Genomic DNA, 56,325 nt, shown 5'->3' with positions numbered 1-56,325 from the left:
CGCGGTGGGATTGAGGTTATCCGCGACGTGGGGCACGTGGAGCTCGTCGACCTCGAGGACCAAATGGCTCGCGTCCTTGCCTGCCAGAAGCGCGGAGATGATTCCGGCGTCCATGTTGTCGCCGCCATCATTGGTGGCCACGGAGTGCTCGGTGCGCACAGCAGCGGCAAGCATGCGCGTGGTGGTGGATTTACCGTTGGTTCCGGTCACCAGGATGGCTGGGCGCTGCTTGGCTAGGTTCTGCATGATGGTGGGGTCGATGGCGTTGGCGATGAGCCCGCCAATCATGCCGCCGGCGCCGCGGCCCGTGGCGCGCGAGGCAGTGGTAGCCAGCGTCGCAGCGGTGGTGGCAACCGCAGTGCGCGCGGAGGAGAACGCGCTTCGGAAGTTAAAATTCATGTTCCCCAGGGTAGTCGGGGGACGCTAGCTATCGGTGTTGCGGGAGCGGTTGTGTCCTGAGTTTTGTTGGCCCTGTTGGTTGCCATTACCGCGGCGGCCGCGTCCACCGCGTCGGCGACGCCGACGCCCGTGGTTTCCGCCCTTGTTTCGGTTGTTGTTGCCAGAGCCCTGCGAACCTTGGTTGGTAGCCGATCCCGAGTGAGCAGGCTTGTCGCCTGCGGAACCCTCGGTTGAAGGGTTCTGGTTCTTCTTATCGTTGTGCCCTTGTTTAGCGGGCTGATGATTACCGGAAGATTTACGGCGGGAGCGGCGGCGATTCTTGTTCGTGGAGCGGTTGCGGTTGGACTGCCCACCGGAGCGTCCCTCGCCCTGGCGCCTCCCTGAGTTGCCCGCCCCACCAGATGTGGACTGCTCTTCGGGTTCCGTGGGTTCCTCGATGCGCTCGAGGGCCGCGAGGAAAGCGGTGTCGGACATCAGGGGAATGTTCTTGCGGTGGGCATGCATGGGCTTGCCCACGAGGTCCGTGGTGATATTGCAGACCACCAGGGAAGTCTCCCGGGTGAGTTTTTCTGAGTAGTTGAGCTCTTCCCGGGCGAGTGCGGCAATGATGGTGTCGGGATCCTCGGTGATCTCCGGGGCGACAACGATCTCCATGCCGCGGATGAGCTCCTTGCCGGGCACATACGGACCGGGGTTGTGATGCTGGCGGGGTGCTTCAGCAGCGTCGACGCGGACGTGGGAGCGCTGGAGCCCAAAACGATCCGCTCGCAGGTCATCCGGTGCTGCACTGCTGAGTGGGCCAGCGCTTTGCGCGCGGTAGAGATCCACGAGCAGGCGGGTTGCTTTGCGGGAGGTATCTTTTTCTGCTCTCTGTGCACGCTCGACGCTGGCCGTGGGGTCGGGTGCAGAAAGGCCGGTGTCACGCGCGACGGCCGCCAAGCGGATGTCGGTGCCCCACACGCTTTGGCGGCGGGCGGTGGCGAGGGTATCCACGATGGCGACTGGGGTGGGGACGTGTCCTACCTTGAAGCGGCGGCGTCGGCCCTTTCCCCGGTTGCGATTGCGCGCGCGGTTCTGGCGGGCAGCGGCGGTCATCGCACGGCGCGCTTCGGAGACGATGAATCCCCAGGTATAAGGGGTGTCGTGGACGATGAGCGTGCGGCCATCAATGAGCCGGTCCAGGGGCTTGAGCAGCATGGAGAAAGACTGCCCAGCCTGGATTTCTTCGACGCTTAACCCGTGGAGGTGCCGCGGTCCGGGGTCTGCGCCTGGGTTGATGACGGCGTGGAATTCCTGGCCGATCTCCCCAGCGGCGTTGAGAGTCAACGCATCCACGGTGAGCAGGCGGCCGGTCGAAGGGTGGATTCCGGTGGTTTGGATGGTCAGCGCCACGTAGGGAAAGGCGGCGAGAGCTTCCTCGCGGGCAGAGGCCTTGTGCTCCCTATCGGTCTGCTTCTTATCTGCCTGGTGGGGGCGCGGGCCCGGCTTAGGGGCGCCGGTGTGTGGTGACGCCGCGGCCGGCGTCTCTGCAGCGCTGAGCTGCGCTGCAGGCTCGGTGGGGCCGGGTGTCGTAGTCATTGTTCACAGTTTAGTACCCAACTGCGAGGAAGCTGGAAAGGGCACACGAGAGGGGGGTTGTATCCACTGAGTCGCGGTGAAGGTAAGCACGCTGCGGACTAGCCAAAGTCGATGATGATGACCCAGCCGCCGCGGTCGGATTGCTCGGGAGTGGGGTCAGGCTCGCGGCTGGGCTCGGGCTCTTTAGTCGGCTCGGGCTTTCTGGTGGGCTGAGGCTGAGTGGTGGGCTTGGGCTTGCTAGTTGGCTTCGGCTTGGTGGTGGCCGGCGGCGTGCTCGGGCCAGTTGGTTCGTCGTGAGGCGCGGTTCGCTCCGCGCCCACCGGAGTGGTGGTGGGAGCAGCCTTTGACGTGGAGGGCGTGGGTTCAGCCGGTGTCTTCGGCGTAGTCGTCACCACAGTCGGCGACGGGGTCGCCTGAGTTTGTGGGGTGGGGCGGGGCACGTGGATCGGCGGCGTCGTGCGCGGCCGCGGAGTAGTGCTCAGCGGGTGCGTGGTGGTTGGCGGCTCTGCGGAGCGACTGGCCTCATGTGAAGTGGTTGATTCTGTGCTGTTTTCGGTGCTCCTAGGGCTGGAACTGGGAGCGGGGGACGCCTCGGTGTGGCGATCCTCCGGAGCGTCGAGCTCCTCCGCTGTGGGAGCGGTGGTCCGAGGTATTGATGTCGGTGCTGTATGCGGCAGGTGATCCGCGTGCGGTGGCGTAGAAGTCTCCTTGGCAGCGGGCAGTGGTGTACGTTCCGTGGGTTCAGCGGGCTCCGTGGGTTCTGCTGGTTCTGTAGGCTCTGTGGACTCGGAAAAATCAGTCGAGCTAAGCGCTTGCGCAACGTCTGTATCAGTCCGCTCCTCGGGGAGGTGGGCGTCTGCAGCCACAATGTCCGCAGTGTCCGCGACGTCGGAGGCCTTGTCCTCAGTGGCGTCAGCATCGGCAGAGTGTGAAGTGGACACAACGAGGGGGTTTTCCTCAAAAGCCGATTCAGCGCGGTGATCGTGGGAAGAACCTGAAGAATTCCCGGAAGGTACGAAGTTCGCAGCCCCGCCGACTACGACGGCAACGCCGGCAGCACAAGCTAGCTTGAGCCCAGTGCTAGCCGCAGCGATCTTTGTTCCGGTCACGGCAACCGCCCCGGCAGAGTTGAGGGACAGGGCTTGTGCACTCTGCGTGGCAGCAGTACCGGCGGTCTTCGCTGCGCCGGTCGCCTCAAATCCGCCGGCTGGAAGGCTGGCTGCGTGGGCCTTGCCAGTGTTGGCGACCTTCACGGCCGCTGCGCTCGCGGCGGCAGCGATGATACCGGCGGTCCCCACGGCGAAGTGGCTTTCCGGTGTGCCTTCCTCGGAATAGATGGTGAGGGCTGGTTGTCCATCCGATATGAAATATGCACGGGCGACTGCGATGAGTCCCTCGTGATTGAATCCCGCGATGGTGTCGCTCAACCATGGAGCCCGCTTCCGCGGAATAGTGGCGACGAGTTCGTCATCAAGGTGGACCTCGATGGAGCGACGGAAAAAGTGTCGGTTGTTGGTCAAGCGCACAAGGAGGTGCGCAGGGTGCGTCGGCAGGGAACTGGATGGGACTGCAAACTCGGTGATGTGCAAGGCGCGCTGGCCACTGAGCATGCCCCACCGCTGAGCCGGGGGAATATTGAGCGGCACGCACAGGCCAGGCTCTGGGAGTAGGACCTCGAAAGCAGGAATGGTTTCTTCCGCCGCATCCTCGCGGAGTGTGATCTCTGCGGTGGCTTGTGGGTTCAGCCCCGCACCGATGATCCAGTCCAGCTCCGTGTAATCAGCGGCTTGGGAGGCGGGGATCACGCCCACGATGTCTTCGTCGTGTTGGACGCGGAATCCAGTACTTGAGTGTCCACTCAAAGTGACGGGGAGATGACTGCTTTCAGCTAGCGATAACAGCTGCAGGAACATCTCCGGGTTTACGGTGTCAACCGTCAGGCGACGTGGTGTGCCAAACCCGTGGTGAGGAACCACATAGTTAGTGACCATCATATTGCTCGCCTTCGCTGAGTGGACCACGTCGGATGCATGCGGCTGGGCGGGTCTGCCGTGAGCATTGGGAACGCCGAAGCCCAGACTGAAGCGTTGACTAGCCGTACGAAATGCTTGAAAAATCTTTATTGCAGTGCAGTTATGCTGCTTTACTATATCGTTCTGAGTTCTGGCCTACAAGAAAGCGCATTCAGCAGGATATTGTGACCAGGAGTTTTCGCACATAGCTTGAAGCTCGGGTGCTGGGAGGGAGGAACTTGCTCCTCCCTCCCTAGCTGCACTGTTGTTTAGCCTGGCTTTGCCTGGGCTTAGTCTGCGCGGTTGACTGCGGACGTAATCGCGTTGATGGACGCGCGCGTGGTGGAGCCAGCGATGCCCGCGCCCCATACCTGGGCACCGTTAACCTCGGCGGCGATGTAGCAGGCGGCCTCAGCGTCGTCGCCAGCAGTGCGGGATTGCTGGGAGTAATCGATGACCTCGAAGTCGATTCCGACGTCCTCCAGGGCATTAGCGTATGCGGCGATGGGGCCATTGCCGATGCCGGAGATGACGCGCTTCTCACCGTTGAAGACGATGGTCGCGGTTACCTTGGCGTCCTCGCCCTCTGTGGTGGAGTTGTCCACCTGGAAGGAGACCAGCTCCAGCGGGGAGGTGCGCTCCAGGAATTCGTTGGCGAAGATGTCCCACATGTTCTTGGAGTTGACCTCGCCACCTTCGGCGTCGGTCACGGCCTGCACGACGGAGGAGAACTCCGCCTGCATGGCGCGCGGCATGTTGATGCCATGGTCGGTCTTCATGATGTAGGCTACGCCGCCCTTGCCGGACTGCGAGTTGACGCGGATGACTGCTTGGTAATCGCGGCCGACATCCTTCGGGTCGATGGGCAGGTAGGGAACCTCCCAGGTGGTTTCCTGCAGTTCCTCCCACGACACCTCGGTGTTGTTGGCGCCGGGGCGTACCTCCTGGGCCAGGGCATCCAGGCCCTTGTTGATGGCATCCTGGTGGGAGCCGGAGAAGGCCGTGAACACCAGCTCGCCGCCGTAGGGGTGGCGCTCCGGTACACGCAGCTGGTTGCAGTACTCCACCGTCTCGCGGATCTTGGGCAGATCGGAGAAATCGATCTGCGGGTCCACGCCCTGGGTGAGCATATTCAGACCCAGCGTGACGATGTCTACGTTGCCGGTTCGCTCACCGTTGCCGAACAGGCAGCCTTCGATGCGATCTGCGCCGGCCATGTAGCCCAGCTCGGCGGCGGCAATGCCCTCGCCGCGATCGTTATGGGGGTGCAGTGACAGAATGATGGAGTCGCGCTTGGCAAAGTTGCGGTGCATCCACTCGATCTGGTCGGCGTACACGTTCGGGCTAATCATCTCCACCGTGGACGGCAGGTTGATGATCATGGGGTTGTCCGGGGTGGCCTCCATGATGTCGACGACGGCATCGCAGACCTCGACGGCGAAGTCCAGCTCGGTTCCCGTGAAGGATTCCGGCGAGTACTCCCAGCGCCAATTGGTATCCGGGTAATCCTTGGCAATGCTCTTGATGAGCTCCGCGGCGTCCGTCGCCAGTTTCTTAATGGCTGGGCGGTCCTTGCGGAATACCACGCGGCGCTGCAGTTTCGAGGTGGAGTTGTAGAAGTGCACGATGACGTTCTTCGCGCCCTGGCACGCCTCGAAGGTACGCCGAATCAGGTGCTCGCGGGCCTGGACCAAGACCTGGATGGTGACGTCTTCGGGGATCTTATTGCCCTCAATGATCTCGCGGACAAAGTCGAAGTCCGTTTGGGAAGCGGAGGGGAAGCCCACTTCGATCTCCTTGTAACCCATGGCTACCAGCAGGTCGAACATGCGGTGCTTGCGCTGCGGGGACATCGGATCAATCAGGGCCTGGTTCCCATCGCGCAGATCCACCGCACACCACTGCGGGGCCACAGTAATCTTCTTATCCGGCCACGTGCGGTCCGGCAGCGTGACGGGCTCGACCTCCTGGGCGAAGCTCTGGTAGCGGTGGACCGGCATCGAGGAGCCGCGCTGCTTATTCCAGGCGGGCTGGTTCTCGTTGCGCGGGCCGGCCGGGGTGGTGATTTCGCGGGGAGCGGAGATGAAAGAATCATTGGGGGACATGGTGTTTGTTCTCTTCCTTGTGTGTGGCCTGAGGCGTTTGTTTCGCCGCGTTGCTGTGATGAGCAACGATGTAGTGAATTGTGGGGACGGCCAGCTGTGGTGTGTGTTGGCATCACCACGCTCCGCGACGGGGCGCTGGCCGTAGAGTTACAAACCTAAATCCCGCCGCGGCTACTAAGGAGAAGAGTGTGCCGCAAAGTCATGTGAGCCACAATACAACGCTTCCCACTCTGCGGCAACTGGTTTCACATACTGGGATGGGGTCGCGGGTGGCTAGGATGTGTTGCGTGCCTGAAGAAAACACCATGACGACTGCTCCGGAACCTGGGAAGAAGACCGCGCCGGGCAAGGAACCGGATGCCGCCCCGACCCCTGAAGGCGCGCCAGGGGTACTTTCGCTGCTGCCCATGGCCGTGCTGGTCGCGGTAGTGGGCACTGCAGTGCGCATCGCTGTGCTGAGCGGCATCGCAGCCGTCAACGAGCAGGAGCTGTGGGATCAGCTCACGGCCTGGGACTCTAAGTACTACCTGGAGATTGCGCGCGTCGGTTATTTCGATGCGGACATCCATACGGATGGGCCGGTCCATGAAATCACTATGGCTTTCTTTCCGGGTTTCCCCATACTGTTGCGGGTTCTGGGGTGGACCGGGATCAGCCTTGAGGTAGCTGCCCTCCTTGTGAATACTCTTTTTACCGCGGTGATGGCTGCTGGAGTCATGGTCCTAGCGCAGCGCCTGGGGGCAGGGCGCCGTGGGCAATGCGCCGCGGCCATCGTGGTCAGCAGCGCTCCGATGTCCATTGTGTTTTCCATGCCCTATACGGAAGCCCTCTTCGGGGCCCTTGTGGTGTGGGGGCTCGTGGCGCTGGATGAACGCGATTGGTGGAGCGCTGCAGCTTTCGGCATCGCCTTGTCCTTTGTCCGGCTGACCTCTGTGGACTTCCTGGCAGTTTTTGGCCTGTGGGTGCTCCTTTACGGGCGGCGTTCCTGGCAGGCGTGGCTCAGTCTGATCGTGGCGTCGCTCCCGCTGCCGGGGTACTTGCTGTGGACACAGCGTTACTTGGCGGAGGCCGGCGGTTACTTCGGCATCCAAACCGAACACTGGAACTCCACCTTCGACGGGGGCGTTGCCACCGTGCGGTTCGTGTGGGAAACCTTGACGGAGAACAACGATGTGGGCTACCTGCTCACCGTGCTGGTGATCCTCGGTGCCCCCGTGTTGCTCATCGCGGCCTGGGGGAAGGTTAACCCGGTCGCCTGGTGGTTTAGCGCTGCGTTATGTGCGAATGTGCTGCTTTCCGACGGCATTATGCACTCGCGCCCGCGACTTCTCCTGCCCGCGATCATTCTGGTGCTGCCGTGGGTTGTGCGCGCCGCCACAGCGTGGCGTCCACGCATGCTGTGGGCTGCCTGTGGCGCATGGGTCCTGTGGTCGGCGTGGTTCTCCGCCTACATGCTGGTGGTCTTTGAGTGGGCGATCTAGTGCGGGCTTTGTTCCGCGAGCCGCGTGCTTCCCGGGTTGACCGGAATGCGTGACAGGACGATCGTGGCGGCGATCATGATGATGAGCGAAGCCCCCATCACGCACCAGCCCGCGATGCTCTCGACCTGGAATTTCTCGCCCAGGACCCAGTAACCCAGGCCGAAAGCCACGATGGGTTCCATGATGGTCATCGCGGGAAGGGAATGCGCAAGAGCGCCGGCGTGGAAGGAATACTGCTGGATCACCGTGCCGGCAGCCGCCAGCCCTATGAGCACGTACAGCTCCCAGCTCGCTAGCAATGCTGCGATGCCTTGGTGGGAGAGGACGTCAACCACCGCTTTCGCTACGAGCGCCACGTAGCCGTAGAGGATGCCGCAGGCGCTGCCGAGCGCGAGTGCAGATTCCTCCGGCCGGTTATAGGCCGCCACAAAGAGTGCGGCGAGTGTCAGCGCGCCGAGGGCGAAGGCGGGCCACCACTGGGACCAGCTGGGCGTCGTCAAGCCTGCGGTGGGGCGCCCATAGACCACCATGATGCCCACTGCGACGGTCAGTGCCAGGCACCAGAAGACCTCCCGCGCCGGCATCGGCCGCCGGGAATACCACGCGGCGAGCGGCAGCGTGAACATGAGGGACAGGACGAGGATGGGCTGAACGATGAGCAGCGTGCCGAAGTGGAGTGCGATGAGCTGCAAGGCATAGGCAGCGACGGCGGCTCCGGTGCCAATCCACCACAGGGGAGTGCGAATTGCGGTGCGCATGACGGTCCTGGAGCTGGCGTCCAACACGATGCGGTGGCGTATGACAGTGCCCCAGGCCACGACTAGTGCCGAGGCCAGTGCGAAAGCAACGGCAACCAGGTTTGAAAGCATCGTTTCCACCTTACCTGGAATTAATATCCAGCACGTGTTTCGATGGTAGCCAAAGGGCGGTAGTCTAAAGGAGTTGACTGCCGGTCTATAGGTATTGGGCGGTGAACAGGTAATGGCCCTCACAAACAGGAAAGGTGGGACCGTCAGTGGCCCTAGTCGTACAGAAATACGGGGGATCCTCCCTCGAAAGCGCAGAGCGCATTCGCGCGGTGGCGGAGCGCATTGTGGCGACGAAGAAACAGGGCAACGACGTGGTTGTCGTGTGCTCCGCCATGGGAGATACCACCGATGAGCTCCTAGACCTCGCCGCCCAGGTCAACCCCGTCCCGCCCCAGCGTGAGATGGACATGCTGCTGACCGCCGGCGAGCGCATCTCTAATGCACTCGTCGCCATGGCAGTGGAGTCCCTCGGTGCGCAGGCTCAGTCTTTTACCGGCTCCCAGGCCGGCGTGCTCACCACTGAGCGTCACGGTAACGCCCGCATCGTCGACGTCACCCCGGGCCGCCTTACCGAGGCGCTGGATGCAGGCAAAATCTGCATCGTCGCGGGTTTCCAGGGCGTCAACAAGGAATCGCGCGATGTCACCACCCTCGGCCGTGGCGGATCGGACACGACCGCGGTGGCGTTGGCGGCAGCGCTCAAGGCCGATGTGTGTGAGATTTACTCCGATGTCGACGGCGTCTACACCGCTGATCCCCGCATCGTTCACAACGCCCAGAAGCTCGAGCAGCTCTCCTTCGAGGAGATGCTCGAGTTGGCCGCCGTGGGCTCTAAGATTCTGGTCCTGCGCAGCGTCGAATACGCCCGCGCGTTCAACGTTCCCCTTCGAGTTCGCTCGTCTTATTCAAACGACCCCGGCACGCTCATCGCCGGTTCAATGGAGGATATCCCCGTGGAAGAAGCAGTACTAACCGGCATCGCAACCGACCGCTCCGAGGCCAAGGTCACCGTCCTGGGAATCCCGGACCGCCCGGGTGAGGCCGCCAAGGTGTTCCGCGCTATTGCAGATGCCGAGATCAACATCGACATGGTCCTTCAGAACGTCTCCTCCCTGGAGTCCGGCACGACCGACATCACCTTCACCTGCCCGCGCTCGGATGGGCCGAAGGCAATGGAGATTCTGGCCAAGCTCAAGGAAGACGGCCACTGGGCCAACGTGCTGTACGACGACCAAGTGGGCAAGGTTTCCCTGGTCGGTGCCGGTATGAAGTCCCACCCCGGTGTCACCGCGGACTTCACGGAGGCATTGCGTGACGCAGGGGTCAACATGGAGCTCATCTCCACCTCTGAGATCCGCATTTCCGTGCTGACGCGCGAGGCGGACCTCGATAAGGCAGCCATTGCTTTGCACGAGAAGTTCCAGCTGGGTGGCGAGGAAGAGGCCACCGTTTATGCTGGTACCGGACGCTAAAACTTAAGGAGTAAAGGTCATGACCACTGTTGCAGTAGTAGGCGCCACCGGCCAGGTCGGCCGCGTGATGCGCACCCTCTTGGAGGAGCGCAACTTCCCGGCCGAGACGGTCCGCTTCTTCGCCTCTGCGCGCTCGGCGGGCCAGGAGCTCACCTTCCGCGAGGAGAAGATCGTCGTGGAAGACCTGGCAGAGCAGACCGTAGAAAGCCTCGCTGGGATCGACGTCGCCGTGTTCTCCGCCGGCGGTTCCACCTCCAAGCAGTATGCGCCGCTCTTCGCCGAGGCCGGCGCCATCGTGGTGGATAACTCCTCTGCATGGCGCAAGGACCCGGACGTGCCGCTCATCGTCTCGGAGGTAAACCCGGAGGAGAAGAGCAACACCCCGAAGGGCATCATCGCGAACCCGAACTGCACGACCATGGCGATAATGCCGGTCACGAAGGCGCTTCACGACGCCGCCGGTCTCACCACCATGCGCGTCGCCTCCTACCAGGCCGTTTCCGGCTCAGGCCTGGCAGGCGTGGAAACCCTGGTTAAGCAAGTAGCGTCCATCGGCGACCGCAACGTTGAGCTCGTTCACGATGGCTCGGCGCTCGAGGTCTCCGAGGAGGATCTGGGCCCCTACGTCGCCCCGATTGCGTACAACGCGCTGCCGCTGGCCGGCAACCTCGTCGATGATGGCACGGAAGAAACCGACGAGGAGCAAAAGCTGCGCAACGAGTCCCGCAAGATCCTGGGCATCCCGGAGCTCAAGGTCTCCGGTACGTGCGTGCGCATCCCGGTGTTCACCGGCCACACCATGGTGGTGCACGCGGAGTTTGAGAAGCCGATTACCCCGGAACAGGCCCGCGAGGTGCTGTCGTCCGCACCGGGCGTCAAGGTCGTCGATGTGCCGACCCCGCTGGCGGCAGCCGGCATCGACCTCTCCTTGGTCGGTCGCATCCGCCAAGACCAGACGGTCGAGGACAACAAGGGCCTTGTCTTCGTAGTCTCCGGCGATAACCTGCGCAAGGGCGCCGCGCTCAACACCATTCAGATTGCGGAGCTGCTGGTCTAAAGCAAAGCTGCAGCGAGTTTTAGAACCCGCATAAATAAGAAAAGTCCGCCCCCAGAGTGATATCTGGGGGCGGACTTTTTGTGAGTAATGGGAAAGGGGGTGTGCGGAAGGGCTAGTCCTTCGGCACCTCGGGCTTCGTGTGCTCCACGAAGGTCACAGAGGGTTCCGGGTCCTCGCGGTCGTATTCAATCTCATCGTCGGCCTCGAGCTCCTCGTGGATCTCATCGGCAACGGTCGAGACGAACTCTTCAGTTTCCATGTTGGAGGCCGCTGCCAGCTTGCGCAGCTCGCGCTCGTTCTTCTTGGTGAAGTGCTCGCGCGGGTCAAGGCGGCGCTTAACCAAGGTGCGGGCGCGCACGCGGCGGTCAGACTCGGAGGTGATCTTGTCGCGCTGGGTAATCCAGGTGATGACCATGACGGCAATCATGAGCAGGCCAATCCAACCCAGAATCGGGTAGACGCTGGAGACCAGCTGCTTGAAGCCGATGAAGGAGAGGATGAAGCCGACAACACAGGCGCCCGCGTAGACGGGGTAGAAGAGCTTCGGCTTCTTGCGGGTCAGGCGCTTGCCCATGGCGTAGAACATGCCGATAGCGGTGTTGAAGACCATGCCGTAGATGATGAAGGTCATGAAGTAACCCAGAGCCGGGTTCACGTGGTTGATCAGCGTCAGCACCGGCAGGTCCTGCTTGTAGACTTCCGGCGCCACCATGTAGAGGGAAACCACGAGGAGGGCAAGCAGAAGCAGGTAGAAGAAGCCACCGATGAGGCCGCCAACACCGACGGCACGGTTATCCAGGATGTTGCCGCCGATGACGATGGACATCGAGACCGCGCACATGACGTTGAGGCCGGTGTAGTTCAGCGCAGCCAGCCACCAGTTGCTGAGCGGACTCTCGACGTTGTTGACAGCAAACTCATTGGCTTGGGACCAATCCACGTCGGTCACGATGATGGTGTAGCCGGTGGCCAGGACCACGAAGATAATGATGAAGGGCGTAATCGCGCCGATGACGTTACTGACCTTATCCACGTCGAGGAGGCCTACCAGCAGGACGAGCACGAGCATAATAGCGCCGCCCACCCAGATGGGCACACCCTCGAACTGCTGGCTGATGGTGGAGCCACCACCGGCGAACATGACGAAGCCGATGGAGAACAACGTGGCCAGTGTGCCCCAGTCCAGGATCCGGGAGACGATGGGCCCACTAATGTTGTCGTACACTGCCGTGTGCTCATCGGCCTGGAAGTAGGAGCCAAGCTGCAGAATTGCTACACCAGTAATAATCATGAGGGCGGAGGCGAGGAGTACGCCCCACAGGCCCATGTTTCCGAAAGCCACGAAGTACTGGAGTGCTTCCTGGCCAGAGGCAAAGCCGGCGCCGACGACGACGCCGATGAAGGCCATGGAAATGGTCACTGCGCGTTTCCACATAAGGTAAAGAGGTCTCTCAATCTCACACGCGCCGGGGGAATGCCATCACTACCCAAGGTGTGGTGCGGGCAATTGGGAAAGCCTCGCGGGCCCGGTTCGACTATCGATTTATCACGTGTGCCTCGGAAAAGATTAGGCGCCGTCTATCGGTGTTTTCCAGCTGGGGCTGCGGTTTCCTTAAGGATAGGCAGTGGCGGGGGTGTCAGAATTTGCCGTTTGGCGCATGTAGATGCAGGTTCTATGGCCGGCCAAGCCGATTTGTAACGGCTCGATAACGATTATCCGCGTTGGTTGATTAAGTCCTTGCGGGCCCGGGCCACGCGGGAGCGGATAGTGCCAACACGAACCCCGGCGATCTTCGCGGCCTCCTCGTAGGTATAGCCCAGCACTTGAGTCAGGATGAGGGCTTCGCGGCGGTCTTCTGGGAGGGCGTCGATAAGCGCGCGGGCGTCGATCCACTCGCTCCACGTGCCGGCGTTTTCGGGAGTTGCTGCGAGGGCGGCGGCATCCTCGTACTCGGTGGCGGACTTGCGCGGGCGGGCCATGTCGTGGCGGATGTTATCTACCCACACGCGGCGCGCAAGCGAAAGTAGCCACGTGCGCGCTGAGGAGCGGGCGGCGAAGCGGGGGAGTGCGCCGATGACGCGCAGGTAGGTCTCCTGGGTGAGATCGTCCGCGATATCGGGGCCACCGAGGTGGGCGAGTAGGCGCCAGACATCATCTTGGGTGGACTTAATGAACTCCGTGAGGGCTGCGCGATCGCCACGGCCTGCCTTGAGGGCGAGGTCGGTGACGCGCGCATCGTCGCGCTCGGAGTGTCGTTTCACCTCCCATAACTTACCAGTCGGGGGAGGCAGGACTTGGGTGTCTCGGGCTTAAGGCCGTGAACTCTGGCAACGTCAAAAACTGTTGCGCAGGTCATTTTTTATGGGTAGGCTATGAAAGGTCCGTGATTGATAATGTAAAGCAAATTATCAACCGATCTAGGAGGCATTAACCCCATGACTAACGCTTCGAATGAGTCCGCGGCAGACAAGGTTCTCGACAAGGGCCAGCGCGCCCCGGGCGGCCCGAACACAACCCGCCCCTCCGGTCAGCCAATTGCTACTGAAAACACCAGCATCACCGTTGGCCAGAACGGCCCGGTAGTGCTCAATGACATCCACCTGATTGAGAAGCTGGCGCACTTCAACCGCGAGCGCGTGCCGGAGCGCACCCCGCACGCTAAGGGCCACGGCGCCTTTGGTGAGCTGCACGTTACCGAGGACGTCTCTGCTTACACCAAGGCCAAGCTCTTCCAGAAGGGCACCGTGACCCCGATGATGGGCCGTTTCTCCACTGTTGCCGGCGAGCAGGGCTCCCCGGATACCTGGCGTGACGTCCACGGCTTCGCGCTGCGCTTCTACACCGAGGACGGTAACTACGACATCGTGGGTAATAACACCCCGGTCTTCTTCATTCGTGACGGCATTAAGTTCCCGGACTTTATCCACTCCCAGAAGCGTCTGGGTGCCAACGGCCTGCGTGATGCTGACATGCAGTGGGATTTCTGGACCCGCAACCCGGAGACCACCCACCAGGTGACCTACCTTATGGGTGACCGCGGTACCCCGAAGACCACCCGCCACCAGAACGGCTACGGCTCCCACACCTTCCAGTGGGTCAACGAGTCCGGCGATGCCTTCTGGGTGAAGTACCACTTCAAGACCCGCCAGGGCGTGGAGAACTTCACCGACGCCGAAGCCACGGAGATGGCTGGCAAGAACGCGGACTACCACCGCGAGGACCTCTACAACGCCATCGAGGAAGGCAACTTCCCGGTCTGGGACGTCAAGGTTCAGATCATGCCGGTGGCGGAGGCTGAAGAGTACCGCTTCAACCCCTTCGACCTCACCAAGACCTGGTCCAAGAAGGATTACCCGCTGGTCGATGTCGGATACTTCGTGCTCAACCGCAACCCGCGCAACTTCTTCGCACAGATTGAGCAGGTTGCCCTGGATCCGTCCAACATTGTCCCGGGCATTGGGCTGTCTCCGGACAAGATGCTGCAGGCACGCGTCTTCGCGTACTCCGACCAGCAGCGCTACCGTATCGGACCGAACTACAAGCAGCTGCCGGTGAACCAGCCGCTCAACCAGGTCAACACCTATGAGCACGAGGGCCCGATGCAGTACCTGTTCAACGCCCCGGAGGATCCGGTCTACTCCCCGAACCGCCACGCCAAGGGCGGCGGCTACCTGGATGGCGATGAGAACCTGCGCTTCAAGGAGCAGGAGACCACCACCGCTCCGGATCTCTACGTGAACCCGGACCCGGCAGGCATCGACCTGGTGCGTGCGCCTTATATCCACCACGCTGAGGACAATGACACCGTCCAGGCCACCGACCTGTACGAGAACGTCTACGATGACGACGCCAAGGAGCGCTTGGCGGACAACATCACCAACGCTATGGCCGGTGTGTCCTCGGAGACCGAGGAGCGCGTCTACGCCTACTGGGATGCAGTCTCCCCGCAACTGGGCAAGCGCGTGCGCGAGCTCTTCGCTGAGAAGAAGTAGGGATTAACGCAGGGGCGTTAATCCGTCACCCACATGAGTTAATCCGTCACCTTAGAAGCCCCGCCGGGTTCATTCCGGACGGGGCTTTTCCGCGCGCCTGACCGCTTTTGCCCAGCGTGGGCGATAGTTTCTTTTACATGACCTCACGCCTAGCTACTCCTGCTGACGCTAACCGGAAGGTTGGCACCCGCGCACTCCTTCTCGCCCTCGTGCTCATCGTGCCGCTCGTTATCGGCGCGGTCGTTGCCACCGTGTCCGAGTGGCAGCCAGCCGAAGCCTGGTCCCAGGAGCAGGCGGGTGCGCCCAGCGATGGCACCATCGATCCCGCTGAGCTTTACGACGTCGCCCGCGCCCTCAGCGAAGCCAATGCCCAGGCGGGATTCCTGGCGAACGGCGCGCAGCAGCTTGCCGACGGCACCGGTGAACTGAAGGATGGCGCTGGTGAACTGGGCGGCGGAGTGGACAAACTGGCCGGCGGCTCGCAGGAGCTATACGACGGCCTCATCCAGCTGCAATCCGGCACCGCCCAGCTGGGCAACGGTGCTACCGAGCTGGCCGACGGCGTCGGCGGCGCCGTCGACCAAGTCATCGGCCTAGGCGTGGTCCGCGGACAGATCCTGCAGGCCATCGACGGCACCCTCAAGGACTTGGAAGGAAACAACTCGGCGGAGGCGAAGAACATCCGCTCGCAGCTCGGTGATCTGCGCAGCCAAGTGGAGAACTTCCAATTTGACCAGTCCGTTCAGGATCAACTGACGCAGCTGAAGGATGGCTCGCGCGAGCTCTCCAACCAGCTGGCCGTGAGCGGCTACGCCTACCACGATGGCGTCTACCAAGCCACGGAGGGCGCAAAGCAGCTCAATGCCGGTATTGGCGAGCTCAACTCCAAGGTCGATGAGGCCCTGCAAGGTGTGGACAAGCTCGTTGCCGGCGCAGAGAAGGTCGACGGCATGGCGCAGCAGAACCGGTCCAAGGTGCAGGGCGCGCAGCGTGCGCTGCCCACCGTAGCCGGACCCGCTGAGGACGATAGCGCGCCTGCCCAGCTGCTCAGCCCCATCGTGGCCATGCTCCTCGCGGCTATCGCCGTCTTGGGCGGCGGGGTTATCGGAGCGCTGCTGACGCGCGTGGAGCGTCGTATCCTCGCGCTGCTGGGCGGCGCGGTGCTGATCGGAGTTGTGGTGGGCCTGCTCGTGGCACTTCTTGCTACCGGTGGAACCGCCGCGGCCGTGGCGTGGGCGGGGCTCGCGGCGGCGGGGGCCGGGGTGGCGTCGGCAAGCATTTTGTACGCACTCGTGCGCGGACTGGGGCTCGCTGGTTGGGGCCTGGGCAGCGTGCTCGGCGTAGCCCAGGTGGGCGTCGTGGGATGGGCGTGGAAAGCGGCCTCGACGGGAACCGATCTCAACGCCGCGATGAGTGCGCTCGTGCACCTCTTTCCCATGCAGTGGGCAACCTCCGCCATCACCGTGGCAGGCAATGGGGGGCAGTCCCCACAGCTGTGGACCGCGCTGGCTATTTTGGGGGTAATTTCGATCGCGGCTTTCGTTCTCGTGGGGGCACCCGCTAGGCACGAAGAAAATGGAAAAGCCTAGCTCAAAGGCCTGCGTGTGAAGCATCGACTGAGCCGGTAGAAGCGTTACAGAGTTTTTGAAGATTTATCTACCGTTGCGAGGGGAAATAGTGCTAGAGTGAGAATCGCTCACAAAGCCTACTTAGGGGGTAGGCAAACGGTTTCTCCAATCCGTTGTGAGTGATAGGGAATAGGGGCGACGCGGCTGCTGTAGGGGCACCGCGTCGTTTCCAATTTTCGGGGGTAAAATTGGCGGCACTGAACGCTGAAGAATTGGAGAATCACCGTGACCGACTCTCGCGATATCAAACCTTTTGCCGCCAGCCGTGGTCCCAAAATAACGTCGGTCGGCGCCATCGTCGGTGCAGCAGTGGCGGGAGGTCTGCTGCTCGGAGGTATTGGTGCGGGCGCGAGCTTGGCGGTCTTCGATGCGCCGGAGCGTGCCGATTTTCTCATGCAGCCAGCGCAGCGCGAGGTCCAGGCCGACATCATGGACCCCGACGATGTGCTCACTCCGGAGGAGGAAGAGCGCATGCTTGGCGACGTCTCCCGGATCGCCGCCCCCGACGTGGTCCAAGGGCTGCACTACATGGTCTTTGCCAAGAACAAAGAAAACGTCAACGACTCCGTGGAGGAGTATTTGCGTGACAATCACCCGGAGCTTATCGGCAAGGATAAGTTTGCCGATGGCCAAGTCTTCGTCGGCGTCGGCCTCGATCCGCGCCAGGCCTTCGTCTTCGCGGGTGAGGACGTGGCCGAACAGATGAAGCTGCGCAAGAAAGATAGCCATCTCGAGCAGTCCATCGAAGCCATTAAGCCGGGCGTGCGGGATGACAACATTCCTGCTGGTCTCTTTGCGGGTGCGGCGGCAGCGATCGACGTGGACCGTGCTGCGGATACCCAGTTTGAGAGTGCTCAAAATAACCGCGTTGGGGCGGCCATTGGTCTGGGGGTAGCGGGCCTGAGCGTTGGTGGCGCGGGCGCAGGCATCGTTGGCGGTACTCGCCGCAGCCGTCAGAAGAACGCGCAGCAGGCGCGCGAGGATTGGGATTATGTGTCGCAGACCTATACCGATGTGGCGCAGCGCCTGCGGGAGATCGATATCCGGGCGCACTCGCTGCAATCGGGTCTAGTGGATGAGCGCCTGCGCGAGGACTGGGAGGGCCTGCGCGATGACTTCCTGGCCATCGATGACAAGGTGGGTTCCCTCATGTCGATTCCGGCCGACGCACCGGACGAGCAGTTCCGCTCACGCTCCGTGCTCATTGCTCGTGCACGTTTGCTCTGCGAACGTGTAGAGACCGCCGAGTCCAACATCGAAAAGCTACACCGCATCGAGAACGCTGATACCGACACGCGCCGCTATGAGCTCTACGAGCTGGGCAAGGACCTCGCCCAGGCGGGTTACCTGGCTGCGGACATCGACTCGGCGCTTGAGCGCCACGCCAAGGAGCTGGAAGACGCCGCCGTGGCCCTGTCCAAGGAGCCGAACCACCCGCAGTTCATGGAGCGCTACTTGGAGCTCTTGGACCGGACTGCGCTGCTCTCGGAGCACCTGCAAGCACAGCTGCAGAAGGAGAACGAGGCCGAGGAACGCCCCGTACGCACGCATATCTATGACTCCCACTTCTTCGCCGGCTCTGGCTACCACGGTTACGTGCCCTTCTATGTTGTGAGCACCTGGGACAGCGACGCGACGGCCGCCCGCGATAGCTCTTCCGGTAGCAGCGGCGGCGTCAACAGCGGGTTTAGCTCGGGCTTTTCCGGTTCGGGTGGCTCCTCCAGCTTCTAGGAGGACGGGCGCCCTTTCCGCCGCCCGGTGAAAACGAAAAGAACCCGCAGTTTCCTGCGGGTTTAATGGTCGGGATAACAGGATTTGAACCTGCGACCTCTTCGTCCCGAACGAAGCGCGCTACCAAGCTGCGCCATATCCCGGTGTCTCGCTCTAAGCGGTACCGGAATACTGTAACGCACCCCAGCCTGAAAGGACAAAACGGCAGCGTGGAGGGGGTATTCCTAGGCGGCCTTCTCTGTGATACGCAGCAGCGTGGCGGACGGGCGGCAGAAGAGGCGGAAAGGAACGAACTTGGAGGTGCCCAGCCCGTTGGAGACATGCATGTACATTTCTCCGAATCGGTGCAGGCCCTCCGCGCGAACGCGGTCGATGCCGCAATTGGTCACGATGGAGCGCGAGCCCGCCACCTTGAAAGGCAGGCAGAGCTGGCCGCCGTGCGTATGTCCGGACAGGGACAGCTGGTAGCCGTCGGCGGCGAACTTCTCCAGGACGCGAGGTTCCGGGGAATGCAGTAGTGCTAAGGAGAGGTCGGCGTCCTCGTTGGGGGCGCCGGCGATTTCGGAGTAGTCATCCAAATCGTGGTGTGGGTCGTCCACGCCGGCGGCAGCGAGGCGGACATCGCCTACCTTGAACTCCACGCGGGCCTGGTTGGCGTCGTGCCAGCCGTGTTCCAGGAAGGCCGCGCGCATGCCCTTCCAGGGCAGGTTCACGTAGGAAGGTTCGTTCTTCTTCCCAATCAGGTAGTTGAAGGGGTTCGGGATGCGCGGCGCCCAGTAGTCGTTGGTGCCGAAGCAGAACATCCCCGGGCGGCTCAGCAGCGGGCCAAGGGCGCGGAGGACCTCGGGTACGGCGCGCTCGTCGGAGAGGTTGTCACCGGTATTGATCACCAAGTGCGGGTCAAGGACATCGAGGCCTGAGACCCACTCGATTTTGGCGCGCTGGCCCGGGATCATGTGGAGGTCGGACACGTGCAGGATACGGAACTCGGACTCCTCGCGCAGCGTACCGGGCTCCAGCAGCGGCAGGGTGTACTCCTTGAGCTCAAACTTGGTGAGTTCTGAGTGCGCCCACGCGGCAACGCCTAGGCCGGCGGCGGCGAGTCCGCCAAGAACAGGGAAAATCTTCACCTTCACCACACTACCTGGCCGGCAGGCGTAGATTGAAGGGCATGAGTGAGTTGAAAGAAACTATCCGTGCTGACCTCAAGACCTCGATGAAGGCCAAGGACAAGGCCCGTACGAGCGCCATCCGTTCTCTGCTGTCTGCCATCCAGGCGGAGGAAACTTCTGGTTCCCGCCACGAGATCACCGATGAGGACATCCTCAAGGTCATCGCCCGTGAGATTAAAAAGCGCCGCGAGTCCGCAGAGGTCTACGCGGAAAACGGCCGCCCGGAGTTGGCGGAGGCAGAGCTTGTCGACGTCCCCTTCTTCGAGGCCTACCAGCCGGAGCAGCTTGACGACGACGCCCTGAACTCCCTCGTCGCTGAATCCATCGCCGAGGTTGAGAAGGACTCCGGCGAGCCGGTGACCATCAAGCAGATGGGCAACGTGATGAAGGTGGCCACCGCCAAGGCTGCTGGGCGCGCCGACGGCAAGCGCCTGTCCACCGCGGTCAAGGCCGCCCTCAACTAGCGTGTTAGCGCAGGAGCGCTAGCACCCACGCTGTAGCCCGTTTTACGCTCTAGCTCCTTGTCACGCTCTAGCTCCTTGTCACGCTGTAGCCCGTTTTTACGCTTTAGCGCTCTGCGCTAAAGCCCGAAGAAATCCCGCACGTCGTTCGTCAGGCGGTCGACATCCTCTTGGGAGAACAGCGGGTCGGACTGAGTAGCCGGCTGGCCATTGTCCGTGCCACCGCCGTTGCCGCTCGGCGCCGACGGGGTGTAGTAGCTGGAGTTGGAGGTGCCGGAGCTTGCGGAGTCGCCAGCGGAGCCGTCGGAAAGCTGCAGCGTTACCTCCGCACCCTTCTTAGTGCCGGATGCACCGGTGATGACACGAACCACCTTGCCGTAGCCCACGCCGGGCGCGGGCACCTCGGTGGTTTTGACCACGTAGCCAGCCTTCTCTAGAGCGGAGCGGGCTTGGCTTTCGGACTTGCCCTTCAACCCGTCGATAAGCGGCGATACCGTGCCCGAATCATAAGCGCGGTCGTAGTCCGGCACCGTTCCCTTCAGCGCATCGGGAACGCGCGCGGCCATGGTGTAGAACGTTGATGCGGGCTCCTTGCCACCGAAGAGGTTGCCGTTGGCGCACTGGCGCACGGGCCCGGTGCACAGCGGGCTCGTGGTGGTGCCGTCATTGTAGATATACGGCGCGGCAGCAACCTCAGAGTTGAAGCCGAGGAATGCCGAGGACTGGTTGGACTCCGTGGTACCAGTCTTGGCGGCGGCCTTGCCGCTGAAGCCCGCAGCACGCGCAGAATCGGCCGCCGTGCCCTTTTCAGTATCGGCGGTCATGTTGTTTTCCAGCGCCTTGGCCACCTCTTTGCCCACCGCGCGTTCGCACGGGGTGTGCTTGAGGTACACCTCGTTACCGTGGGAGTCCGTGACCTCCTCGATGGGGTTCGGCTCGCACCACATGCCTTCCGACGCCACCGTCGCCCCCACGTTGGAAAGCTCGAGCGCGTTCACCGCCGTCGGGCCGAGCGTGAAGGAGCCCAGGTTGGCGTCCTTGATGTGGTCGGCGATGGAGGATTCGCCGTCGTAGCTGCCGGGCTCCTCGTAGGAGCGCAGGCCGAGCTTCACGGCGATGTCGACGATGCGCTCGACGCCAAGCTGCTCAGTGAGCTGGATGAAGGGGGTGTTGGGGGAGTAGGCGAGAGTGTCCTGCATAGTCATCGTGGAGGCGTAGCTGCCGGCGTTCTCCACGCAGTACTTGTTGGGTGGGCAGTTCTCAGCGCCGCCGAAGCCTAGCCCTTCCGCCTCGTAGCGCTTGGGCACTGCCAGTTTGTCTTTGATGCCATAGCCCGATTCCAAGGCGGCCGCGGCGGTAAAGAGTTTGAACACGGAGCCGGCGCCATTGCCCACCAGCGAATTGGGCTGGGGCAGGAGGGTTTCGTTGTTGGCCAGGTCGAGCCCGTAGGTGCGCGAGGACACCATGGCGAGGACCTTGCGGGAATCAGTGCCCGGCTTGATCACGTTCATGACTTCCGCCACGCCCTCGGTATCCGGGGCGGTGTGGCTGCGTACTGCGTTGAGAGCTTGGTCCTGGACGTCGGGGTCAAGGGTGGTTTTCACGGTCAGGCCACCGCGCGCTAGATGCTCGCGGTCTATGCCCTTATCGGCGAGGTAGTCCATCACGTAGTCGCAGAAGAAACCGCGATCTCCCGCGCCGATGCAGCCATTGGGCAGCGTGGCGGGGCTATCCAACACGCCGAGGGGTTCTTGGGCATAGGCATCGGCGTCCTCCTGGGACAGGGAGCCGGTGTCGACCATAGCTTGGAGCACCACATTGCGGCGTTCGAGCACGCCTTCCTCGTTGGTGTAGGGATTGAGATACTCCGAGGATTGCACCATGCCGGCGAGCATCGCTGCCTGCGGCACGGTGAGGTGCGCGGCATCGGAGCCGAAATAGGTGCGGGCGGCGGCCTCGATACCGTAGGAGTGGTTGCCAAAGGGCACGAGGTTGAGATAGTTGGTGAGGATCTCATCCTTGGAAAGCTTGGCGTCGATATCCGTCGCCATGCGCATCTCACGCAGCTTGCGGGCTATGGATTGCTCGGTTGCGGCTTGCCGTTCTTCATCCGTGGTGGCATTGACGAGGAGGAGGTAGTTCTTCACGTACTGCTGATCCAGCGTGGACGCGCCCTGGGAGACGCCGCCCGCTGCCAGGTTGGTCCACAAAGCGCGGACGTTGCCCTGCAGATCGACACCTTCGTGCTCATAGAAGCGGCGGTCCTCGATGGCCACAACTGCCTGCTTCATAGCGTCGGAGATCTCATCCGGCTGTACGGGATGGCGACGCTGTTCGTAGATGTAGGCAAGGGGGTTGCCCTTGGCATCCAAGATGGTGCTCACGCCGGGGGTATCCCCGCTGGTGAGATCCTGGATGTCCGATTGCATCGTTTCGTTCGTCCTAGCAACGGCAACGCCACTGACGCCGGCGACGGGGGCGATGGCTAGCGCGATGAGGATGCCGACCAGTGCTGTGGACAGGACGAGCTTTCCCAGGGATTTGATGACAGTCACCCTCCACACACTAGTGCTTTAGGGCGACAACCGGGAGACCCCCCTAAAGTGTGACCTGTTAGACAGGTATACCGGTCTGTGAATAGACTTACCAATGGTACATAATATTCCGTCGGGTTGAGGGTTATTCACGATCTTCCACTACGACGGGGGGAACTTGGAAGGAGTTACCTAGCCATGGCAGTCAGTGTCAAAGGTGCAGGACGGTCCGCAATGGTAAAGAATGCCTCGTTAACCTCCGAGCGTGGTGAGTGGGTTACCCAAGCCAAGTGCCGCAACGGTGACCCCGATGCGCTTTTCGTGCGAGGGGCAGAGCAGCGTAAGGCCGCGGTGATTTGCCGCCACTGCCCGGTGCTGAACGAGTGTCGCGCGGATGCCCTTGATAACCGCGTGGAGTTTGGTGTGTGGGGCGGCCTCACGGAGCGCCAGCGCCGCGCCCTTCTGCGTAAAAATCCGCACATCACCAGCTGGGCGCATTACCTTGCTGAGGGTGGCGAACTCATCGGTATTTAGTAGCATTGGGCCCATGACTAAATGGGAATATGCAACCGCGCCGGTTCTTACACACGCGACGAAACAAATCCTCGATTCCTGGGGTGAGGACGGCTGGGAGCTCGTCACTATCACCCCGGGCATGAACCCGGAGAATGTCGTCGCCTATTTCAAGCGCCCTCTGGAGGAGTCCTAATGGGCGCCCTCGCACGCCTGGAAGAACTCGGCGTGGAGCTTCCTTCTGTCGCGGCCCCTCTCGCGTCCTATATCCCGGCCATCCAGGTAGGAAACCAGGTATGGACCTCCGGTCAGCTGCCCGTCGTGGGCGGCGAATTGCCTGCTACCGGCAAGGTTGGCGCAGAAGTGGACCTCGAGAAGGCGCAGGAGCTGGCGCGCACGGCCGCGCTAAACGCGTTGGCTGCCATCGATGGCCTCGTGGGCCTCGACCGTGTCACCCGCGTGGTGAAGGTGGTCGGCTTCGTCGCCTCGGCTCCATCCTTTACGGATCAGGCCGCGGTTATCAACGGTGCCTCGAACTTCCTCGGGGAGGTCTTTGGTGATGCCGGTGTTCACGCGCGTTCTGCAGTGGGGGTAGCGGTCCTTCCGAAGGATTCCCCCGTTGAGATCGAAGTTATCGTAGAAATCGCTGAGTAATCGGATAGGGTTAGAACCATGGAGCATCCTGCATATAGCCAATTGCGTCCCGTGAGCCAGTCCGTCGGTGTCGTGCTGTGCGATAATCCCAGCTACACCGCCTTGGAGGGTACCAATACGTGGATTATCCGCGCCGGAGAAGATTCTCGCGCCATTGTGGTCGATCCAGGCCCAGAGGATGAGGGGCATCTCAACGTTGTGACCGCGAAGGCGGGCGAGGTAGCACTGATCCTTCTCACTCACCGCCACGATGATCACGCCTCGGGCGCTCAGCGTCTGCGCCAGCTCACCGGCGCTCCGATTCGCGCGTTCGATCCGAACTACTGCAACGGCGCGGAGGCGCTTGTCGACGGCGAAGTGATCACCGTCGACGGCATCACCCCGCAGCTTGAGGTGGTTCATACCCCGGGCCACACTGCGGATTCCACCTGCTTCTTCGTATGGTCCGAAGAGGCTAAGAACTCCACCCTGGAGGGAATTCTGACCGGTGATACCATCGCTGGCCGTCACACCGTGCTCCTGTCTGAGACCGATGGTGACTTGGGCGCCTACCTGAAGACGCTGGACCTTCTCGAAGAGCGCGGCAAGGATGTAGCACTCTTCCCGGGGCACGGCCCGGACTTGGAGGACACCTCCGCGGTTGCCCGCAAGTACATTGACCGCCGCCACCACCGCTTGGATCAGATTAAAGAGGTCCGCGGGCGCCTTGGTGAGGATGTTGACGTTAAGACCCTCGTCGATGAGATGTACGACGACGTCGACCCGGTCCTTCGCCACGCCGCCGAGCAGTCCACGCGCACTGCGCTGAAGTACCTCGCGGCTCAGAACTGAATCACCGCATAGGAAAATCCCCCGAGAAATTCTCGGGGGATTTTGCATTGGGCCACAGCCGCCCGGAGGCGGCATATGCAGGCTCGGCCTTTAAGACTTAGCGCGCGCGGCGAGCCAAGTGCTCGGTATCGACGATGAGCACCGACTTGCCTTCCAAGCGAATCCATCCGCGGTGGGCGAAGGTGGCCAGCGCCTTGTTGACGGTCTCGCGGGACGCGCCGACGAGCTGGGCGATCTCTTCCTGAGTGAGGTCGTGGTTCACGCGCAGTGCACCGCCCTCTTGCGAGCCGAAGCGGTTAGCCAGCTGCAGCAGGGTCTTGGCCACGCGGCCCGGAACATCGGTAAAGATGAGGTCCGCCAGGTTGGCGTTGGTGCGACGCAGACGGCGGGCCAGCACGCGCAGCAGCTGCTGCGCAATCGCCGGATGATCGGCCACCCACTGCTTGAGCATTTCGGAGTTCATCGTGGCGGCGGTGACCTCGGTGACGCACACAGCAGACGAGGTGCGCGGGCCCGGATCGAAGATAGAAAGCTCACCGAACATATCGGACGGGCCCATCACGGTCAGCAGGTTCTCACGGCCATCCGGGGCGTGGCGAGCAAGCTTAATCTTTCCCGAGGTGATGATGTAGAGGCGGTCGCCCGGCTCTCCTTCCTCGAAAATGGTGGTGCCGCGCGGGAAACGGACGGTTTCCATTTGCTCGATGAGGTTTTGTACTGCTACCGGATCGACGCCCTGGAAAATGCCAGCGCGGGAGAGGATGTCCTGTACGCCTTCCACTGTTACTCCTTAAAGCCTGCGCAGCGAGGAAAACACTTGGACGCAAGCTGGTTTGGTCTATTTTGACGCACCTAGTCTCCAGTGCGCCACGAGGCACTGCACAACATCATACAGTGCAATTAGTCACTATTTCCACCAACGGGAAAAATAGTCACATGCCTTTACTAATCTGTTTAATTCTCGAAGGCCGTTGCCTCTAGCTTTTCCATGAGAATGGCAAACAGGGCGAGGCACAGCGGGACGAGGACAACGAGCGAAATCATGCTTTCCATTCTAACTTCCGTCACTAGAGTTACTTCTATGTCCCCTGACCTTTTTGCACAGCATGACGATGATACCGAGGAAGCGCGTGTTGCCCATATTCGTACCGCCCTCGCGGACGAATATCCCGATGCCGACTGTGAACTAGACTTCACCAACCCCCTTGAGCTACTCGTAGCGACAGTGCTTTCAGCACAGTGCACGGATGCCCGCGTCAACCAGGTCACCCCGGAGCTGTTCGCAGCCTACCCCTCCGCGCCGGATTATGCCGCCGCGGACCGCGCCGACCTTGAGCGCATTCTCCGCCCACTCGGCTTTCAGCGCATGAAGGCCGGCCACCTGTTGGGCATCGGTGAAAAGCTCGTCGCGGACTTCGACGGGCAGGTACCACGCGGCATCGACGAGCTCACCTCGCTGCCCGGCGTCGGCCGCAAGACCGCGTTGGTGGTGCGGGGAAATGCCTTTGGGCTGCCGGGAATCACCGTGGATACCCACGTCACGCGACTGAGTCAGCGGCTCGGTCTGACCGAGGCGAAGACGCCGCGGGCGATTGAGAGGGACGTCGCCAAGCGCGTGCCCGAAGAGGAACAAACCGTATTCTCTCACCGCCTCATCCTCCATGGGCGGCGCGTGTGCACCGCCCGGAAGCCGAAGTGCACGGCCTGCGTCCTCGCCCCATGGTGCCCGTCGCGGGGTTAAGGTGGAGCAATGAGCCAATATTCTCGGTGGCCCGGATACGTGAAGGTGAGCATCGCAGCCATTGTTGCGCTGGCGGCACTCGCGTTCGTCGGCGTGGTGAATCTCCTTGAGGATGATGAGCCGGAGGTCCCCGTCCCCGAGGCGCAGGAGCAAGAAGTAGCCAAGCGTCCCAAGTGCCCCGAGGGGCCCATTGCTGGGGTGGACCTTCCCTGCTTAGGAGCGGCCGGTACCGCGGCGGCCAAGAACGTTCAGATCGTCACGTTGTGGGCATGGTGGTGCGAGCCGTGCCGCACGGAGCTGCCCTTCTTCGAAGACCTTGCACGCTCGCACTCGACGTGGAATGTCGTCGGCGTGCATGCGGATGCGAACGCCGCCAACGGTGCTGCGCTTTTGAGTGACCTGCAGGTCGACATCCCCAGCTACCAGGACGAGGATGGGACCTTCGCTGGCGAGCTCGGGCTGCCGGGCGTCATCCCCATCACCCTCGTGGTGCGCGATGGCAAGGTGGAAGAGAAGTTCATCAAACCGTTTAGCTCCGCCGAAGAATTGGAGGCGGCCGTCGAGGAGGTTCTTCAGTGAGCCGCCTGTTTCCTGCTCACGCCCCGGAGTGGCTGCGCCCGGCGCTCGGGGTTGATACAGACAAGGTCCAAGAACGCCTCATTCGGCATGTCCCGGCCGCCAAGCGCCGGCGTGAATCGGCAGTGTTGGTGCTCTTGAAGGGCGAAAGCTTCGCAGACGGTGAGGTGTTGCTTACGCACCGCTCGCCCTCGATGCGCTCGCACTCCGGGCAGATTGCTTTCCCCGGTGGGCGCAAGGACGAGGAGGACGCCTCGCTTGTCGACGCTGCCCTGCGCGAAGCCGAAGAAGAAACCGGCCTCGACCGCTCCGCCGTCACACCCCTTGAACAGTGGGGCAAGCTGGATATCCCAGCTACCGGCAATACCGTGAGCCCGGTCCTGGCGTATTGGCATAAACCGGGTGACGTGTGGCCGGCGAGCCCCGCGGAAACCGATGATGTCTTCACCGTCCCTTTGCGGGAGCTGGCGGAACCCACGAATCGCATGATGGTGGGATTTGGCCGCTGGAAGGGGCCGGCGTTTCGGACGCGGGGCTACCTGGTGTGGGGCTTTACCGCGGGAGTGCTGTCTGGGCTGATGGATCATGCGGGCTGGAGCGTGGAATGGGATAAGAAAATGGTTCACGATCTGCGTGAATCACTCAACCGCTCCTTGAATAATGAGAAGATAGGTTAGTTTCTGCCCCTTTTAGCCCTTAAGAAAGCATTCCCTCTGTGTCTCTTGCTGTTGACATCCTGATCGTGGTTGCCGTGCTCCTCGCTGTTCGCGTGGGTTGGCGGCAGGGCGCCTTGGCAGCGGTCCTCGCCGCCGTGGGAATCATTGCGGGGCTGGTGCTGGGAACTGTGGTTGCCCCGCTGGCGATGGGCTTGGCGGACCAGGCCGCCGTGCGCTTCTTGTTGGCTGTCGGCGTGCTCATTCTGCTGGTGGGCTTAGGGCAGCTGGTGGGGACGTCGCTTGGCATGGCGTTGCGGGACCGCATGCGCACCCGCTCGGGGCAGCGCGTGGACTCCTCAATTGGTGCGGTATTCCAGGCGGTGGCGGCCATCGTGGTGATTTGGTTGGTTTCCCTGCCTTTGGCATCCAACCTGGGTGGCCGGCCGGGGCAAGCGCTGCGTGAGTCGCACGTGCTCAGCGCGCTCAATGCAGCGGCACCCTCGCGCCTAGCGGCGCTGCCGAACGGTATCGCAGCACTACTCAACGAGTCTGGGCTGCCGCCGCTGGTGTCTCCGTGGGAGCGCTCCGGTGCCGATGTGGAGGTGGATGCTCCCGCAGTGAACATCGAAGACCCTGAGCTGGCGGAACGCGTGCGACCTTCCGTAATCCACGTGCTGGGGGATGCGGAGGCGTGCTCGCGCCGGCTGATGGGCTCGGGCTTTGTTACGGAACCGGACTACGTCATCACGAACGCCCATGTTGTGGCCGGCACGGATAAGGTTCACCTCGATACTGTGCTCGGGCTCAAGGAGGCGCACGTGGTGTACTACAACTCGGATGTGGACATTGCGGTGCTGCATAGCCCCGGGTTGGGCTTGGAGCCTTTGCCGTGGGCGGAGCAAGCGGCTGTGACGGGGGATGATGCCATCGTCTTGGGCTTCCCGCAGTCGGGTCCGTTCACGGCGGAGCCGGCGCGCGTGCGCGACCGGCTGACCATTGCGGGGCCGGATATCTACTCCACGGGCCGCGTGGAGCGCGATGCCTACACGGTGCGCGGCAGCATCCGCCAGGGCAATTCGGGTGGCCCGATGATCAACCCGGAGGGCCAGGTGCTCGGCGTTGTGTTTGGTGCTTCCGTGGAGGATTCCGATACGGGCTATGCACTCACCGCGGACGAGGTGCGCGGCCACGTGGGTGACGTTACGCAGCTTGTCGACGCCACCCCAACCGGCTCCTGCGTCTCATAGGTTTCTGGAATAGGTCTTCGGCGAGGGCGGGCGAGTGAATTAAAAGCCCATTTGCCCTCTGCTGACGTCTCGTTGAAAGTCCACAGCAGCCTGACGAACTTCGGGATCATGGCTATGTGTTCGTTTGTTAATGCGGTGGTGCATCATTCCTGCGGGGAGGGAGATGAGTAGGACAGCCAAAAGAATTATCACGATGGAAGTGGACATTATGCGTTCCTATCCCCGACTCCCGTGCCCACTCCAAGCAAGGCAGGCGCGAAGCTGGTAATCAGTAACGCCTGGCTTATTGAAGATGTCTCGGCATGTGTCCGGATTTGGATACCATCCGGTGCATTGTGATCCATTCTCGTATTCGCAGATTTTGAACGGTTGCACGTTGGTGGCGGCAGCAGAAGGTCCCGCGCCAGATGTGGTGAGCGCCAAACTGAAAGCTAAAAGGGTGATTTTCTTCATCAGAATTCCTTGTGTTAGAGATCCTTTAGAGTCCATAGAAGTGATATGGCTCACCGTACACTTTATGGAATTGCTGGTTGTTTTTCAACAGTCTTGGGTCCAGTAATTGCATATAAAGACCATCGTCTTTCGCGGCCCGCTATCGCTGGTATAAAGGCCCGTCAATGCCGAACCCGCCAACCACAGCAAGGTTGACGGGTAGTCGGCGCGCTTGAGCTAGATATCCGTGCCGATATCGAGGTGCATACCCGGAACCGAGTTGATGAGGTTGCGGGTGTACTCCTGCTGGGCGTTGTCGAAGATATCGTCGGCGGTGCCCTGCTCGACGGCCTGGCCCTTCTTCATCACAACTACGTCGTCGGCAGTCTGGCGGACCACTGCGAGGTCGTGGGTAATGAAGAGATAGGACAGGCTGAGCTCAGACTGCAGCTCCGCGAGGAGCTGGATGATCTGGTTCTGCACCAGCACGTCCAGGGCGGAAACGGCCTCATCGAGGACGATGACCTCTGGGCGCAGCGCGAGCGCGCGGGCGATGGCGATGCGCTGGCGCTGGCCGCCGGAGAGCTCGTTGGGGTAGCGGCGCATGGCGGAGCGAGGCATGGAGACCATGTCGAGAAGCTCGGCCACGCGGGCCTCGCGTTCCTTGCGCGAGCCCACCTTGTGCAGCGCCATGGGTTCCTCGATGCACTTGTAAATGGAGTACATCGGATCCAGTGAGCCATAAGGGTTCTGGAAGACCACCTGCATTTTGCGGCGGAGCTTGAAGAGTTCCTGCTTCGATAGCTTCGAGGTATCACGGCCTTCGAATTCGATGGTGCCGGAGGTCGGCTCCAAAAGGCCCAACACCATGTTTGCCACCGTAGACTTGCCGGAGCCGGACTCGCCCACCAGCGCCAGGGTGGTGCCGCGGCGGATGTCGAAGGAGACATCGTCGACAGCCTTGAGGAGCTTCTTGCCGCCACGCTGTCCGCGGATGTCGAATTCCTTGGTGAGGTTGCGAACCGAGATGACCGGGGCCTGAGCCGCGGAAGATGAACCTTCAGCGGAATCTGCAGCGGTGGAGCCAGGTTCGACGGCGGTGCCGATAGCCTCGCCCGACTTGAGTTCCTTGGCCTCCACGCCAGCTTCCTTGGCCGCGCGGATGCGGGAGGAGGCGAGGGAAGGGGCGGCCTTGACAAGGCGGCGGGTGTAAGGGTGCTGCGGGGAACGCAGGATCTCGCGCGACGGGCCCGACTCCACGATGCGGCCGCGGTGCATCACGATGAGGTGTTCGGCGCGCTCGGCCGCCAGACCAAGGTCGTGGGTAATGAAGAGAACGGCGTTACCCAGCTCCTCGGTGAGGTGCTCCAGGTGGTCCAGGATGGTCTTCTGAACAGTTACATCCAGCGCGGAGGTGGGCTCGTCGGCGATGAGTAGCTTCGGGCGGGCGGCCAGGCCGATCGCGATGAGCGCGCGCTGGCGCATACCACCAGAGAACTCGTGGGGGTACTGCTTGGCGCGGCGTTCGGCGTCGGGAAGCCCGGCTTCCTCCAGAAGCTCCACAACGCGTTCGTGGCGCTTGGAACCCTCCACCACGTGGTTGGCCTTGAGAGACTCTTCAACCTGCGTGCCGATGCGCCATACCGGGTTCAGGTTGGACATGGGATCCTGCGGGACCAAGCCGATCTTGTCGCCGCGCAGCGATTCGAATTGCTTGTTGTTGTAGTGAGTGATGTCCTCGCCCTCGAAGAGGATCTGGCCGCCGGTGACCTTGCCGGTGCCCGGCAGCAGGCCCAGGATGGACATCGCCGTGGTGGACTTACCGGAACCGGACTCGCCCACGATGGCCACGGACTGGCCCGGGTAGATGGACATGTTGACGCCACGCACTGCCTCAACCACGCCGGTCGACGTGGTGAAGGAGATGCGAACGTCCTTCATTTCAAGAAGTGGGTTAGTCATTAACGCTTCCTCGCCTTCGGATCGAGTGCATCGCGGACGACGTCACCCATCATGATGAAGCTCAACACGGTTAGGCCCAAAGCGCCCGCCGGGTAGAACAGGACTGCCGGAGCGACGCGCAGGGAAGCCTGCGCGTCGGAAATGTCTCCGCCCCAGGACACGAACGTCGGCGGCAGGCCGATGCCCAGGAAGGACAAGGTGGCCTCCGCGACGATGTAGGTGCCCAGCGCCACGGTGGCGTAGGAGATGATGGGCGCGGCCGCATTCGGCAGGATGTGGCTGAACAAGATGCGCCAGCTCGACGCACCGATGGAGCGCGCGGATTGCACGAATTCCTCGTTCTTGATGGAGACCACCGCGCCGCGCGTGATGCGGGCAATGGAGACCCAGCCGAAGAGGCCGAGCACCAAGACCACCGTGACGATGGTGCGGTGCTCCTTGAACATCTGCATGACCACGATGGCGGCGAGCACCAGCGGGATGGCGAAGAAGATGTCGGTGATGCGGGAGAGAACAGAGTCGATCCAGCCGCCGAAGAAGCCGGCGATAGCGCCGATCATTGAACCAAGCACTACGACGAGCAGCGTGGTGAGGACGCCGACGGCTACCGACGCGCGCGCACCGTAAATCACGCGGGCGTAGATATCGCAGCCTTGGCGGTTGAAGCCGAAGGGGTGGCCTGGCTCGGCGGGGGCGAGGGACTTGGACAGCTCGCATAGGCGCGGGTCGGTGCTAGTGAAAAGACCCGGTGCGATGGCTAGGAGGATGGCCACGAGAATCATCACGGCCGCAATCCAGAACAGTGGGCGACGGCGCAGGTAGCGCCATGCCTCCCCCCACTGGGAGGAAGGCGCGGACTCGTCCTTGACGGCATCGACCGCGCCGAGACCCGTTTCATCGGTTTCCGAGACGAAGTGCTCTTGGCCCGGGTGGGGAGTGGTTTTCTCGAAATTAGGCATAGCGGATCCTCGGATCAAGTACGGCGTACAGGAGGTCAACGAGCAGGTTGGCGATGATGTAGATGATCACCAGCACGGTGGTGAAGGAGACGATTGTGGTCGGCTCACCACGCAGAATGGCCTGGTACATGGTGCCGCCGACGCCGTTGATACCGAAGATGCCCTCGGTCACGATGGCGCCGGTCATGAGCGCACCGATGTCGGCGCCGATGAAGGTGGCCACGGGAATCAGCGAATTGCGCAGCACGTGGCGGCGGGTCACCGCGCCGTTGGACAGCCCCTTGGCGCGGGCGGTGCGCACGTAATCGGCGCGCAGGTTCTCCGCCACGGACTGGCGGGTCAGGCGGATGACGTACGCCAAGGAGAGCGCGCCGAGCACCATGGCCGGCATGAGGAGAGACTTCACTGTGGCGTTAGCGCCGACGGTAACCGGCAAGACGCCCCACTTAATGCCCACGAGGTACTGGAAGACAAAGCCGATGACGAAGGAAGGCACCGCGATGACGAGCAGGGAGATGACCAGCACGGTGGAATCGAAGAAGCCGCCGCGGCGCATACCGGCGAAGACACCGAAGAGGATGCCGAAGACGGACTCAAAGATAATGGCCATGACGGTCAGCTTTACAGTAACCGGGAAGGCGTTAGCCATCACCTGGGTCACGGGCACGCCGGAGAAGGTCGTACCGAAGTCCAGCATGAAGATGCCCTTGATATAGAGCAGATACTGAATGATGAACGGCTTGTCGAGGTTGTATTCGGCCTCGATGCGGGCACGGGCAGCCTCGGTAAGGCCGCGGTCACCGCCAAGGGCTTCGACAGGATCGCCGGGCATCAAGAAGACGAGCGCATAGATGAGCAAGGTAGCTCCGAAGAACACCGGAATCATCTGGAGCACTCGGCGCCCGATATAGCGCAGCATAGTGTGGTCCTTTACTCGTTGTGGGGCAGGTGCTTGCCAGCGTCGGGACGCGGGGCATAGCTTACGAGAATTCTAATGTGTGATCCCACGCTTCGAGAAATCTATAGCGCGTTTCTAATCACACTTTGGGGGTGAAAACGCGGGGCGACCCCCGCTCCATGGAGGTTGCGGGGGTCGTGCGAAGTGGCCAGGGGTGGCGTTACTTCTTGGTGATGTTGTAGTACACCGGCTGGGACTTCCAGGAGAAGACGACGTTGTCGACGTTCTCGGAGTAGCCACCGGTGGCGTTGGAGTACCACAGCGGGATAGCCGGCAGGTCCTTGAACAGGACTTCCTGGGCCTCGGTGTACTTCTTGATGGCGTCTTCCTCAGAGGTGGAGGTCAGGGCTTCGTCGAGAAGCTTGTCAAACTCCGGGTTGGTGTAGTCACCGTCGTTGGAGGAACCGTTCGTCTTGTACAGCGGGGCCAGGAAGTTGGCCTGGCTCGGGTAGTCCGCCTGCCAGCCGGTGCGGAAGGCGGTCTTGATGGTGCGGTTGGTCACCTCATCGCGCAGGGACTTGAAGTCCGGGTACGGTGCGCCAACAGCCTCGATGCCGAGGGTGTTCTTGATGGAGTTGGTGGTTGCATCCACCCAGCTCTTGTGGCCGCCGTCGGAGTTGTAGGCAATCTCCAGGGTCGGGTTATCCCACTTGTTGAGCTTGTCGGCCTCAGCCCACAGTTCCTTGGCCTTCTCCGGATCGTACTCAAGGACTTCGTTGCCCTTGATGTCCTCGGAGTAGCCCGGCATAACCGGGGAGGTGAAGTCCTTGGCCGGGGTGCGGGTGCCCTTGAAGATGGTGTCCGTGATCTCCTCGCGGTTGATGGCATAGGAGATGGCTTGGCGGCGCAGCACGCCTTCTTCGCCGGAGTAGTGCTCGAGGTTCTCGCCCAAGGTGAAGGACTGGAAGATAGCAGTCGGCTGGTTCACTGCACGGTCGCCGAGGTCGGCCTCGTAGACGTCGAAAGCGGAGTCCGGAACGGCGTCGAGAACGTCGAGGTTGCCGGAGAGCAGATCGGCGTAAGCGGCGTCCTGGGAGGCGTAGAAGACGAACTTGATGCCGTCGTTCTGCGGGGTCTGGCCACCCTTGTACTCCTCATTCGGAACGACGGTGGCGTCCTGGTTGTGGTTCCACTCGGACAGCTTGTACGGGCCGTTGCCAATCGGGTTCTGGCCGAAGGCATCCATGTCTTCCAGGGCAGACTCGTGCAGCGGGTAGAACGCGGAGTAGCCCAACTGTGCCGGGAAGTCCTGCTCCGGGCTGTTCAGGGCGATGGTGAAGGTGTGGTCGTCGACGACCTTGAGGCCCTCCATCTTTTCGACGCCTTCCTCGAAGCCCTTGATGTTGGCAAAGAAGGAAGCGTTGAGCTGGTCGTTGGCCACGGCGTAGTTCCAGGCGTCCACGAAGTTCTTCGCGGTGACCGGGGAGCCGTCGGAGAACTTCGACTCCTTGAGCTTGACGGTGAACTCGGTGTTGTCGTCATTCGGCTCGATGGATTCAGCCAGCTCGTTCTGAGCTTCGCCGTCACCGTCGTAGTAGACCAGGCCGGCGTAGATGGAATCGACGATACGTCCGCCGCCGGTCTCATTGGTGTTGGCCGGGATGAGCGGGTTCTGCGGCTCGGAGCCGTTGACGGTGACGATTCCATCACCGGAGCCGGAAGCAGAGTCTGAACCGGAGTTGTCGCCACCACAGGCCGCGAGGGTGAGCGGCAGGGTAGCGACAGAGAGAGCAGCGAGTGTCTTCTTGAGCGTCATGTAGGGCTTAGACCTCCGTGGTGCGAAAGATGTAGAAAACCTGTGATGTTGGTTTTATATGAAGCTACCGCGTGGCTCGTCTCATATACAAGGAATTGAAAAATATGTCCTGTGATAAAAGCTATAGGGCGGTAGGTATTCTTTCTTAACCTGCGGTTTTGTCAACGAATTAAAAAAGTCCCCATCCCCCTGAGAGGGGTGGGGCACGGAGGGCGGTGAATGTTACCTATCTCGCAACCATTGGATAATGGTCTGAGTAAAACCATGCGGGTTCTCAAGATAGGGCAGGTTCTTGGACCCGGGGATAGTGGTGGCGGTGAAACCCCCACGGCAGCGCCGCGCCGCCCGCCGCGCAACTGGCCGCCACAGCATCTGATCGGCATGAATGAACAGCGTCGGGCACTGCACGGTGAGCTCGAGCCAACTCAGCGGAACCACAGCGGTACGCAGTCGGTGGTTCCAGATGATTCCCCGGCGGACGTTTCCTATGCGTGACGACGTCACGCGCAGGCGCAGGGCCTCCTCGCGCTCGGCGCCGTTGAAGGATCCGAGGGCGTCGAGATCCATCTCCCGAAGGTAGGTGGACTCCCGCAGTAGGAGTCTCGGGGCGCCAATTTTTCCCATGCGGCACAACGCTGCGCGCAGGAGGACCCACCCGAAGTCCCAGGGGCGTGCGGCGACGGCGCGGCGTAAATCTGCCGGGTGCGCTGCCGATACGGAGACCAGCCCGCGTACCCGTTCGGGCCGCTCGGTGGCCAGCGCCCATGCCACCGCACCGCCGGTATCCGCGCCGACTAGGTAGGCATCGTCGTGACCCAGTGCGCGGATGGCACCGCTGACATCACCAACCGCCACGCGGATATCCTGGCCGGGTTCGAGCGGTGGTTTATCGGACATGCCAAAACCACGCATATCGAGGGCGGCGACGTGGAAGCCTGCGGCGGCAAGCGGGGCAATGACATTCCGGAAGTCGAACCACCCACCAAAGGAACTATGGAGCAGCAGCACCAGCGGGTTATCCGGGTCGCCAGCGGTAGCGGCGTGCAGGCGGATGCCGCGCGTGTGCAGGAACTCGTGCTCAAAGGGGCCGTCAAGCTCCACTACGGAGGGCGGTAGGGGATTCATGGGCGGGCCTTTCGTGGGAAGGGTGCACAGAAGAAATCCGCCCTGAACGCATGTGCTCGGGGCGGGAGATTGAAAAGGACCTTAAAGGTTTAGGTGTAGAGGCCACGCTCGATGGACTTCTCAGCCTTACCCGGTACCAGCTTCTTGAGTTCCTTCGTGGACTCGATGGTCTTCTCCGGGGCCTTGACCTGCTTGACCTGCTTGAAGCCGATGAAGGCCACGACGGCGGCCAGGACGACCATGATGAGGAAGACGATCAGGAAGGCAGCCCAGCGGTCGAGCCACACGGCGAGCAGCTCCGCCAGGAAGAAGAAAAAGAAGAAGGAGCTATACAGAGCCACGGTGCCGGCCACACCGAACATGCCCGCGCCGATGCCGCCCTTCTTGGCAGAAGCAGCGAGCTCGGTCTTGGCTAGCTCAACCTCAGAGCGAACCAGCTGGGACATCTGCTCGGTGGCGTTGGACACGAGCTGGCCGATGGATGCTTCGCCACGGCGGGAGGTATCCGCATCGCTCAAGGGAATGCTGTCTACCTTCGGGGCGAACTTGTTGGACCCGTCAGTGAATAGTCCGTCGTTGCTCACGGTTAAAAACTCCTACTGTTTTGTCGCAATCTATATCGGCCATAGTAATGAACTTTCCAGAGTTCATGTGGTGCGGCCCGCAAAGTGGGTACGGCGTTATTGTAATGGGTATGCCGCATTCTGACCCGCTGACCCCGCTGATGGCCCTATCTGGGGTGGAGGATAAAGCCGGTTCCGCCGCCGCAGCGATTGCGCGCGTGCATCGCCGCCCCGCGGGCTTGCGCAAGTTTGACGTTATTTCTTCCGAGTCGCTGTTGCGCGGCGCGCGGGCGGCCGCGGCGATTGACGGCGCGCCGCTTGAGGCTGACGGTATCCCGCCCGCGGTTAGTGCTTATTCTTTGCTCGCTCCGGAAAAACAGGCGGCCACGGTGCGTACTTTCGCGCGGGCTCCGCTGCAGGTCCTAGCCCGGATTGATGTTGCCGCGGGCGGCGAGGGCCATCCCGATCAGGAGCCGGCGGTGGCGCAGGCGTTGGCGCAGCTCATCACGCGCGGGGCCGGCGTGGACTTCGACCGTTTGTTGCCGGTGGTGCTGCAGGCGGAGATTGCTGCGCGCTCGCTGTTCGGCGCGCGCAGCACCGCCGTGGCGCTCGTCGCCGCGCGCACCGCCGCTATCCATACGGGCTTCGATCCGCGGGGATTTGCCGTGCCTGAGACCTACCTCAACCGCCATCGCGCGGACTACCGTGCGGCACTGGACGCTTATGGCAAGGATCCGGGGGCGCTCATCACGCTGCTTCTCGACGCCTGGGAGGCCGGCGCCCGCGAAGCCGACGGCATCGCGCAAGCGGCTTAATCGCGCAGCTGCTGGCGTGCAAATAAAATTCCGCCGACCACGAGGGCAGCGATGCCGGCCACGACCGCCGAGCCGATACCGAATTCGCGTGCGCTGGGTGCGGTAAAGAGCGGAACGGGGTGTTTGAACGTGCGGATTTCCCAGTCCTGGGCGATGGCGTGCTTCTTCAACAGGCGGTCCGGGTTCACGGCAACGGGGTGGCCAACCTGCTCCAGCATCGGGATGTCCGTGGCGGAATCGGAGTAGGCAAAGGATGCGTCGGGGTCGACGTTGAGCTCCTGAGCAATGCGCGCCAGTGCCTCAGCTTTTGCGGCACCTTTGCAATAAAACAGGATCTCCCCGGTGAACCGGCCGTCTTTCTCGGCGAGCTCGGTGGCCACGACGTGCTCGATGCCCAGTTCCTGCGCGATGGGCTCGACCAGCACGCTTGCCGACGCCGAGATGATCACCACCTCGTGGCCGGCGGTGCGGTGGGCGTCGATAAGCGCGCGTGCCTCCGCGTAAATGGCGGGGGTGACCACTGTGTGCATGGTCTCTACCGCGATGTCGTGGACCTCCTGGACTGACCAGCCGGCGGCCATGGCGGCGAGCTGATCGCGGGTGGTGTCCATGTGCTCGCTGCTGTGGCCGGCGAGCATATAGCTGGCCTTGGCTAAAGACAGCTGTAGTGCTTCCGCATGCGTGATGAGCCCGTTGTGCATGAATTCGCGGCCGAAGGCATAGGCCGAGGATGTGGCAATGATCGTTTTGTCCAAGTCGAAGAACGCGGCCGCGCGGGTGGCGCCGTCAGTGGGAAAAGGGGTACCGGTCATCGAGGAAGGCCTGCCGTCATTGTGCGAGTTACCCTGCTCATCGTAGCCTCTTAGCAGGCAGAACCGGGAGTGCGTCGGCACGGTGTTAGGGATCTCAAGGAATGTTGTCGCTCGCTGTTGTCATCTGTTCCCTCGCATGTCATAATGTGATGTGCAAGGCCCCGATATACAGTGCGGCCTGCCCCGGCGCACCCCCCCCGATGCCGGGTTACCGATGGCCCGCGCACACCCCCCGAGGCGCGGGCCATCACCTTTTTAATTTTTCCGCCATCAAACTGTTCGTATTTAATGTCCTGGCGTGGCGATATAATCTCAGTCGTGACAGGCTATCGTTCAAATTCTTCCTCTCGCCGAGGAGGTTCCGTTCCCCCTCAAGTGAGTTTGCCACTTGCTACAGAAAGCACCGTCTACTTTGTTGATGAAGCAGGGAGTAAAGGAACTTTAGGGAAGTATTTTGTTGTTGCGGCTGTTCGAACGGGGGATCCTGATTTCCTTTCGAGAGAGATTAAGGCATGTCGTGAGCAGCACAACTTCACAAAGGCTGACGAGATTAAGTTTTCGAAAGTCACTAAACACTCTGGACCTATTTTGCTGGAGATTTTTCAAACAGCGGTAAACGCGGGCTGCTCGTTTGGTGCTTTTGTTCTGGACAAGAGACATTTTGATCCATGGAGTAGCCGAGAACAGTGGCAGGGGCATTTGTTCGCGACAGATCGGCTGTTACGGGGGTTGGTTACTCGGCGTGAGGTTGGGGTGGTGCTGCTTGATCACATTGATGTTCCTGTCGGGGTTTCCTATGGAGATGCGCTGGTGAATTCTCTCAATCAGAGATTTGGAAATAAGCGGTTTGCAACGGCGGTTAGCCTGGATTCTCGGACGTGTCCGGCTCTGCAGGTGGCGGATTTGCTAGCTGGTTCGGTTTTCCATGCGCGAAAGAAGATCGAAGACGTGGGTTTGGAGGCCTTCTTGGAAGATCGTTCGCCAAAGGCCAGGCTTTCGAAAGGTATTGCGGCTGCATTAGGTGAGAGTCACTTCAGTGACTGCCGTACATCACTTTTGAAGATTGAGACAAGCCATGAGAGGTCATTGACAGAATTGAAGCGCCAACGATACTCTTAAATGAGGCGCTGAACGCCATAGCCGCAGGCTAAAAGCAAGCGCCCCTCGGGCCGAGTCTCAGACTCACCACCCGAGTTTGATGGCTAACCAAGCCATTATCTACCGCACTTATTGCGATACCCTCGAGCGTGGCTCGGGGGTATTTGCTTTGGGGCACTCAGCCCGGCGCGGGGCCCGCTTAAGAGGAAAGTTTTTGGTTCCCTGTGAATTATCGGTACCTAAGCCCCGTAACTTTGTTTAAGAGTCAGCAAAATGGGTGCGAATGACGCGAAAACAGCCGAGTTATCCACAGGCGGCTAGGTAGCCCTAGCGCGCGGTTGGTTCCCTCGCGCATGCTTCAGGCATGAGCACGTTTCACCTAGTTATCGCCGTTGGGGACTCCACACTGCGAGCAGAGGCAGCATCGACGGCCGCTGCCAGTACTGCGGAAGTGAGCACTGTGGAGGATCCGCGGGACTTCTCCCGGCACCTGCCCAAGGCGGATGCCGTCTTGGCTGATTCGCTGACAGCTCGCCTGGTGGCGGGACATCCACGGGTGTACTTCGTGGCGCTCGACCCGGGGCCGATCGACTATGAAGCTGCACTATGCTGCCGGGCTACAGCTGCCTTTATCCTGCCTGCGCAATCCAAGGAACTCCTAGGGGCGCTCGCCACAGAATCCAGTCCCGAGACAACGGTGTCCACTGGCGTGACCGTAGCGGTGACCGGTTCCGCTGGTGGCTTGGGGGCCTCGACGGTGGCGGCGGCGCTGGCCCGTGAGGTGGGCGCGGACCTTCTGGTTGATGCGTGCCCCAATTCCGGAGGGCTCGACTTGCTCATCGGCATTGAAAACAAGCCCGGCGCGCGGTGGCCGGATCTCGCTGCGGGGACCGGTGCGGTTGATGCGGCAGACCTCGTCCGTGCATTGCCCACCACCCCAGATGGCATCGCGGTTCTCTCAGCGGCGAGGTCCGCCAGCGCAGAGGTGGTTCAGATGAGTAGTGCCCGGCGCGCGGCCATTATGCAAGCTGCGTGTTTATACCCGGGGACCGTGGTGGTGGATTGCCCGCCGTGGGATATCCCCGATGCGGCGGATCACGTGGTGGTGCTGACCGCCGCTGAGGTGCGGGCAGCCGCCGCCTGCGCGCAGCTGGTGGCAGAGCTTCGCGCTCGGCCGCAGGAGTGCTCCGTCGTCGTGCGCAACCGGCAGTGGGCGGGTCTGGACGCCAGCGATATTGCCACGGTGACTCATGCAGACCCCATCGCTGAGCTGCCGACGATCCGTGGTCTGACCCGCACGGTAGAAACGAGTGGGTTGCCGCGGCAGCTGCCACGCGCCCTGACGCGGGTGGCCCGCCAGATTTGGGAGGCCGTGGCATGAGCCTGCTCGATACGATGCGCACCATCGTGGCCTCCGAGCCACAGCTGGCCCATGATGCACCGGCCTTGGCACGGCGCATTCGCCAGGAAGCCGGTGTCATCAGTGATGTCGACGTGCTCGACCTTCTGCAACGCCTGCGCCACGATTCCGTGGGCTTGGGGCTGCTGGAGCCGGTCCTGTCACTGCCGGGGCTGACCGATGTCGTTGTCAACGGCCCCGATTCCTGCTTCGTTGATTGCGGGCAGGGCCTGCAGCCGCGTGACATTGGCTTTAGCGATGATGCCGAGGTGCGCCAGCTTGCTACACGGCTGGCTGCGGTGGCGGGCGTGCGGCTTGATGACGCGCAGCCTTTTGCCGATGGGCGCCTGACCCGCCCCGATGGCACGAGAATCCGGCTCCACGCGCTACTTGCTCCTCCTTCGGCAAGTGGAACCTGCATCAGCCTCCGCGTGCTGCGCCAGGCGCAAACCAGCCTGGGGGAGTTGGTGGCCAATGGGAGCATTGACGCCAGCCTGGAGCATGTCTTGCGTGCCGTGGTTAACCAGCGGGCATCCTTCCTGGTCACTGGTGGGACTGGCTCCGGCAAGACGACGTTGCTCGCAGCCTTGCTGGGGTGTGTGCCCGCCAATGAACGCCTGCTTATCATCGAGGACACCCCGGAGCTTTCGCCCAATCACCCGCACGCGGTGACCTTGGTCTCGCGCCGGGCTAATGCGGAAGGACGCGGCGAGATATCCATGTCGCTCCTGCTCCGCCAAGCGCTACGCATGCGCCCGGACCGCATCGTCGTCGGGGAGATCCGCGGCGCGGAGGTCGTGGAGTTGTTGGCTGCGCTCAACACCGGGCACGATGGTGGTGCGGGCACCGTGCACGCAAACTCTGTTGATGAAGTGCCCGCCCGGATGGAGGCACTCGCCGCTCTCGGCGGGCTCGACCGCGTAGCGCTGCATTCGCAGCTTGCGGCCGCAGTGCACGTGGTCCTCGGGATGGAGCGCACACCGCAGGGGCGTCGGCTAGCGCACCTCGGCGTGCTGGAGGGAAACCCGGTTACACCGCAGCTGGTGTGGACGGTCGAAGACGGCCCCCTTCCTGGGTTTGCGCAGCTGTGCTCGCGGCTGGGGGTGGAACCATGATGTGGCTATTCCTTGCAGCGGCGTGTTTGCTCTCGCAGCCTGCTTCGGTGACGCGGCTGGAATCGCCGAAGTCACGCTCGCTGGCACCCGGGGCGCTCTTCCTCGGGGTCGGGTGCTGTGTCTTCTTCGGAAGGCCGACGGTTGTGGTGGCGGCCGGCTGCATCCTGGCCTGTGCGTTGTGGTTTGCCAACGACCTTGCGGCTTCCCGGCGCGAGCGCCGCGGCGCAGAAGCGCTCGCCTCCTACTTTGGCTCTGTTGCGGCCGAACTGCGGGCGGGATCGACGACGGCGGGCGCGCTTCGCCGGGGCGCCGACGCTCTTCCAGACTCCACCCCGGAGAATCTCCGTGCCGTGTTGAGCACGGCAGCGGGCCTCGCGGCGCAGGGCGGGGAACCCGCAGTCGCTCTCACCGCGCCGGAGGTTAGGCGCTACGCGGCGTTGCTCACGCTCTCCGGACGCCATGGCGTGGCCTTGGCGAACCTCATTGAGCAGGCCCAAAGCCAGCTGGATACCTCGCGCCGTCACGCCGGTGAGACCGCCGCCTCTCTGCAGGGGCCGCAGGCCACCGCGGTAATCCTGGCGTGCTTGCCGCTGGCGGGCATCCTCATGGGCGGGGCGATGGGCGCGAATTCTTTGGGGTTCTTGCTCAGCGGTGGTCTCGGGGGCCTGCTTCTCGACGTCGGCGTGGCACTCGTGTGCGCCGGATTCATCTGGTCGCGCTTGATATTGCGGAAGGCGGCGCAGTGATGGTCTTGACGTATATCTCCGCTGCACTCATGGCCGCGACACTCGCTGTTACCTCTGCTGCACCGTCTGGACGAATAGCCCAGTCGGGGTCGCGGACACCGCGCCCGAAGACGCCGCGCGATGGCCCAGCGGCAGAATACGGCCCGCTCGATGCGGCAAGCGACTTGGAGCTTTTTGCTGCTTGCCTAGAGGCTGGTCTCTCCACGCGCAGCGCGGTGCTAGCAGTCGCTGAAGCCTCACCACACTGGTCGGAGGCGGCGGCGCTCATCGGGGTGGGGGTTCCCATGAGTACGGCATGGTCGGCGTTGGCCAGTCAGCCGCATTTGGAAGAACTGGTGCGGCTTACGCAGCTATCGGGTGAATCGGGCGCGGCCATGGCGACTGGGTGCCACCGTTTGGTGGCGCAGCTGCGTGCCGAAGCCTCGGCACAAGCTACCGCGCGGGCGGAACGCGCTGGCGTGTTCATCGCAGCACCGCTGGCGGTGTGCTTCCTTCCCGCATTCCTAGTCCTTGGGTTGATACCTGTCCTCATCAGCTTGGGGCAGCAACTCTTCTAAATCAGCACATACAACTAACCACTCACCAACTCAGTACACATAACTGACACAAACAAGGGAAAAGAAAGCTAGGTGCATCATGCAGAAAAAGGTAAACTACCAGTCACTATTAGGAAATGATGATGGTATGTCCACGATTGAATATGCCATGGGTAGTTTGGCCGCGGCAGCGCTTGCCGCGGTCCTCTATGCCGTGGTCAATGGTGGCGAAGTTACCAGCGCCATCACGTCCATCATCACCGACGCCCTGTCCAACTCCCCAGGCTAATGCGCGCGCTTGATGACGCCGGCTCCGTCACCATCGAGGCGGCATTGTCGCTGTCCGCGCTCGTCATCGTTGCCGCGGGAATCGTGGGTGGCATCGCCACGTTGTCGGCCCACCTCGCTGCCGTTGACGCCGCGGGTGCTGCAGCTCGCTCTGCCGCCATCGGGGTGGACTATCACCGCGATGGAGTGACAGTCAGCTTAAGCGAAAGCTCCGGTCTCATCACTGCTGAGGCCGCTGTGCCGGCACCCTTAGGGACCATGCGCGCGCAGGCGGTGTTTCCCGCGGAGATGGGTTCCGGTGGGGACGCGAAGGCGCGGCCATGAGGCGTCGTCAGCGCAGATGGGCGAGACTCCTAGCGGGTGAGGACGGCTATGCCACCGTTGTTACCGTCGGGATCATCGCCGCAGTCGCGTCGCTGCTGCTCGCGGTGGCGGCAGTCGGCTCGGTTGTGGTGGCGCGGCACGAAGCGCAGGTAGCGGCGGACCTCGCCGCGGTCTCGGGGGCGTGGGAGGTGGCCAAAGGCAGGGACGCCTGCACGAAGGCTGAGGAGGTTGCCGCGCTAAACGGCGCGAATCTCGACTCTTGCGTCATCGATGATCGCGATGTTGAGGTCACCGCCCGGCTGCGGGGGCGCACCGCTATTGCCCGCGCTGGTCCGGTCTAAGAGGTCATGGTGACCAGCGCGCCGAGGAGGGCTATAGCGCCTGCCTTGTCCAGTGGGTTGTTGCCGTTGCCGCATTTGGGGGATTGCACGCACGACGGGCAGCCGGACTCGCAGGGGCAGGAGCGCACGGCCTCAAAGGTGGCCTTGATCCACTCGGGGAATCGGCGGAAACCTTCCTCGGCGAAGCCGGCGCCGCCGGGGTGGCCGTCGTAGACGAAGACCGTGGGCAAGCCCGTATCGGCGTGCTGCGCGGTGGACACGCCGCCGATGTCCCAGCGGTCGCAGGTGGCAATGAGCGGCAGCAACCCAATGGCGGCGTGCTCGGCCGCATGGAGGGTGCCCGGGGTGCGCCCGGCGGTGACTCCCATCGCTGCGAGTGCCAGCGGATCGATGGTGTAGGCCACCGCTCGGGTCACCAGGCGCTGCTCCGGCAGGTCAAGGGGGATATCCTCGCCCACGGAGCCATCGGGAAGCCGCACCTGGTAGCCGGTGACCTTGTCGGTCACCTCAACCTCCAAGCTGGCCACCCACAGGCCGGGGGCGTAGTTCACCAGGTCATCGGCTTCGCGCAGGATGCGGATATCCGTCGTGGACTTCGGCTGCGTGGTGTAGTCCGGGGCCTTTGGCACGGCGAGGGCCACGCCCGGCTCGGCGGACGCCGAACCATCGCCTCCGCCGAGGTGAAGTTCCTCGATGACGAAGCTCTCCCCACGGTGCAGATACACCGCGCCGGGATGCACCTGGCTGACCGCGCGCGCGGAATCGATGGTGCCCAGCAGGCGGCCATCGGAGGAATCCACAATCATGACCTCCTCACCTGAACCGCCGCGCAGCGAGACGGCCGTGTGCGCGGTCTCCGGGGTGAGCTCGCTGGAGCCAGCCGGCAGGGGAGCGGCGAACCAGCCCTGCGGGCGCCGGCGCAGCAGGCCCTGCTGGGCTAGGTCGTGGACCACGGCTTCGGCGCGGAAGGCGGCTACGTCGGCATCTGTCAGCGGCTTCTCCACCGCCGCGCAGTACACGTGCCCGGCCAGGATGTAGGGGTTGGCGGGGTTGAACACGCTGGCCTCCACCGGTCGGCCCAACAATGCCTCTGGGTGGTGAACCAGGTAGGTGTCCATCGGTTCATCGCGGGCCACCAACACCACCAGCGAGCCCTGGCCGCGGCGGCCCGCGCGTCCGGCCTGCTGCCAAAAACTAGCGACGGTACCTGGGAACCCAGCGGTGACCACGGCATCGAGCCCGCCGACGTCGATGCCCAGCTCCAAAGCCGAGGTGGTGGCCACGCCGAGCAGGGAGCCATCGTCCAGCGCCTGTTCCAGCGCGCGGCGGTCCTCGGCCAGATACCCCGCGCGGTAGGCGGCAATCCGGCGTGCAAAATCCGGCCGGCCCAGCCTCCCGGAGAGCTCTTCTGCTGCCCGCAGCGCGGTGGTCTCTGCCGCGCGCCGCGAGCGCACAAAGGTCAACGTTCGAGCACCTTGCGCCACGAGCGCGGCCATCATCCAGGCCGCTTCCGTCGTGGCGGCGCGGCGCACAGGAGCGCCGTTTTGTCCCTCGATACCCTCCATGAAGCCCGGCTCCCACAGCGCGACCGTCCGCGCACCCGTCGGCGCGCCATCCTCGGTTACAGGGAGAAACTCGCGCCCCGTCAGCCGCGCGGCATGCCGGGCGGGATCCCGCATGGTCGCCGAAGCCGCAATAACCACCGGCCGCGAACCGTAGTGTGCGCACAGCCGCAGCAAACGCCGCACCACGAGTGCCACGTTCGCCCCGAAAACCCCGCGGTAGGCATGCGCCTCATCAATCACGATGAACTTCAAGTGCCGCAGCACCCGCGCCCACCGCTGGTGCGCGCCCAGCAGAGAAGAATGAATCATGTCCGGGTTGGAAAAGATGAACCGCGCCTGATCGCGGATGCCGGCGCGCGCTTCGGTGGGGGTATCGCCGTCGTAGGGGGCGGGGTGGACGTCGTGAAGCGCAGCGATGCTCTGCGTGAGCTCGAGCACCGTGCGCAGCTGGTCCGACCCCAGCGCCTTCGTCGGCGTGATGTAGAGCGCGCACGCGGTCGGGTCCTCCGCCAGGCGGGACAGGATGGGCAGACGATAACCCAGGGACTTTCCGGAACTCGTGCCGGTGGAGACCACCACGTCGCGCCCCTCCCACGCGGCCTGTGCCACGGCGACCTGGTGGGCATAGAGCTTGGCGACGCCTTGCTCCTCCAACGCCGACCGCAACTCCGGCAGCACCCACTCTGGCCACTCGGCATAGCTCGCTGGCTGGGCGGGCAGGGTAGTGGAGTGTGTTAGCTCGGACTCGGGGAAACGCTCAACGAGGTGCTCGACGAGCTCCTCACCCAGAGGGTTCTCACTCACGCTTGCCTCCACTAATCTGCTGCAGGTGTCCAAACGTGGCACACTAGTGCACTAGTTTGCATTAATTTATTTCCGCAAAGGACAACTCATCATGGCATACGGTACCGTCAAGTTCTTCAACGCCGAAAAAGGCTACGGCTTCATTGAGCAGGAGGACGGCTCCGGCGACATCTTCGTGCACTACACCGAAATCCAAGGAACCGGCTTCCGTACCCTCGAAGACAACCAGCGCGTCTCCTTTGAGATTGGGGAAGACGCTAAAGGCCAGCAGGCAACCAACGTCGAGGTGGTCTAGGGGGACTCGGCGTAGCCGCGCCGGGTATCCCACCACTCCAGCAGCTTATTCTGTCCCTTCTGCAGGCCGTAGCCGATGATGACGGCGGCGATGATGGAAATGAGCATGGCTATTGCCGGCGAGCCGGAGAAGGCCACGCCGCCGAGATAACCAATGGCTAGAGCCTGTGCCACCCACAGCAGGACGCCGATGGTGTCGAAGAAGAAAAACAGTACCCACGGGTAGCGCATGGAACCCAGCAGAATCGTCATGAAGAGCCGGGCCGAGGGGATGAAACGCGCAATGATGATGGCTGCGCCGCCACTGCGTCGAATGTTGCGCTTGACCCACGTCAAGGCGTCATAAGCCTTCGTGCCCTTTTGGGCTCTATTAATAAGGGCAATGAGCCGGGTTCCTAGGAGGAAGCACAAGTTATCCCCCAAAATGGCGGCAACCATGGCGACGAAAAACATGGTGGGGAGGTGGGGGAATCCTTGGGAACCAGACCAGGCGCCCACCATGTTGAGGGGAACCTCTGAAGGCAAAACGGGGAAGAAGCAGTCGAGGAAAATCAGCGAGCCCACCAGCGGATAAATCCACTGTGTGGCCATGATGACCTCGAACCATGCAGTAATAGACGCAATCACGCTGTCTCCCGGTTGTGTACTGTGAGGCGAATCCTCGGACGGCCAGTATAGACCCCCTGTTGTGTGGACGTGTACTGGCCTGAATAACTAGAGTGAACCTCTATCTGTGTACTCTAGGGGCAATTGCCCAGCAGAGGACTAGCCATCGGAAGGGATGAAGTCGAAGTGGCAGAAGCTACCGGCCCGGGGAAGACCCTGGTCATCGTCGAGTCAGCAACCAAGGCGAAGAAGATTCAGCCTTACCTCGGCGATAAGTACATTGTTGAGGCCTCCGTCGGCCACATCCGGGACCTTCCCCGCGGCGCTGCCGACGTCCCCGCCAAATATAAGAAGGAATCCTGGGCGCGCCTCGGTGTGAACCCGGAGGATAACTTCACCCCGCTCTACGTCATCAGCCAGGACAAGAAGAAGAAGGTCGCTGACCTCAAGGCCAAGCTGAAGCAGTGCGATCAGCTCTACCTCGCAACAGACCCCGACCGCGAGGGCGAGGCCATTGCCTGGCACCTGCTGGAAGTACTCAAGCCCAAGGTGCCGGTGCGCCGCATGGTCTTCAACGAGATCACCAAGTCCGCCATCCTGGAGGCCGCGGAAAACACCCGTGAGCTCGATGAAAACCTCATCGACGCCCAGGAAACCCGCCGCATTCTCGACCGCCTCTACGGCTACGAGGTCTCCCCGGTGCTGTGGAAGAAGGTTATGCCGCGCCTGTCGGCTGGCCGCGTGCAGTCCGTGGCCACCCGCGTCATCGTCGAGCGCGAGCGCGAGCGCATGGCGTTCATCCCCGCCGAGTACTGGGATCTCACGGCAACGCTGACGTCCACGCCGGATTTCGACGCACGCCTGAGCGCCCTCGACGGCAAACGCGTGGCCGCGGGCCGCGACTTCAACGATAGGGGTCAGCTGAAGAGCGACGAGGTGGTCGTCGTCAAGCAGGCCCAGGCGGAGCAGCTGGCCAGCGCGCTGGAAGGCTCCACCATGACGGTGGCTAGCGTCGAGCACAAGCCCTATTCGCGCAAGCCTTCCGCGCCGTTTATGACGTCGACTCTGCAGCAGGAGGCCGGCCGGCGCCTGCACTACACCTCGGAGCGCACGATGCGCATTGCGCAGCGCCTCTACGAGAACGGCCACATTACCTATATGCGTACCGACTCGACCTCCCTGTCCAAGCAGGGCCTGGACGCGGCACGTGAGGCGGCGACGTCCATTTTCGGCGCCGAGTTTGTGGCCGACGGGCCGCGCACTTACGACCGTAAGGTGAAGAACTCCCAGGAGGCCCACGAGGCCATCCGCCCCGCGGGTGAGCGTTTTGCCACCCCGGGCCAGCTGGCCGGGCAGCTCGACGCCGAGGAGTACAAGCTCTACGAGCTGATTTGGAAGCGCACCGTCGCCTCCCAGATGGCCGATGCCAAGGGAACGTCGATGAAGGTGACCGCGGCGGTCAACGCCGGCGGCCACGACGCCGACTTCTCCGCCACTGGCCGCACGATTACCTTCCCGGGCTTCCTCAAGGCCTACGAGGACGTGGCGGCGAAGGGTTCGAAGGAAGAGTCGCGCTTGCCGCACCTCAACGAGGGCGACACGCTGAAGACCGCTGCGGTGACTGCCGACGGCCACTCCACCAACCCGCCGGCGCGCTACACCGAGGCCAGCTTGGTCAAGAAGATGGAAGACCTGGGCATTGGGCGCCCGTCGACGTACGCCTCCATCATCAAGACCATCCAGGACCGAGGCTACGTGCTCTCCCGCGGCAACGCGCTGGTGCCCTCGTGGGTTGCCTTCGCGGTGGTGGGCCTGCTGGAGAATAACTTCACCGAGCTGGTGGACTATGACTTCACCTCCTCCATGGAGGATGAGCTCGATGCCATTGCCGCCGGTTCGGAGAACGGCACGGATTGGCTGAATAACTTCTACTTTGGCAACACCGAGGCCGGCGAGCGCAAGGCCGCATCCATTGCCCGCCACGGCGGCCTGAAGTCCCTGGTGGACATCAACCTGGAGGCCATCGACGCCCGCCAGGTCAACTCGCTGCGTCTCTACACCGACGCGGAGGGCCGCGATGTCTTCGTGCGCGTGGGCCGCTATGGGCCGTATATCGAGCGCGCCGTGGGTACCAACGAGGACGGCACGGTGGAGTACCAGCGCGCCAACCTCTCGGAGACGGTCACCCCGGATGAGCTCAACGAGGCTTTGGCGGAGAAGCTCTTTGCCACCCCGCAGGGCGGGCGCGAGCTGGGCCAGAACCCGGAGAACGGACGCACCATCGTGGCCAAGGAGGGCCGCTTCGGCCCGTACGTGACCGAGCAGGTGCGTGACGACGAGCGCGAGAAGGCCGAGGCCGAGGCCGAGGAGATCGTCAAGGAGGAGCGCGCCGCGGAGGACGCCCAGCGCGCGGCCGAGGGCAAGCGCGCGAAGAACTGGGAGACCAAGACTGCGGCGAAGCAGAAGGAAAAGCGCATTGCTGAGTACGTTGAGGAGAAGCTCAAGCCGGGCACGGCCTCGCTCTTTGCCTCGATGGAGCCGTCCAGCGTCACGCTGGAGGAAGCACTCAAGTTGTTGAGCCTGCCGCGTGAGGTGGGCGTGGACCCCTCGGATGGGGAGGTCATCACCGCGCAGAACGGCCGCTATGGCCCGTACCTGAAGAAGGGCAAGGATTCGCGTTCCTTGGCCAAGGAGGAGCAGATCTTCTCCATCACCCTGGACGAGGCGCGCCGCATCTACGCGGAGCCGAAGCACCGTGGCCGTGCTGCCGCGCAGCCGCCGATTAAGCAGCTGGGCGATAACGATGTTTCCGGCAAGCCGATGACGGTTAAGGACGGCCGCTTTGGCCCGTACGTCACCGACGGCACGACGAATGCCTCGCTGCGCCGTGGTGACGATCCGGAGCAGCTTACCGACGCCCGCGCGAACGAGCTCCTCTCCGAGCGCCGCGCCAAGGATGCCGCGAACGGTGGTGCGAAGAAGTCGACGAAGAAGAGCACCAAGAAGTCGACTAAGAAATCGACCAAGAAGGCTACGAAAAAGTCGACCAAGAAGGCCACGAAGAAGCCTTCGCCCGGCACGAAGAACGTGGTCAAGGCCGGATCGCGCAGGAAGTAGCAGGACATGAAGACCAGCTTCGCGCGTGACATGGTGGCCCGCACTCAGGAGGGCACCGAGGCTCTCCTGCGCGCGGTGGGTCCGGCTTTTGCTGGCCGCGATCACTTCACCCTCGGCGCGCTCGCCGCGGGGGAGACTGCAGTCTGGTCACGCCTGTTTAACTGGCGCACGCTCGGCACGGTGACGACGGCCGCTGTACCAGTGCTGCTGGCCCTGCGCCCGGACTGCGCACCGGAGACCCGCGTGGGGCTCATCGCCGCGTCCCTAGGCCAAGCCGCCAAGCGCGGTGAGCCAACAACGTTCGGGGTAACCTGCGTGAGCGTGCAATACGCTTCCTTCGCATGGGCGCTGCGCGGCGCGCGCAATGATGCGGTGGGCTGGGGCCTGCGCGCCGGGGCGTGGGCCGCGGGTATTGCGCTCTCCCGCACCCGGGGCGAGCGCCTCGCTACGGCCGTCGCCGGAATCCCGGCGGCTGCACTCTCCGCGCTAGCCGGTGATGAGAAGCTCCGCGCCAACCAGGCCACGCAGGGCCTGAGCCACGGCGCTAACCTGCTTCTGGCCTCTGAGGCGCTGACGGTCCTGAACCCGGTTGAGCAGCGCCAGGATGCGGGCCTGCGTGGCCGAGCCCTGGATGCGGCGCAGTCGGCGGCGCAGACGGTAGGCCTGGTGCTGCTGGTGGATGGGCTCGTGCGGAAGGCGCGGAGCTAGACGCCGCACCTAATTCCGGGCGCATCGTCTTGCCGTAGGACAGGCGGCGGTGCACCCACTCGAAGGGCCCGGGCTTGCCTGCTGCCTCGAGCGCGCAGGCAATGAGAAGCGTTGCCAGCCACACGCCGGCGGCCAGCGCTGCCTGGCCCGCGGCGCTGAACTCCGGCCCAATGTTGAGGGTGAAGGGGTAAACCAGCGCCAGGAAGAACACGGACTGCAGCACGTAGCCGGTCATGGAACGCTTGCCCAGTGCGATGAGCGGCCACAGGAACCACGGGCGCGCGCCGCGGCGCTGCAGGGGTTCTAGGGCAAGTGTCGCCGCCGCCACGATGCCCGGCCCGGTGAGCATTCCGATGCAGCTATTCGCCGCGTTGAGGGGATCCGCTAGTGCTGGGTCCAGCACCCCAATCGTGGCCAGACCCCAAGGCAGCCCGAGGAAGAGGATGATGGCTAGGGCCAAAAGGGTCCACGCCCACAGCTCACGCCGATGACCCCCGGCCAAGGTGCCGCGGCGCGCCCACACGAAGCCCACGAGCATGACCGGCAGGGCGATGACACCGGTAAAGGGGAAGGACACAGCGTGGGCGAGGAGCGCAAGAGCTTGCTCACCCAGCAGCTCCCAGTAGGATTCGGCGGCGGTGAAGCCGCTGAGATCAAACTCCGACGTATCGACAAGCGCGGCCCCAACGCCCATTCCGATACCCGCCACAACCAGCAGCGCACAGAACCCGTAGGCCACGCGCATGAGGAGCTTGTCGGTTAAAGTAAGCAGCAACGCAATGAGCATGCCCATCGCGCCGTAGAGCAGCATGATGTCGCCGGAAAAGAGGAAGAGGCAGTGCAGGGCACCGAATAAAGCAAGAAAGCCATAGCGCTTTGCCAACACGGCCTGCGCGCGCCGCAGTGGGAAGCCGCGTCGCCACAAGCTCATTGCGATAAGCCCCACGCCAAAGCCGAGAAGCGTGGAGAACATCGGCAGGCCGCGCACATGCACGAACATGGCGGAAAAGACCACATAGACTTCGTCAACGAGGGTATCGACGCCGCCGAAATAGGCATCGGGGCCATCGCCGTCGTTCATAATCCACGCGGTGCAGACATTAGCCAGCGCGATGCCCAGCAGGGCCATGCCGCGGGCGACGTCGGGGACGAGAAGACGAGGACTCGAATACTGGCGTGGCGGATGGGGCTGGTGGGGCTGATGAGGCATGGCCCCAAGCTACCAGAAGCACAAAAACTTATTTATCCGAGAGCGCGTTCCGCCAAGGTCGGGCGAATCGGGCGCGCCAGCTGCGTCATGCGGCGGCGCCCGCGCAGCTCAATAGACTTCATCAGCGTCCAGCGCGCTTGCTCTGCCTCGTTGGCGCCGCGCAGCGTGGCGGAGTTGGTGAGCACCTGGCCCGGGGTGTCCTTGGCCAGTTCGGTGAGACGGGCAGCCTCGTTGACGGCATCACCAATGACGGTGTACTCGAAGCGGTCCGCACCACCAATGTGCCCGGCCACCACGTGGCCCGCGGCCACGCCGATGCCCGCCTGCAGCCGCAACCCGCGCAGTTCCTGGCGAAGCTCGCGGGCGGCCTGCAAAGCCATGGAGTTCGCGTCGTAGACCGTCAGCGGGGCACCGAAGACGGCCAGGGCGGCATCACCCTGGAACTTGTTGATGATGCCCTTGTTCCGGTGCACCACCTCAACGACGTGCTCAAAGAACTTGTTGAGCTCCTCCACCACTTCTTCCGGGGTGTGGTTGACGGCGAAGGTGGTGGAGCCGATGACGTCGATAAACAGCACGGCCACTTTGCGGTCCTCCCCGCCCAGCTCCGGGCGTTCCTCCAAGGCGCGCTGGGCCACCTCGGCGCCGACATAGCGGCCGAAAATATCGCGCACGCGCTGGCGCTCGCGCAGGCCGCGCATCATCTCGTTAAAACCGGCCTGAAGAACGCCGAGCTCGGAGCCGTCGTAGATGTCCACCTGGACGTCACTCTCGCCGCGGCGCACGCGGTTGATGGCGTCCTGCAGCTCAATGATGGGATCGACCACGCTCATCATCGCGAACATGGTGCCCATGAGCCCGGTGCCCAGCGCGGTAACGGTCAGCGCGACGATGGCCGGCATGATGTCTGAGGTCTCAGGGCTAAACAGGCCTGCCTGTTGGCCCATGAGGACAAGCACGATGCCAATGAGCGGGATGCCGGAGGTCATCATCCAGGTGGAAAGCAGCCGGTACTTAATCGGCGGCTCCAAGGTGGAATCCTCGAAACGCCGGGCCACGGCCTCCGCAGCCACGGGGCGTACGAGGCGCTCTGCCTGCAAGTACGTCAACAGCACGATGAGGCCGCCGGCCAAAGTCGCAGAAACGCCTACGACGATGGCCAGCCGCGCCGAGTGCTGGCCCGCAAGTATCACCGCCAAAAGGATGCCCACCAGCCAGACACCCGCGGCCACCCCGGCTTGGTAGAGCGGGATGCGCAGGACTAAGTTGCGCACCATGTTGGGGTCATGATCATCGGGGCTGCGCTGCCAGTCCAACACCGGCCGGAACAGCCGCAGGGTCACCGCGATGCCAATGATGACAGCGAAGGTCACGAATAACGTGCCATAGGTCCACAGATGGGGCGTGTGGGCGATGAAGTCGGAGATCTCCGGCATGGGCAGAAAGAAGACCACGAAGGTCATGATCGCAATGGCACCGATGATGTTGGAGCCAAGGACGAGCGCGGCGTACATCGGCCATTGAGTACCCCATAACCAGCGGGCGCCACGCATCAGTCTATTCATGATTACTCACTTTAGTTATCCCAGTAGGCTAGGGCGAGTGAATACATCAAGCGTTGCAGAAAGGCTTGCCGACGCCCCCTCCGTCGCCCACACCATCCTCAGTGCTGCCCGCGCGGCACACGGTGAGGGCGACCCGCGGGCGATGAGCCACTCTTGGCTTTTTACCGGTCCTCCCGGTGCCGGCCGCTCGCTGGCCGCGCAATGCTTCGCCGCAGCACTCATGTGCACGTCCGCCGACGAGAACGGCAACCCCGGTTGCGGGCGCTGTCCCTCCTGCCAGAGCGTCTTGGCCAAGCAGGAGCACACCGACTTGGTTTACGTGGACCCGCAGGAGCAGTTCATCACCGTCGGTGAAGCCCGCGAGGTTATCGGGCGCGCGGCCAGCCTGCCTAGCGTGGCGCCGTGGCGCGTGGTCATCTTCAACAAGGCCGACCGCCTGCGCAACGAGGCCGCCAACGCGTTGCTCAAAACCGTGGAGGAGCCCCCGGAGCGCACCGTCATCATCATGGTGGCGCCCTCGGAGGACCCGGAGGACTTCTCGGTCACGCTGCGCTCGCGCTGCCGGCACCTGTATATCCCGGCGCCGAGTGTGGAGGGCGTCGTCAAGCAGCTCGTCGCCGAAGGTGCTACCGAGGATGACGCGCGCCTGGCCGCCGTGACCACCCTGCGCCACGTGGGCCGTGCGCGGCACCTGGTCAACGACCCCGCCGCGCAGAAGCGCCGCGCCATGGCCATCAACCTGGCCGAGGATGTCTTCCACGGCTCCCAGGCCTTTCAATCCGTCACAGCGCTGTTGAAGTTCATTGAGAAGGAAGCCAAGGACTCCCACGCGGCGGCGGAGGAGGCGGAGCGCTCCAAGATTGAACAATCCTTCGGCGTCGGCGCCAAGGGCAAGGGCGCGACCAAGGCGCAACGCGACGCCCGCAGTGCCCTGAAGGATCTGGAGGAGCTCCACAAGAAGCGCGCTAAACGACGCATCTCCGACGGCCTCGACATCGCCCTCGTGGATCTCGCCGGTATTTACCGCGATGCGCTCATGCTGAAAGTCGGCGCTGAGGTGGAGATGACCCACCCGGACTTCGCGGGCCTGGCGGGCGAACTTGCCCAGCGCGTGAGCGAAGATGGCTTGCTGGCCGCCCAGTCCGCTATCCGCACCTGCCGCGAGCAGCTGCCGCAGAACGTCACCCCGCAGGTGGCTTTCGACGGCATGGTGGGCCGCCTGCGCCTGGCCTGTGGCGCGCGCTAACCAGCACGTGTGCTGCGTGCACACTACAGGTGATAGCCCGATTTCTTTATCAGCCCAGGCCTAGGCTAAACTCTCAGGCGGTGCATATACACACTGCATCGTGCCGCCTTAGCTCAGTCGGTAGAGCATCTCACTCGTAATGAGAAGGTCGCGAGTTCGATTCTCGCAGGCGGCTCCACTTAGACGTCGGATTTGATAAGTACCCTTTTGCGTTAGCGAGTATCGCTTAGGGGGGTGTGAAAAATCGCTTGCGTTAGCGGGTTTGGGTTTTGCGTTAGCGGGTATCTTGTTTGCCCTAGTAAAATGCGTATTTAGGGTTTAACGCGCTAACGAAGCGTTAAACCTAAGGCCGTTTCACGAGGAGGTGTGTGGTGAGATCGTATGCGTCCGGCGATGAACTAGCCGCAGAGATTACTAAGCGTGGCGAACTTTTTATCGGCGAGTTCGTAGGCGTTCCTGGCGATGGTTGGGACCGGCTGGTTGACGGTGTTGACCGCACGCCCCGGCAGATGATCGCCTACCAGCTTGGCTGGATGGAATTACTGCTCGGCTGGGAACGTGACGAACAAGCCGGTCTTGACGTGGTGACTCCGGCACCTGGTTTTAAGTGGAATCAACTGGGCGGATTGTATGAATCGTTCTACCAACGCTGGGAGCAGGTATCTACTGAGGATTTGATCGACAGGTTCAAGATCCTGCTTGGTGAGATAGTCAAAATGGTGGGCGGTCTAACCGAATCAGAATTGTTTAGTTCGGGTCAGCGTGCGTGGGCTTCTTCCACCCCGTCGGCGTGGCCGGTGTGGAAATGGGTGCATATCAACACCGTCGCGCCATTTACGACGTTTCGCACCAAAATCAGGAAGTGGAAGAAACTGGCAGCCTGCTAGCAATAGGCACGGTGATTTCAGTGCCGATTCTGAAGACGAACTGGATCTCGTTGGCTCCGATAACGGCATGGTCGATAAGCGCTGTCCACTGGGATGGTTGAAAATGCTGGATGGGCTTGTCGGCCAACTGGGTGTAGGCGGTTTTGATCGCAGTGGCCTTGGCACTCTTGGCAGCAATCTCGGCCTCGATGGCTTGTTTGCGGCCCAGGGTTTTCTGGTATCGCGCTTCTAGCTGGGTGTAGCGGGCGGGGTATTGGTCCTGGTCTTGCGCTACCCGCTGATTTTCTGCAACCAATGATTCAATCTCGCTGGCAAGAGCGCGGATTTTCTCGTCTAGGCGCTTGGACTCCGCTTCGAGCTGGTCTGTATTAAACATGGCGTCGATGACCTGTGGTAGGTGGCTTTGTCCGCGATAGGACCTGACCCCTGTTTGGTAGACACCTG

The 56,325-nt window shown here is 62.6% G+C and carries 48 protein-coding genes, 2 tRNA genes and 2 pseudogenes (1 of these 52 only partly in view); 29 read left to right on the top strand and 23 right to left on the bottom strand.

The window, feature by feature from the left end:
* The 4 genes and pseudogenes from HMPREF2635_RS00285 to leuA form a co-directional block, all read right to left on the bottom strand.
* Positions 1 to 399: the 5' end (the start) of a Mur ligase family protein gene (locus HMPREF2635_RS00285; protein ID WP_070821061.1), read on the bottom strand. It extends 891 nt beyond the left edge of the window; the window shows 399 of its 1,290 coding nt (coding positions 1-399); its start codon is at positions 397 to 399; the stop codon falls past the left edge of the window.
* A 411-nt stretch (positions 400 to 810) separates the two neighbouring features.
* Positions 811 to 1,977: pseudogene (locus HMPREF2635_RS00280) on the bottom strand (DNA polymerase III subunit epsilon); the annotation flags it as partial.
* Between the two features lie 98 nt (positions 1,978 to 2,075).
* Complete coding sequence (locus tag HMPREF2635_RS00275; RefSeq protein WP_141761660.1) at positions 2,076 to 3,971, bottom strand: hypothetical protein; 1,896 nt, start codon at positions 3,969 to 3,971, stop codon at positions 2,076 to 2,078.
* Positions 3,972 to 4,279: 308 nt separating this feature from the next.
* Positions 4,280 to 6,094 (bottom strand): 2-isopropylmalate synthase, encoded by a 1,815-nt coding sequence (leuA, locus tag HMPREF2635_RS00270; RefSeq protein ID WP_070821058.1) that lies wholly within the window; start codon positions 6,092 to 6,094, stop codon positions 4,280 to 4,282.
* 278 nt (positions 6,095 to 6,372) lie between these two features.
* Here leuA and HMPREF2635_RS00265 point away from each other — a divergent pair, with 278 nt between their 5' ends.
* A complete protein-coding gene (locus HMPREF2635_RS00265) occupies positions 6,373 to 7,575 on the top strand; it encodes a mannosyltransferase family protein (protein WP_049157827.1) in 1,203 nt (400 codons plus the stop codon).
* Here HMPREF2635_RS00265 and HMPREF2635_RS00260 read toward each other — a convergent pair.
* Positions 7,572 to 8,444 (bottom strand): DMT family transporter, encoded by an 873-nt coding sequence (locus tag HMPREF2635_RS00260; protein ID WP_070510593.1) that lies wholly within the window; start codon positions 8,442 to 8,444, stop codon positions 7,572 to 7,574. The two genes, HMPREF2635_RS00265 and HMPREF2635_RS00260, sit on opposite strands and share 4 nt — an antisense overlap.
* Positions 8,445 to 8,590: 146 nt before the next feature.
* On the opposite strand from HMPREF2635_RS00260, the gene HMPREF2635_RS00255 reads away from it, so the two are divergent.
* Together HMPREF2635_RS00255 and HMPREF2635_RS00250 are read left to right on the top strand one after the other, a co-directional pair.
* A complete protein-coding gene (locus HMPREF2635_RS00255; protein WP_070754914.1) occupies positions 8,591 to 9,856 on the top strand; it encodes an aspartate kinase in 1,266 nt (421 codons plus the stop codon).
* Between the two features lie 19 nt (positions 9,857 to 9,875).
* On the top strand, positions 9,876 to 10,913 hold the full coding sequence (locus tag HMPREF2635_RS00250; protein ID WP_070821057.1) for an aspartate-semialdehyde dehydrogenase: 1,038 nt from the start codon (positions 9,876 to 9,878) through the stop codon (positions 10,911 to 10,913).
* Between the two features lie 112 nt (positions 10,914 to 11,025).
* On the opposite strand, the gene HMPREF2635_RS00245 is transcribed toward HMPREF2635_RS00250, so the two are convergent.
* A complete protein-coding gene (locus HMPREF2635_RS00245; RefSeq protein WP_070821056.1) occupies positions 11,026 to 12,348 on the bottom strand; it encodes a YkvI family membrane protein in 1,323 nt (440 codons plus the stop codon).
* 278 nt (positions 12,349 to 12,626) lie between these two features.
* Entirely contained in the window at positions 12,627 to 13,175 is a 549-nt protein-coding gene (locus tag HMPREF2635_RS00240; protein ID WP_046647897.1) for an RNA polymerase sigma factor, read from the bottom strand.
* Between the two features lie 174 nt (positions 13,176 to 13,349).
* Between HMPREF2635_RS00240 and HMPREF2635_RS00235 the strand changes: the two genes are divergently transcribed.
* From HMPREF2635_RS00235 to HMPREF2635_RS00225, 3 genes are all read left to right on the top strand, one after another.
* On the top strand, positions 13,350 to 14,906 hold the full coding sequence (locus HMPREF2635_RS00235) for a catalase (protein WP_070821055.1): 1,557 nt from the start codon (positions 13,350 to 13,352) through the stop codon (positions 14,904 to 14,906).
* A gap of 137 nt (positions 14,907 to 15,043) precedes the next feature.
* The gene (locus HMPREF2635_RS00230) at positions 15,044 to 16,495 is read left to right on the top strand and encodes a hypothetical protein (RefSeq protein WP_070821054.1); all 1,452 of its coding nucleotides are present in this window, start codon (positions 15,044 to 15,046) and stop codon (positions 16,493 to 16,495) included.
* 264 nt (positions 16,496 to 16,759) lie between these two features.
* Positions 16,760 to 18,265: a hypothetical protein gene (locus HMPREF2635_RS00225; protein ID WP_070821053.1), complete on the top strand. Its 1,506-nt coding sequence runs from the start codon at positions 16,760 to 16,762 to the stop codon at positions 18,263 to 18,265.
* A gap of 66 nt (positions 18,266 to 18,331) precedes the next feature.
* Here the strand turns inward: HMPREF2635_RS00225 and HMPREF2635_RS00220 are convergent.
* Both HMPREF2635_RS00220 and HMPREF2635_RS00215 read right to left on the bottom strand, forming a co-directional pair.
* Positions 18,332 to 18,408 (bottom strand) — tRNA-Pro (locus HMPREF2635_RS00220).
* 81 nt (positions 18,409 to 18,489) lie between these two features.
* Positions 18,490 to 19,395 carry a metallophosphoesterase gene (locus tag HMPREF2635_RS00215; RefSeq protein ID WP_070821065.1) on the bottom strand — a complete coding sequence of 302 codons (906 nt, stop codon included), beginning with the start codon at positions 19,393 to 19,395 and terminating at the stop codon, positions 18,490 to 18,492.
* Positions 19,396 to 19,436: 41 nt separating this feature from the next.
* On the opposite strand from HMPREF2635_RS00215, the gene HMPREF2635_RS00210 reads away from it, so the two are divergent.
* Entirely contained in the window at positions 19,437 to 19,901 is a 465-nt protein-coding gene (locus tag HMPREF2635_RS00210) for a GatB/YqeY domain-containing protein (RefSeq protein ID WP_049157842.1), read from the top strand.
* 116 nt (positions 19,902 to 20,017) lie between these two features.
* On the opposite strand, the gene HMPREF2635_RS00205 is transcribed toward HMPREF2635_RS00210, so the two are convergent.
* Entirely contained in the window at positions 20,018 to 22,453 is a 2,436-nt protein-coding gene (locus HMPREF2635_RS00205) for a transglycosylase domain-containing protein (protein ID WP_070821052.1), read from the bottom strand.
* 177 nt (positions 22,454 to 22,630) lie between these two features.
* Here HMPREF2635_RS00205 and HMPREF2635_RS00200 point away from each other — a divergent pair, with 177 nt between their 5' ends.
* The 4 genes from HMPREF2635_RS00200 to HMPREF2635_RS00190 are packed head-to-tail and all read left to right on the top strand — an operon-like array spanning position 22,631 to position 24,430.
* The gene (locus HMPREF2635_RS00200) at positions 22,631 to 22,966 is read left to right on the top strand and encodes a WhiB family transcriptional regulator (protein WP_175974779.1); all 336 of its coding nucleotides are present in this window, start codon (positions 22,631 to 22,633) and stop codon (positions 22,964 to 22,966) included.
* A 13-nt stretch (positions 22,967 to 22,979) separates the two neighbouring features.
* On the top strand, positions 22,980 to 23,141 hold the full coding sequence (locus tag HMPREF2635_RS13180) for a Sp36 family protein (protein WP_010189965.1): 162 nt from the start codon (positions 22,980 to 22,982) through the stop codon (positions 23,139 to 23,141).
* Positions 23,141 to 23,599, top strand: coding sequence for a RidA family protein (locus HMPREF2635_RS00195; RefSeq protein ID WP_070701246.1), 459 nt, complete (start codon positions 23,141 to 23,143; stop codon positions 23,597 to 23,599). Before HMPREF2635_RS13180 ends, HMPREF2635_RS00195 begins: the two co-directional genes overlap by 1 nt.
* An 18-nt stretch (positions 23,600 to 23,617) precedes the next feature.
* Positions 23,618 to 24,430 (top strand): MBL fold metallo-hydrolase, encoded by an 813-nt coding sequence (locus HMPREF2635_RS00190; protein WP_070509573.1) that lies wholly within the window; start codon positions 23,618 to 23,620, stop codon positions 24,428 to 24,430.
* A 97-nt stretch (positions 24,431 to 24,527) separates the two neighbouring features.
* Here HMPREF2635_RS00190 and glxR read toward each other — a convergent pair whose 3' ends face one another.
* The gene (gene glxR, locus HMPREF2635_RS00185) at positions 24,528 to 25,211 is read right to left on the bottom strand and encodes a CRP-like cAMP-activated global transcriptional regulator GlxR (protein WP_046647888.1); all 684 of its coding nucleotides are present in this window, start codon (positions 25,209 to 25,211) and stop codon (positions 24,528 to 24,530) included.
* A gap of 300 nt (positions 25,212 to 25,511) precedes the next feature.
* Between glxR and nth the strand changes: the two genes are divergently transcribed.
* The 4 genes from nth to HMPREF2635_RS00165 are packed head-to-tail and all read left to right on the top strand — an operon-like array spanning position 25,512 to position 28,650.
* Complete coding sequence (nth, locus tag HMPREF2635_RS00180) at positions 25,512 to 26,171, top strand: endonuclease III (protein WP_049157849.1); 660 nt, start codon at positions 25,512 to 25,514, stop codon at positions 26,169 to 26,171.
* Positions 26,172 to 26,180: 9 nt separating this feature from the next.
* A complete protein-coding gene (locus HMPREF2635_RS00175) occupies positions 26,181 to 26,750 on the top strand; it encodes a TlpA family protein disulfide reductase (protein WP_046647886.1) in 570 nt (189 codons plus the stop codon).
* A complete protein-coding gene (locus HMPREF2635_RS00170; protein ID WP_070516344.1) occupies positions 26,747 to 27,424 on the top strand; it encodes an NUDIX hydrolase in 678 nt (225 codons plus the stop codon). Before HMPREF2635_RS00175 ends, HMPREF2635_RS00170 begins: the two co-directional genes overlap by 4 nt.
* 38 nt (positions 27,425 to 27,462) lie before the next feature.
* A complete protein-coding gene (locus HMPREF2635_RS00165) occupies positions 27,463 to 28,650 on the top strand; it encodes a MarP family serine protease (protein WP_070509578.1) in 1,188 nt (395 codons plus the stop codon).
* Between the two features lie 669 nt (positions 28,651 to 29,319).
* Here HMPREF2635_RS00165 and HMPREF2635_RS00160 read toward each other — a convergent pair.
* The 6 genes from HMPREF2635_RS00160 to HMPREF2635_RS00135 form a co-directional block, all read right to left on the bottom strand.
* Positions 29,320 to 31,044 carry a dipeptide ABC transporter ATP-binding protein gene (locus HMPREF2635_RS00160; protein ID WP_070821051.1) on the bottom strand — a complete coding sequence of 575 codons (1,725 nt, stop codon included), beginning with the start codon at positions 31,042 to 31,044 and terminating at the stop codon, positions 29,320 to 29,322.
* Positions 31,044 to 32,003: an ABC transporter permease gene (locus tag HMPREF2635_RS00155; protein ID WP_070711066.1), complete on the bottom strand. Its 960-nt coding sequence runs from the start codon at positions 32,001 to 32,003 to the stop codon at positions 31,044 to 31,046. Before HMPREF2635_RS00155 ends, HMPREF2635_RS00160 begins: the two co-directional genes overlap by 1 nt.
* Positions 31,996 to 32,922, bottom strand: coding sequence for an ABC transporter permease (locus HMPREF2635_RS00150; RefSeq protein WP_010189948.1), 927 nt, complete (start codon positions 32,920 to 32,922; stop codon positions 31,996 to 31,998). Before HMPREF2635_RS00150 ends, HMPREF2635_RS00155 begins: the two co-directional genes overlap by 8 nt.
* Before the next feature lie 199 nt (positions 32,923 to 33,121).
* Positions 33,122 to 34,717, bottom strand: a complete 1,596-nt coding sequence (locus HMPREF2635_RS00145) for a peptide ABC transporter substrate-binding protein (protein ID WP_070711067.1) — start codon at positions 34,715 to 34,717, stop codon at positions 33,122 to 33,124.
* Positions 34,718 to 34,939: 222 nt separating this feature from the next.
* A complete protein-coding gene (locus HMPREF2635_RS00140) occupies positions 34,940 to 35,842 on the bottom strand; it encodes an alpha/beta fold hydrolase (protein ID WP_070711068.1) in 903 nt (300 codons plus the stop codon).
* Between the two features lie 89 nt (positions 35,843 to 35,931).
* Positions 35,932 to 36,426 carry a phage holin family protein gene (locus HMPREF2635_RS00135; protein ID WP_070444132.1) on the bottom strand — a complete coding sequence of 165 codons (495 nt, stop codon included), beginning with the start codon at positions 36,424 to 36,426 and terminating at the stop codon, positions 35,932 to 35,934.
* A gap of 104 nt (positions 36,427 to 36,530) precedes the next feature.
* Here HMPREF2635_RS00135 and HMPREF2635_RS00130 point away from each other — a divergent pair, with 104 nt between their 5' ends.
* The gene (locus tag HMPREF2635_RS00130) at positions 36,531 to 37,220 is read left to right on the top strand and encodes an oxidoreductase (RefSeq protein ID WP_070547190.1); all 690 of its coding nucleotides are present in this window, start codon (positions 36,531 to 36,533) and stop codon (positions 37,218 to 37,220) included.
* Here the strand turns inward: HMPREF2635_RS00130 and HMPREF2635_RS00125 are convergent.
* Entirely contained in the window at positions 37,217 to 38,032 is an 816-nt protein-coding gene (locus tag HMPREF2635_RS00125; protein WP_070547191.1) for an HAD family hydrolase, read from the bottom strand. The genes HMPREF2635_RS00130 and HMPREF2635_RS00125 overlap by 4 nt on opposite strands.
* Before the next feature lie 318 nt (positions 38,033 to 38,350).
* Between HMPREF2635_RS00125 and HMPREF2635_RS12795 the strand changes: the two genes are divergently transcribed.
* From HMPREF2635_RS12795 to HMPREF2635_RS00085, 8 genes are all read left to right on the top strand, one after another.
* The gene (locus tag HMPREF2635_RS12795) at positions 38,351 to 39,151 is read left to right on the top strand and encodes a DUF3800 domain-containing protein (RefSeq protein ID WP_210401577.1); all 801 of its coding nucleotides are present in this window, start codon (positions 38,351 to 38,353) and stop codon (positions 39,149 to 39,151) included.
* A 343-nt stretch (positions 39,152 to 39,494) separates the two neighbouring features.
* A complete protein-coding gene (gene ssd, locus HMPREF2635_RS00115; RefSeq protein ID WP_070821050.1) occupies positions 39,495 to 40,511 on the top strand; it encodes a septum site-determining protein Ssd in 1,017 nt (338 codons plus the stop codon).
* Positions 40,508 to 41,644 carry a TadA family conjugal transfer-associated ATPase gene (locus HMPREF2635_RS00110; RefSeq protein ID WP_070821049.1) on the top strand — a complete coding sequence of 379 codons (1,137 nt, stop codon included), beginning with the start codon at positions 40,508 to 40,510 and terminating at the stop codon, positions 41,642 to 41,644. Before ssd ends, HMPREF2635_RS00110 begins: the two co-directional genes overlap by 4 nt.
* A complete protein-coding gene (locus HMPREF2635_RS00105; protein ID WP_070821048.1) occupies positions 41,641 to 42,390 on the top strand; it encodes a type II secretion system F family protein in 750 nt (249 codons plus the stop codon). The genes HMPREF2635_RS00110 and HMPREF2635_RS00105 overlap by 4 nt, the downstream gene beginning before the upstream one ends.
* Complete coding sequence (locus tag HMPREF2635_RS00100) at positions 42,390 to 42,947, top strand: type II secretion system F family protein (RefSeq protein ID WP_046647875.1); 558 nt, start codon at positions 42,390 to 42,392, stop codon at positions 42,945 to 42,947. Before HMPREF2635_RS00105 ends, HMPREF2635_RS00100 begins: the two co-directional genes overlap by 1 nt.
* Positions 42,948 to 43,026: 79 nt before the next feature.
* Entirely contained in the window at positions 43,027 to 43,215 is a 189-nt protein-coding gene (locus tag HMPREF2635_RS00095) for a DUF4244 domain-containing protein (RefSeq protein WP_046647874.1), read from the top strand.
* Entirely contained in the window at positions 43,215 to 43,538 is a 324-nt protein-coding gene (locus HMPREF2635_RS00090; protein ID WP_070511219.1) for a hypothetical protein, read from the top strand. Before HMPREF2635_RS00095 ends, HMPREF2635_RS00090 begins: the two co-directional genes overlap by 1 nt.
* The gene (locus HMPREF2635_RS00085) at positions 43,535 to 43,879 is read left to right on the top strand and encodes an Rv3654c family TadE-like protein (protein WP_070511221.1); all 345 of its coding nucleotides are present in this window, start codon (positions 43,535 to 43,537) and stop codon (positions 43,877 to 43,879) included. Before HMPREF2635_RS00090 ends, HMPREF2635_RS00085 begins: the two co-directional genes overlap by 4 nt.
* On the opposite strand, the gene HMPREF2635_RS00080 is transcribed toward HMPREF2635_RS00085, so the two are convergent.
* Positions 43,876 to 46,248, bottom strand: coding sequence for a DEAD/DEAH box helicase (locus HMPREF2635_RS00080; RefSeq protein WP_070511223.1), 2,373 nt, complete (start codon positions 46,246 to 46,248; stop codon positions 43,876 to 43,878). The genes HMPREF2635_RS00085 and HMPREF2635_RS00080 overlap by 4 nt on opposite strands.
* Before the next feature lie 91 nt (positions 46,249 to 46,339).
* On the opposite strand from HMPREF2635_RS00080, the gene HMPREF2635_RS00075 reads away from it, so the two are divergent.
* Positions 46,340 to 46,543 (top strand): cold-shock protein, encoded by a 204-nt coding sequence (locus HMPREF2635_RS00075; RefSeq protein ID WP_010189920.1) that lies wholly within the window; start codon positions 46,340 to 46,342, stop codon positions 46,541 to 46,543.
* On the opposite strand, the gene HMPREF2635_RS00070 is transcribed toward HMPREF2635_RS00075, so the two are convergent.
* The gene (locus tag HMPREF2635_RS00070; protein ID WP_158397573.1) at positions 46,540 to 47,133 is read right to left on the bottom strand and encodes a DedA family protein; all 594 of its coding nucleotides are present in this window, start codon (positions 47,131 to 47,133) and stop codon (positions 46,540 to 46,542) included. The two genes, HMPREF2635_RS00075 and HMPREF2635_RS00070, sit on opposite strands and share 4 nt — an antisense overlap.
* A gap of 201 nt (positions 47,134 to 47,334) precedes the next feature.
* On the opposite strand from HMPREF2635_RS00070, the gene topA reads away from it, so the two are divergent.
* Positions 47,335 to 50,265: a type I DNA topoisomerase gene (topA, locus tag HMPREF2635_RS00065; protein ID WP_070821047.1), complete on the top strand. Its 2,931-nt coding sequence runs from the start codon at positions 47,335 to 47,337 to the stop codon at positions 50,263 to 50,265.
* A gap of 544 nt (positions 50,266 to 50,809) precedes the next feature.
* On the opposite strand, the gene HMPREF2635_RS00060 is transcribed toward topA, so the two are convergent.
* Complete coding sequence (locus HMPREF2635_RS00060; RefSeq protein ID WP_083321262.1) at positions 50,810 to 52,183, bottom strand: DUF418 domain-containing protein; 1,374 nt, start codon at positions 52,181 to 52,183, stop codon at positions 50,810 to 50,812.
* 32 nt (positions 52,184 to 52,215) lie between these two features.
* On the bottom strand, positions 52,216 to 53,748 hold the full coding sequence (locus tag HMPREF2635_RS00055) for an adenylate/guanylate cyclase domain-containing protein (RefSeq protein ID WP_070821045.1): 1,533 nt from the start codon (positions 53,746 to 53,748) through the stop codon (positions 52,216 to 52,218).
* On the opposite strand from HMPREF2635_RS00055, the gene HMPREF2635_RS00050 reads away from it, so the two are divergent.
* From HMPREF2635_RS00050 to HMPREF2635_RS00040, 3 genes are all read left to right on the top strand, one after another.
* Positions 53,747 to 54,994 (top strand): DNA polymerase III subunit delta', encoded by a 1,248-nt coding sequence (locus tag HMPREF2635_RS00050; protein ID WP_083321261.1) that lies wholly within the window; start codon positions 53,747 to 53,749, stop codon positions 54,992 to 54,994. The two genes, HMPREF2635_RS00055 and HMPREF2635_RS00050, sit on opposite strands and share 2 nt — an antisense overlap.
* Before the next feature lie 102 nt (positions 54,995 to 55,096).
* A tRNA-Thr gene (locus tag HMPREF2635_RS00045) sits at positions 55,097 to 55,172 on the top strand.
* Between the two features lie 193 nt (positions 55,173 to 55,365).
* A complete protein-coding gene (locus tag HMPREF2635_RS00040; RefSeq protein WP_034969882.1) occupies positions 55,366 to 55,881 on the top strand; it encodes a ClbS/DfsB family four-helix bundle protein in 516 nt (171 codons plus the stop codon).
* Here HMPREF2635_RS00040 and HMPREF2635_RS00035 read toward each other — a convergent pair.
* Positions 55,850 to 56,325: pseudogene (locus HMPREF2635_RS00035) on the bottom strand (DNA recombinase); the annotation flags it as partial. The gene HMPREF2635_RS00040 and the pseudogene HMPREF2635_RS00035 sit on opposite strands and share 32 nt — an antisense overlap.

The organism is Corynebacterium sp. HMSC035E02 (genome assembly GCF_001836065.1).
Classification (GTDB): Bacteria; Actinomycetota; Actinomycetes; order Mycobacteriales; family Mycobacteriaceae; genus Corynebacterium; species Corynebacterium hiratae.
Note: the sequence above shows the minus strand (reverse complement) of the source record. Positions and strands in the feature narration are given on the sequence as shown.

What these genes read in the sequence shown, in the direction of transcription:
- HMPREF2635_RS00275 (WP_141761660.1), bottom strand. Translation starts at nt 3,971, where the DNA reads ATGATGGTCACTAACTATGTGGTTCCTCACCACGGGTTTGGCACACCA.
- leuA (WP_070821058.1), bottom strand. Translation starts at nt 6,094, where the DNA reads ATGTCCCCCAATGATTCTTTCATCTCCGCTCCCCGCGAAATCACCACC.
- HMPREF2635_RS00265 (WP_049157827.1), top strand. Translation starts at nt 6,373, where the DNA reads ATGTGTTGCGTGCCTGAAGAAAACACCATGACGACTGCTCCGGAACCT.
- HMPREF2635_RS00260 (WP_070510593.1), bottom strand. Translation starts at nt 8,444, where the DNA reads ATGCTTTCAAACCTGGTTGCCGTTGCTTTCGCACTGGCCTCGGCACTA.
- HMPREF2635_RS00250 (WP_070821057.1), top strand. Translation starts at nt 9,876, where the DNA reads ATGACCACTGTTGCAGTAGTAGGCGCCACCGGCCAGGTCGGCCGCGTG.
- HMPREF2635_RS00245 (WP_070821056.1), bottom strand. Translation starts at nt 12,348, where the DNA reads ATGTGGAAACGCGCAGTGACCATTTCCATGGCCTTCATCGGCGTCGTC.
- HMPREF2635_RS00235 (WP_070821055.1), top strand. Translation starts at nt 13,350, where the DNA reads ATGACTAACGCTTCGAATGAGTCCGCGGCAGACAAGGTTCTCGACAAG.
- HMPREF2635_RS00230 (WP_070821054.1), top strand. Translation starts at nt 15,044, where the DNA reads ATGACCTCACGCCTAGCTACTCCTGCTGACGCTAACCGGAAGGTTGGC.
- HMPREF2635_RS00210 (WP_049157842.1), top strand. Translation starts at nt 19,437, where the DNA reads ATGAGTGAGTTGAAAGAAACTATCCGTGCTGACCTCAAGACCTCGATG.
- HMPREF2635_RS00200 (WP_175974779.1), top strand. Translation starts at nt 22,631, where the DNA reads ATGGCAGTCAGTGTCAAAGGTGCAGGACGGTCCGCAATGGTAAAGAAT.
- HMPREF2635_RS13180 (WP_010189965.1), top strand. Translation starts at nt 22,980, where the DNA reads ATGACTAAATGGGAATATGCAACCGCGCCGGTTCTTACACACGCGACG.
- HMPREF2635_RS00195 (WP_070701246.1), top strand. Translation starts at nt 23,141, where the DNA reads ATGGGCGCCCTCGCACGCCTGGAAGAACTCGGCGTGGAGCTTCCTTCT.
- HMPREF2635_RS00190 (WP_070509573.1), top strand. Translation starts at nt 23,618, where the DNA reads ATGGAGCATCCTGCATATAGCCAATTGCGTCCCGTGAGCCAGTCCGTC.
- nth (WP_049157849.1), top strand. Translation starts at nt 25,512, where the DNA reads ATGTCCCCTGACCTTTTTGCACAGCATGACGATGATACCGAGGAAGCG.
- HMPREF2635_RS00175 (WP_046647886.1), top strand. Translation starts at nt 26,181, where the DNA reads ATGAGCCAATATTCTCGGTGGCCCGGATACGTGAAGGTGAGCATCGCA.
- HMPREF2635_RS00160 (WP_070821051.1), bottom strand. Translation starts at nt 31,044, where the DNA reads ATGACTAACCCACTTCTTGAAATGAAGGACGTTCGCATCTCCTTCACC.
- HMPREF2635_RS00155 (WP_070711066.1), bottom strand. Translation starts at nt 32,003, where the DNA reads ATGCCTAATTTCGAGAAAACCACTCCCCACCCGGGCCAAGAGCACTTC.
- HMPREF2635_RS00150 (WP_010189948.1), bottom strand. Translation starts at nt 32,922, where the DNA reads ATGCTGCGCTATATCGGGCGCCGAGTGCTCCAGATGATTCCGGTGTTC.
- HMPREF2635_RS00145 (WP_070711067.1), bottom strand. Translation starts at nt 34,717, where the DNA reads ATGACGCTCAAGAAGACACTCGCTGCTCTCTCTGTCGCTACCCTGCCG.
- HMPREF2635_RS00140 (WP_070711068.1), bottom strand. Translation starts at nt 35,842, where the DNA reads ATGAATCCCCTACCGCCCTCCGTAGTGGAGCTTGACGGCCCCTTTGAG.
- HMPREF2635_RS00130 (WP_070547190.1), top strand. Translation starts at nt 36,531, where the DNA reads ATGGGTATGCCGCATTCTGACCCGCTGACCCCGCTGATGGCCCTATCT.
- HMPREF2635_RS00125 (WP_070547191.1), bottom strand. Translation starts at nt 38,032, where the DNA reads ATGACCGGTACCCCTTTTCCCACTGACGGCGCCACCCGCGCGGCCGCG.
- ssd (WP_070821050.1), top strand. Translation starts at nt 39,495, where the DNA reads ATGAGCACGTTTCACCTAGTTATCGCCGTTGGGGACTCCACACTGCGA.
- HMPREF2635_RS00110 (WP_070821049.1), top strand. Translation starts at nt 40,508, where the DNA reads ATGAGCCTGCTCGATACGATGCGCACCATCGTGGCCTCCGAGCCACAG.
- HMPREF2635_RS00105 (WP_070821048.1), top strand. Translation starts at nt 41,641, where the DNA reads ATGATGTGGCTATTCCTTGCAGCGGCGTGTTTGCTCTCGCAGCCTGCT.
- HMPREF2635_RS00100 (WP_046647875.1), top strand. Translation starts at nt 42,390, where the DNA reads ATGGTCTTGACGTATATCTCCGCTGCACTCATGGCCGCGACACTCGCT.
- HMPREF2635_RS00095 (WP_046647874.1), top strand. Translation starts at nt 43,027, where the DNA reads ATGCAGAAAAAGGTAAACTACCAGTCACTATTAGGAAATGATGATGGT.
- HMPREF2635_RS00090 (WP_070511219.1), top strand. Translation starts at nt 43,215, where the DNA reads ATGCGCGCGCTTGATGACGCCGGCTCCGTCACCATCGAGGCGGCATTG.
- HMPREF2635_RS00085 (WP_070511221.1), top strand. Translation starts at nt 43,535, where the DNA reads ATGAGGCGTCGTCAGCGCAGATGGGCGAGACTCCTAGCGGGTGAGGAC.
- HMPREF2635_RS00075 (WP_010189920.1), top strand. Translation starts at nt 46,340, where the DNA reads ATGGCATACGGTACCGTCAAGTTCTTCAACGCCGAAAAAGGCTACGGC.
- HMPREF2635_RS00070 (WP_158397573.1), bottom strand. Translation starts at nt 47,133, where the DNA reads ATGGCCACACAGTGGATTTATCCGCTGGTGGGCTCGCTGATTTTCCTC.
- HMPREF2635_RS00060 (WP_083321262.1), bottom strand. Translation starts at nt 52,183, where the DNA reads ATGCCTCATCAGCCCCACCAGCCCCATCCGCCACGCCAGTATTCGAGT.
- HMPREF2635_RS00050 (WP_083321261.1), top strand. Translation starts at nt 53,747, where the DNA reads ATGATTACTCACTTTAGTTATCCCAGTAGGCTAGGGCGAGTGAATACA.
- HMPREF2635_RS00055 (WP_070821045.1), bottom strand. Translation starts at nt 53,748, where the DNA reads ATGAATAGACTGATGCGTGGCGCCCGCTGGTTATGGGGTACTCAATGG.